The organism is Kitasatospora sp. NPDC057692, assembly GCF_042799475.1.
GTDB lineage: Bacteria > Actinomycetota > Actinomycetes > Streptomycetales > Streptomycetaceae > Kitasatospora.
Genome location: NZ_JBHVIV010000056.1, coordinates 1 through 56,724, shown reverse-complemented (window position 1 = coordinate 56,724; position 56,724 = coordinate 1). Strand labels below are relative to the sequence as shown.

The following is a 56,724-nucleotide window of genomic DNA, read 5'->3' as shown; positions in this document are numbered from 1 at the left end:
GCTCCGGGCCCACCGCCCCGGTCGCGGCCCCGACGACAGCCCCGACGACAGCCCCGATGCCGACCCCGACCACCGATCCGACCCCGTCCGCAGCCGCCACCCCGAGCGCGACCGACACCCCGGTCGCCCCGAACAGCGCGGACCCGGTGGCCGCCGACTGGCAGCTCAGCGCCGCCGGCCACGCCGAGCTGCTGCGGTTCCTGCGCGACCACCCGCTGCCGGGCGTCACCGGGATCGAGGAGAACGCGAGCTCCCGCGAGTTCACGATGCACCGCGCGAACGACGGCCGGGTCAGGTTCATGCGGGAGTTCAACGGACTCGTCGGCTCCCCCGACGAACGGGAATCGCCCTGCACCGCCCAGAAGCTCCCGAACGGCGACCCGGCGGACCCCTTCGGCACCGACTGCCTCACCGTCCCGCTCCCCGACGGCGCGCTGGCCTGGGTCCTGCACCCGGCGTACCGCGACCAGCCGAAGGCGGTCTGGATCTGGCTCGTCACCGCGCAGGGCCGCAAGTTCGTCCTGAGCTTCGACTCGGCCCCCGTCGACGGGGCCTACACCCCCCTGCCGCTGGAGGCGGTACGGGGCCTCGCCGCGACGCCCGGGTTCGTCCGGGCGGTCGACGAGGGCTGGCGGGACTCGGCGGTCCGCTGAGCCCGCCCCTTCAAGGCCCTCCCGCCCCCTCCGGTCCTTCCGCCCCCTCCGGACTCAGTCGCTCTGCGGCCCGGCGAGGTTCTTGCTGAGCCACTGCAGGGTGTCCGGGATCATCTTCTTGAAGTCACTGGTCAGGTGCTTCCCGCCGGGCTGCTCCCAGTACTCGACGGTGAGCGGCGGCGCGGCCTTGGCGACCCACGCCTTGACCAGCTTCATCTCGTACGCGTTGGCGCCCCCGGCGGTGGCCAGCATCCGCACGTCGGCCTTGCCCTGGGTGACCAGCAGGTCGGGGCTGTTGGCCTGGCGCTCGCTGTCGTGGCCCTTCCAGAGCGGCGAGTCGGGGTTGAAGTAGCCGTCGATCGGGACGGCGGCCTTGAACTTGTCCGGGTGCTGGAGGGCCAGCTTGGCGCTGCAGAACGCGCCGGTGGAGGCGCCCATCAGGCCCCAGCCGTCCCGGCCCTTCACGGTGCGGAAGTTGGCGCGCACGAAGTCGGGGATGTCCTCGGCCATCCAGGTGCCCATCCTGGGCTGGCCCGGGATGTCGGCGCACTCCAGGGCCTTGGCCTCGTTGGACTCCAGGTTCTGCACCGGCATGATCATGATGAACGGGTGCGCCTTGCCCTGCTTGGCGAGGTCGGCGTCGACCTCCTGGATCGGCAGCTGGTTGTCGGTCCAGGTGTTGTAGCCGGCGCTCTGGCCGCCCGCGTACAGGGTGAGCACCGGGAAGCCGGTCTTCGCGTACTTGGGGTCGTTGTACTCCGGCGGGAGCCAGACCCACACCTTGCCGGTGACCCCGGACTTGGGGCCGGTCAGCGTGGTCATCGTGATCTGCCCGGCGGCGGTGTCCCTGGCCTTGGTGAACGCGGCCTGCGGGCCGGTGGGCATCAGCACCTTGCCCGACAGCGCGGGCGGAGCGGTGGTGACCGGCGCCGTCGTGGCCGGGGCGGCCGCGGAGGAGCTCGAACCCGCCGCCGGGGACCCGGGCGCGGAGGAGGATCCGGTGGCCGCCACCGGGGCGGTGCCGCCCTTCGCCGCGTCCCCCGACGTCCCCGCGTTCCCGCCGTCCGCGCTGCCGCAGGCCGCCAGCGCGGCGGCCAGGGTGAGGACGGTGGCGCCGGTCAGCACGGCGCGGGAACGGGAGGACTGCGGCTGCACGGTGAGGACTCTCCGACCGGTGTCGCGCCCGCTCCCACGGAGCCGGGCGGTGGCCCCCGGGTGGGGCCGGACAGGCCCGGGGCGCGACTGTGTGCGGGACCCCCGGGAGGCTGCGCGCCGCCCTCGCCGGGGGCGCGCCGTCCTGCGATCTTATGACGTGGGCGGCCGTGCCCCGGTTGCGCGTTGGCCAGCACCGATCCAATGTTTGTTCCCGATCGGGTAAAGCCCCCCGCCACCCCTGCCGACCGGCGGGGCCCCTCCCCCGCCGATCGACGGGTCCGTCCCGGAACCGTCCACCGCCCCACCCCCACCACCCCCCGATCGGGCGAGCGCACACCCCGCCGACGGAGCGCGCGCCGGGCCCCGGAAGCAGTCCGGGCACCTTGCGCCGGCGGCCGCGGATGGCCGAGTGTCGGAGTTGCGTCGCCGGATCGCGGTGCTGTCCGGTATGACCGAGTGATCACCCGCAACGCCGCCGTGTGGAGGAGCCCGCCGTGTTGGAACGCGTCGCCGTCGTCACCGGAGCCGGCAGTGGGATCGGGCGGGCCGTGGCGGTCGAGCTCGCCGTCGGGGGGTGGCGGGTGGTGCTGGCGGGGCGGCGGGAGGGGGCGTTGCGGGAGACCGCCGCGTCGATCAGCACGGGGGCGGCCGTGGTGCCCACCGATGTCACCGACGCGGCCGCCGTGGACGCGCTGTTCGGGGCCGCGGTCGAGCGCTTCGGACGGGTGGACCTGCTGTTCAACAACGCCGGGACGTTCGGGCCCGCGGCCACCGTGGACGAGCTGGACGTCGAGGCGTGGCGGGCGGTGGTCGACCTCAACCTCACCGGTGCCTTCCTCTGCGCCCGCGCCGCGTTCCGGCAGATGCGGGCCCAGCAGCCGCAGGGCGGGCGGATCATCAACAACGGGTCGATCTCCGCGCACGCCCCGCGGCCGCGCTCGGCCGCGTACACCGCCACCAAGCACGCCGTCACCGGGCTCACCAAGTCGCTGTCCCTGGACGGCCGTCCGTACCGGATCGCCTGCGGGCAGATCGACATCGGCAACGCCGCCACCGACATGACGGCCGCGATGAGCAGCGGTGTGCCGCAGGCGGACGGGCGGGTCGCGGTGGAACCGACGATGGACGTCGCCGACGTGGCGCGCACGGTGCGGCACATGGCGGAGCTGCCGCTGGAGGCCAATGTGCAGTTCGCGACGGTGATGGCGAGCGCCATGCCGTACATCGGCCGGGGATGACCCGCGACGGCGGAGGGACCCTCGTCCCGCCGGAGACGAGGGTCCCGGATCGGAGCGCGGCTACGGGCGCCAGGTGTCGTTCAGCGTCACCTTGCCCGAGGCCGGCACGGTGGCGGTCCGATTGGCGCCGGACTCCCAGGTGACCGCGCCCGAGGCGTCCTTGCGGAGGTACTTGTAGGCGAAGGCGGTGCCGGCCGGCAGTGTGACGTCCGCCTTCCAGACCGGGTAGCCGGCCGAGGAGAGCGGCAGCGCCCGGGTGGTGTCCCAGGCGCCCAGCGCGGCGTTGTCGCCGACCACGTAGATGTTCTGCCCGTAGACCGTGGTCGCGTTGACGGCGAAGGACGCCCCACCGGTCACCGCCGTGCCGCCGCCGGGCGCGCCGACGTGCAGCGCGACGGCGTCGCCCGCGCCGACGGTGGCGGTGAACCGGCCGTCCGCGCCGACCGGGTAGGACGGGCCGGCGCAGCCGCCGGGCGCCGGGTCGCCGTGCTGGACGTCGCAGTAGGAGCCGGCCGGCAGCGAGGTCTGGAAGGTCCGGGTGACCGGGCCGCTCTCCCGGTTGATCGCCACGAAGCCCCGTCAAGACCCCGCGCACGACACAGGGCCCGACGGTCGCACCCGCCGGGCCCTGCCCCTGTCTCACCTGGTTCTCGCCGGCTTCACCGGCGCCGGGTCAGCTCGTGGCGATCGAGGTGTCGTCGATCACGAAGCTGGTCTGCAGCGAGGCGTCCTCGGTGCCGTTGAACTTCAGGGTCACCGTCTGGCCCGCGTAGGCCGACAGGTCGAAGGTCCGCAGCTGGTAGCCCGCGGCCGCGTCGACGTTCGTGTAGGTCTTCAGCGTGGTGCCGTTGACCTGGACCGCCAGCTTGTCGTACGCCGTGGTGCCCGACTCACCGGTGTCGATGTGCAGGTAGAAGCTCAGCGTCGCCCTGCAGCCCGCCGGGATCGAGACCGTCTGGGACAGCGTGTCGGTGTGCGTCGAGCCGTAGCCGTTCAGCCACGCCTTCCAGCTGCCGCCGTGCGCCGCCTGCGAGGACGAGTTGTCGACCACGCCGCTGGAGGCGGTCCACGGCGCGGCCGTCCCCGTCTCGAAGCCCGCGTTGCCGAGCAGCTGCGCCGGGGTGCAGCTGCTGTTGGGGTCGGTGATCGCCCAGGTGAAGCCGGTGGTCCCGGTCTTGCCCGCCGAGTCCTTGGCCGTCACCGTGACGTTGGAGTTGCCGATGGTGGTCGGGGTGCCGCTGATCACGCCGGTGGAGGCGTTGATCGACAGGCCGGCCGGCAGGCCGGTGGCCGTGTAGGTCAGCGCGCCGGTGCCGCCGTTCGCCTTGATCGCCAGGTTCACCGCGGTACCGGCCTTGGTGCTCTGGTTGCCGGGGTTGGTGACCGTGACGCCGCCCGGGTCCGGCGGCAGGGTGCCGACGTTGACGGCGGCCCACGCGGTGCCGACCGCGATCACCTCGGGGCTGCCCGCCCCGTAGAGGTCCTTGGCGGCGTTCTCCGTCGCGGTGCGGGCCGCGGCGTAGTTGGTGGTGGAGGTCATGTACGAGGTCAGCGCCTTGTACCAGACCTGCAGGGCCTTGTCCCGGCCGATGCCGGTGAGGCTGATGTTGTTGACGGTCGGGCTGTTGTAGCTGACGCCGTTGATCACCTTGGCGCCGCTGCCCTCGGCCAGCAGGTAGAAGAAGTGGTTGGCGACGCCGGACGAGTAGTGCACGTCCAGGTTGCCGACGCCCGAGTACCAGGAGTCGGCCGAGCGGCCGTCCTTGGAGGGCTTGTCCATGTAGCGCAGCGGCGTGCCGTTGCCGTTGATGTCGATGAGCTCGCCGACCAGGTAGTCCGGGTTGTCCTTGGACAGGTTGGCGTAGAACTCGACCGCGTTGCCGAAGATGTCCGAGGTGGCCTCGTTGAGGCCGCCGGACTCGCCGGAGTAGTTGAGGTTGGCGGTGGCGGAGGTGACGCCGTGGCTCATCTCGTGGCCGGCCACGTCCAGCTCGGTCAGCGGGTGGGTGTCGCCCGAGCCGTCGCCGTAGGTCATGCAGAAGCAGCCGTCGTCCCAGAAGGCGTTGACGTAGCCGGTGTCGTAGTGGACCCGGCTGAAGGCGCCGACGCCGTCGTTGCGGATGCCGCTGCGGCCGAAGGTGTTCTTGTAGAAGTCCCAGGTGGCGGCGGCGCCGTACTGGGCGTCGACGGCGGCGGACTCGCGGTTGCTCGCCGAGCCGTTGCCCCAGGTGTCGGTGGACTTCGAGAACAGCGTGCCGTTGCCGGTGGTCCGGTTCCCCATGTCGGTGGTGTACTGGCCGCCGCGGGTGCCGTCCTTGAGCTGGTACGAGGACCCGCTCTGGGTGGTGGTCAGCGGCACGGTGCCGACGAAGACGCCGTTGCCGGTGCCGGTCTTGATGCCCTCGACCTTGCTCAGCACCGCGCCGGTGGCCGCGTCGGTGACGACGTGCAGCCGGCTCGGGGTGCCGTCCGACTCCTTGCCGGAGACGACGGTCTCCCAGGCGAGCTTCGGGGTGCCGTCGGCGGCCCAGACGACCAGGCGCGGGGCGGTGTCGAGCGCGGAGCCGGCCTCGGCGGCCAGCGCGGCCTCCTGGGCCTTCGGCGCGGCGAGCTTCGGCGTGGTGTTGACGCCGCTCAGCGCGGCCTGGCTGGCCTTGGTCACGCCCGTGGTGGCACCGGTGGCGTCCTGGTGGACGATCAGGTCGCCGCCGAGCACCGGCAGTCCGGCGTAGGTGCGCTCGTAGCGCAGGTGGCGGGCGCCGTTGGCGTCCTGGACGACGTCCTTGGTGACCAGCTTCTCCTCGCCGGTCAGGCCCAGGGTCTGGGCGATGCCGGCGGTCTGCTGGTTCGCCGAGGCGATCAGCTCGGCCCGGCTCGCCTGCTGCGCGGCAACGGCCGCCGGCGCGTCAGGGGCGGCCGCCTGCGCGATGACCGGGACACCGGTCACCAGCAGCGCGGTGGTAGCGGCCATGACAACCGCTGCCTTCCGGGCGTGGGCGTAACGGGACATGCGGACTCCTTTTCCGACCGCCGCGGGGTTCGCGGCGGTGGACAGAACCTGGCCGCGGTTGCGACTCAGTGGGGGCCCCCGCCGCCGATACGCGGCGCGGGTGCGGTTGCGGAGCAAGGTGGCAGAGCGGTGTTCCGGCAGGGACGCGCTGTTCCTCACCTCTGACAGCTGCACCGGGGGGTGGGGCCCCCACGTCTGCAGCCGGAGGAATCGTGGCAGCAAACGAGCCGTTAATGACAGATGCATGCCATGGATTGGCCGATTAGCTACCGGCCCGTACGTCCACCAGGAAGACGGCAGTGTTACGGCGGCGAGAACTTCCGAAGATCGTTTTCATTCCCGCCGAGACGGTTCGGCCACTCCCGGCGGGCACTGACCAGCGCTCAGGGCCCACCCCCGGGCCGGACGGCGGCGGACAGCGCCGGACGGGCGCGGCACGTCACCTTTCCGGCCGTGCCACCGGCGGTTTTCGGACAACTCCATACATTGAATGGAACCGAAAGGGGCGTGAAACGGTCCGACCCCGCCCCCCGCCCCCCGCCTCCGCCGCCTACCCACCCCCGATTGCGCCGTCCGGCCCTCCCCGCATGACAATGGGACGTATGTCCGTCCCACCGGTCCGCACCAGACCCGATCGCACCCCCTCCCCCGGTGGGAGCCACCCCCTCCCTCCTAAGGGGGACAGCCGGTGAAGAATCCACTTCCGGAGGATGAGCGGACGGCTACGGGACGTCTGGCAGACTTCTCGTCCATGGGGGAACCGACCGAGATCCAGGAGAACGGCGGCCGCATGCCCGACGGAGCCACCCGCGCCGCCCAGACCCGTACCGCCGCTCTGCGCGCCCGCCTCCGCGAGCAGCGCCGTTCGCCGGCGCGGCCGCGGATCTGGTTCGAGCTGGCGCTGATCGGCCTCAGCTACTGGATCTACTCGCTGGTGCGCAACGCCGTCCCCGAGCAGGAGTCGGTGGCGCAGAAGCACGCCGGCTGGATCTGGGACCTCGAACACTCGCTCGGCATCGCCGTGGAGCGCTCGATCAACCACGCGGTCGACAGCGTCGGGTGGCTGATCACCGGGATGAACTACTACTACGCGACGCTGCACTTCGTCGTGACCATCGGCGTCCTGGTCTGGCTCTACCGGTGGCACCCGGGCCGCTACGGCGCGGTGCGCACGGTGCTGTTCGTCACCACCGCGATCGCCCTGGTCGGCTTCTACTTCTTCCCCCTGGCGCCGCCCCGGCTGATGACCGACGGCGGGTTCATCGACACCGTGAAGACCCACGGCACCTGGGGCTCGATGGCCTCCGGCCCGGCCACCCACGTCTCCAACCAGTTCGCCGCGATGCCCTCGATGCACATCGGCTGGTCGACGTGGTGCGGTCTGACCATCTTCTTCCTGGCCCGCCGGACCTGGGTGCGGGTGCTCGGCCTGCTCTACCCGGTGGCCACCCTGGTGGTGATCGTCGCGACCGCCAACCACTTCTGGATGGACGCCGTCGGCGGCCTGCTCTGCCTGGCGGTGGGCTTCCTCTCCGCCCGCTGGCTCTACCACTCCTGGGTCTACCGGCTCCCGCAGGTGCCCGCCCGGGAGGAGCAGCCGTCCGAGCCGGTCATCGTCCCCGAGCAGTGGAGCGAACCCGCGGTGAGCAGCGCACGGCGCTAGCGCCCGCACGGACGAGCGGAGGGGCCCCGGTGATCCGGGGCCCCTCCGCCGTTCCCGGGTTCCGCTACCCGTAGAACAGCCGCTCCACCACCGACCGGGCCCGCCGGGTGGTGCGCCGGTAGTCGTCCACCAGTTCGCCGCTGTGCCCGGCCCCGTACCCCAGGTAGCGGGCCACCCCCGCCAGCTCCCGGGCGTCCGCCGGGAAGGAGTCGCCCGCCCGGCCGCGCACCAGCATCACCGCCGAGCGCACTCGGGAGGCCAGCACCCAGGCCCCGTCCAGCACCTCGGCGTCCTCCGCCCCGACCAGCCCGGCCTCGGCCGCCGCCGCCAGCGCCGCCCTGGTCCGGGTGGTGCGCAGCCCCGGCAGCTCGTGGCCGTGCTGGAGCTGGAGCAGCTGGACGGTCCACTCGACGTCCGCCAGGCCGCCCCGGCCGATCTTGGTGTGGGTGGTCGGGTCGGCGCCGCGCGGCAGCCGTTCGGCCTCGATCCGCGCCTTGATCCGGCGGATCTCCAGCAGGTCCCGCTCGGGCACCCCGGCGCCCGGGTAGCGCAGCGGGTCGACGAGCTGCCGGAACCGCTCCCCCAGCTCCGGGTCGCCCGCCACCGGCTCGGCCCGCAGCAGCGCCTGGCTCTCCCAGGCGTGCGACCAGCGCCGGTAGTACGCCGCGTACGAGGCGAGCGAGCGCACCAGCGGGCCGTTGCGCCCCTCCGGCCGCAGGTCGGCGTCCACCTCCAGCGGGGGCTCGGTGGACGGCGCGGCCAGCAGGGCGCGCAGTTCCAGGCAGACCGCCTGGGCGGCCCGCGCGGCGTCCTCCTCCAGCGAGCCGAGCAGCGGCTCGTGGACGAAGAGCACGTCCGCGTCCGAGCCGTAGCCCAGCTCGTGCCCGCCGAACCGGCCCATCGCGATCACCGCGATCCTGGTCGGCAGCGCGCCGTTGCGTTCCTCCCAGCCGGCCACGCAGGCCCGCAGCGCGCCCTGCAGAGTGGCGGCGTTCAGCGCGGTGAGCGCCTCGCCGGCCGTCTCCAGCGCCTCGGCCGGGTCCTCGCCGAGCCGGCCGAGCACATCGGCGGCGGAGGTGCGGAACAACTCGCGGCGGCGCACCGACCGGACGGCGGCCACCGCGGCGGCGGTGGAGTCGGCCCGGCCGACGGCGGCCAGCACCTCCCGCTCCACGGCGGCCCGCCCGCGCGGCACCAGGCCCTGCGGGTCGCCGAGCACCGCGACCGCCTCGGGCGCGCGCAGCAGCAGGTCGGGGGCGAGCCGGCCGGCCGACAGCACCCGGGCCAGCTGTTCGGCGGCGGCGCTCTCGTCCCGCAGCAGCCGCAGGTACCAGGGAGTGCGGCCGAGCGCGTCGGAGACCTGGCGGAAGTTGAGCAGCCCGGCGTCCGGGTCGGCGGAGTCGGCGAACCAGCCGAGCAGCACCGGCAGCAGGGTGCGCTGGATGGCCGCCTTGCGGCTGACCCCGGAGGCGAGCGCGGTCAGGTGGCGCAGCGCGGCGGCCGGATCGGCGTAGCCGAGCGCCTCCAGCCGGGCCCGGGCGGCGTCCGGTCGCAGGCCGGCCGCGCCGGGCGGCAGTTCGGCGACGGCGTCCAGCAGCGGCCGGTAGAACAGCTTCTCGTGCAGCCGGCGCACCTCGACCGCGTGCCGCCGCCACTCCCGCTGGAGGGCGGCGACCGGATCGGCCCTGGTGTCGTCGTTGATCAGCGGGGCGAGCGAGCGGGCGAGCCGGCGCAGGTCCTCCTCGCCGGTGGGCATCAGATGGGTGCGGCGCAGCCGGTGCAGCTGGATCCGGTGCTCCAGCGAGCGCAGGAACCGGTAGGCGGTGTCCAGCGAGGCGGCGTCGGCACGGCCCACGTAGCCGCCGCGGGAGAGCGCGGCCAGCGCCTCCAGGGTGTTGCCGCTGCGCAGCGCCTCGTCGGTGCGGCCGTGCACCAGCTGGAGCAGCTGGACGGAGAACTCGACGTCGCGCAGCCCGCCGGGGCCCAGCTTGAGCTGGCGGTCCAGCTCGGTGGCGGGGATCGAGTCGACCACCCGGCGGCGCATCTGCTGCACGTCCGCGACGAAGTTCTCCCGGGCGGCGGCCTGCCAGACCATCGGCGCCAGCGCGGCGGTGTACGCCTCGCCGAGCTCCTGGTCGCCGGCCACCGGGCGGGCCTTGAGCAGCGCCTGGAACTCCCAGGTCTTGGCCCAGCGCTGGTAGTACGCCAGGTGGCTGGCCAGGGTGCGGACCAGCGGGCCGTTGCGGCCCTCGGGGCGCAGGTTGGCGTCGACCGGCCAGATGGTGCCCTCGCCGGTGGTGTCGGCGCACAGCCGGGTGAGTGCGGCGGCCAGCCGGGTGGCGGCCCGGACCGCCTCCTGCTCGTCGACGCCCTCGCGCGGCTCGGCCACGTAGATGACGTCCACGTCGGAGACGTAGTTGAGCTCGCGCCCGCCGCACTTGCCCATGCCGATGACGGCGAGCCGGCAGGCCGCGGCGGCGGCCGGGTCCTGGGCGGCGGCCAGGTCGAGGGCGGTCTGCAGGGTGGCGCCGGCCAGGTCGGCGAGTTCGGCGGCGGTCTGGGCGAGGTCGGTGGTGCCGGTGAGGTCGCGGGCGGCGACGGCGAGCAGGCAGCGGCGGTAGGCGACGCGCAGCGCGTCGGCCGGGCGGCCGTCCGGGTCGGCGGCCGCGGCGGCGACGGCCTCGGCGAGCGCGCGGCGGAAGTCCTCCGGGCCGGGGTGCATGTCGCGCAGCTCGAAGGTGACCAGGACGTGCCAGTCGTGCGGGTGCCGGGCCAGGTGGTCGGCGAGCGCGGTGGAGGCGCCGAGCACGCCCAGCAGCCGGTCGCGCAGCGGCTTGGAGGTGGTGAGGGTGTCCCGCAGGGTCTGCCGGTCGACCGGATCGGCGGCCTCCAGCAGCCGGGACAGGCCGAGCAGCGCGAGGTCGGGATCGGCGGTGGCGGCGAGCGCGTCCAGCAGCACCGGGTCCGCGGCCAGGCCCTCCAGCGCCGGTTCGGCGAGCAGCCGCAGCGCCCGCGCCGGGTCGGTGAACCCGCGCCGCACCAGTCTGATCTCCGGCCGGCTCACCCGGCTGCCGGCCCGCTGTTCCTCCACCGCCATCGCCCCTCCGTCCGTCCGCCCCAGCAGGCTACGCGCTGTTGCGCGTCCGGTCCGTGACCCCGCGCCCGCCGCACTCGTTCACCCGGCGTCGCCCCCCTCTCCGCCCGCCCCTCCCGGCCCCCTCCGGCCCCTCCCCCGCCCTTCCGCCCCCTCCCGATCCGGAGCGCCCGATGCCCAGCCGTCTGCCCTCGCTCACCGGGCTGCGCTTCTGGGCCGCGCTGCTGGTGGTGCTCTACCACCTGTCGCGCAAGCTCGGCGAGCTGCCGGTGCTCGGACCGCTCGCCTGGTACGGCCGCTCCGGCGTCACCTTCTTCTTCGTCCTCTCCGGCTTCGTCCTCGCCTGGACGTACGAGGCCTCGCCCGCCCCCGCCCGGTCCTTCCTCCGCCGCCGGTTCGCCCGGATCTGGCCGCTGCACGCGCTGGCCACCGCGCTCTCCCTGGGCGCGGACGCCGCGATCGGCCGGGCCGTCCTCCCGGTCGCCGCGCTCTGCTCGCTGCCGCTGCTGCACACCTGGGCGCCCGGGACGGTCCTCGGTGGCAATCCGGCGTCCTGGTCGCTGGGCGCCGAGGCCTGGTTCTACCTGCTGTTCCCGCTGCTGCTGCGGGTGCTGGCACCGCGCCGCCGCAGCTGGCTGCCGGTGGCGGCCGGGTGCGCGGCGCTGGGACCGGCGCTCTGGGCGGCGGGCGCGCTGCTGCCGGCCGACCCGGCGCTGCGCGGCTGGCTGCTGGACTACCTGCCGCTGACCCGCACCCCGCAGTTCGTGCTCGGGGTGGCCACCGGGCTGGCGGTCCGGCACGGCCTGCTCCCCCGGGTGCCGCTGGCGGCGGCCGCGGCGGCGGCGGCCGGCTGGCACGTCCTGCTGGTGCCCTGGCACGCGGCCGTGCCCGACACCCTGTGGTGGGGCCCTTACAGCGCCGCCCAGCTCGTCCCGGCGCCGCTGTTCGCCGCCCTGCTGGCCGCCGCGGCCCGGCGCGACCTCGGGCCGCGCGGCGGGCCGCGGCTGCTGGCGGGGCGGACGGCGGTGCGCCTCGGCGAGTGGTCCTACGCCTGGTACCTGGTGCACGAGATCGGCATCCGCTGCTGGCTGTGGACGCTCGGGCGGCCGTCCGGGACGGCGGCGCTGCTCGCCGTCGACCTGCTGCTCGGCGCCGCGACCCTGGCCGCGGCGGGCGCGCTCCACCGGTGGGTCGAGCGCCCCTGCGAGCGGCTGCTGCGCGGAACGCCGCTGCCGCACCCCCGGGTCCGGGTGGTGCGGCAGCGGCGTTCGCCGGTGGCGGCGGATCAGCCCTCCAGGGAGCCGTCCAGGTTCACGTAGGCGTAGAAGACGCCGAGGTCGTAGCCGTCCTTGTCGGTGTCGAACTTGATGGTGAGGCTGGTGTCGCCGTTGCGCAGGAACGGCGAGATGTCCCAACGGTTGGAGTCGTACCCGAAGTTGTTGCGGTTGTACGGGTTGCGGACGAACTGGTCGGCCGGGGTCAGCTCCTCGATGGTGGAGTTGAACGCGTCGTCCGACGGGTGGTTGGGGTCCGAGAAGACCGCCTCGGGCCCGTTGGTGGACTTCAACGCCAGGGTGTCGCCGGTCCACTTCAGGTCGCCGTCGTAGACCACGAAGCCCAGCTTGCCCGCGACCTGCCCGGTGGCCGGGGTCTGCAGCCCGGTGAGGTCGAACTCCCGCGGCGGGCTGTCCGGCAGCTCCACCCGGAAGCCGTCCCACAGGTGCACGTGGCGCAGCGGCTTGCACTCGTTCTCGTAGGCGACGACGATCGACCAGCCGCCCCAGCTGTGCGGCTTCACCACCGAGTCCATGTTGGCCACGGTGTAGGTGCCGTTGCCGGACCTCTTGACCAGGTCGGTGATGTCGGCGGAGGCCTGGTAGCTGCTCTCCTCGGTGGTGGTGATGTAGCCGATGGACGGCTGGTCGTTCTCGATGTTCCGGTACTCGCCCTCGCCCGGGACCTTCAGGTAGACCTCGTCGATCTGGTTCTCCGGCAGCACGGTGTCGCCGATGCCCCGGGTGCCGCCCCAGTACAGCCGGGCGTACTTGACCTTGGAGCCCTCGATCAGCCCGAGGTCGGCCGAGCTGGCCGAGTAGATCTCGTCGCCGAGCGGACCGATGCTGCCCGGGTCGATGTTGATGTACTTCATCTGGTAGTTGTTGTTGATCGGCCGGCTGCCCTGGCCCTTGCGGGCGTCCACGCACGCCGGCTGCGCCGGGTCGACCGGCGGCTGGGTCTCGTCGCAGGTCATCAGGGAGTTGCTGATCCGGGTGATGGACCCGTGGAAGTCGCCCTCGAAGCGCGTGGTGAACGGCAGCTGGTTCTCTTCGAGGGTGGCGGCGTTGCGCTGCAGCGGCCCCTTGGGGCCCGAGCCCCGGGCGTCCGCGAGCGGGGCGGAGAGCAGCTGCCCCGCGATGGCGACGACGGCCACGCCCGTGATCCCGATCCGGCGGGCGAGCAGGCGGGTGGTGGCGGCGCGGCTGACGGTGGAGGAGGGCATGAGGTCCTCTCAGGGGGAGGGGGATCGATCGCGCTTATCGGATCACAACGCAACGTCACAATCCCCTCACATACAGCCATCGGTGAGCGCGCCAACCCAAACGGCGGGCCCGCCGTCATCCATTGGGACGACGGCGGGCCCGACCGCACTTGACGGTCCACCAGCCCCCGGCGGCGGCTACAGCACCTGGAGGTTCTTCCGCAACTCGAAGGGCGTGACCTCGGAGCGGTACTCCTCCCACTCCTGCTTCTTGTTGCGCAGGAAGAAGTCGAAGACGTGCTCGCCGAGGGTCTCCGCGACGAGTTCGCTGCGCTGCATCAGGTCGATGGCCTCGCCGAGGTTCTGCGGCATCGGCTGGATGCCGAGGGCGCGGCGCTCGGCGTCGGTGAGGGCCCAGACGTCGTCGTCGGCGCCGGGCGGGAGCTCGTAGCCCTCCTCGATGCCCTTGAGGCCGGCGGCCAGGGTCACGGCGTAGGCCAGGTAGGGGTTGCAGCCGGTGTCGAGGGAGCGGACCTCGACCCGGGTGGAGCCCTGCTTGCCCGGCTTGTACATCGGGACGCGGATCAGCGCGGAGCGGTTGTTGTGGCCCCAGCAGATGTAGGACGGGGCCTCGCCGCCGGCGCCGGCGGTGCGCTGGGAACCGCCCCAGATCCGCTTGTAGGAGTTCACCCACTGGTTGGTGACGGCGGCGGTCTCGGCGGCGTGGCGCAGCAGGCCGGCGATGAAGGAGCGGCCGACCTTGGAGAGCTGGTACTCGGCGCCGGACTCGTGGAAGGCGTTGCGGTCGCCCTCGAACAGCGAGAGGTGGGTGTGCATGCCCGAGCCGGGGTGGTCGGAGAAGGGCTTGGGCATGAAGCTGGCGTAGACGCCCTGCTCCAGCGCGACCTCCTTCATCACCAGCCGGAAGGTCATGATGTTGTCCGCCGTGGACAGCGCGTCGGCGTACCGCAGGTCGATCTCCTGCTGGCCGGGGGCGCCCTCGTGGTGGGAGAACTCCACCGAGATGCCCATCGACTCCAGCATGGTGATCGCCTGGCGGCGGAAGTCGTGGCCCACCCCGCGCGGGGTGTGGTCGAAGTAGCCGGACTGGTCGGCGGGGATCGGGGCGGTGCCGTCGCCGGGCAGGTTCTTCAGCAGGAAGAACTCGATCTCGGGGTGGGTGTAGAAGGTGAAGCCCTGCGCGGAGGCCTTCTCCAGGGTGCGCTTCAGCACGAACCGCGGGTCGGCGTACGAGGGCGAGCCGTCCGGCATCAGGATGTCGCAGAACATCCGGGCGGTGCCCGGGGTCTCCGAGCGCCACGGCAGGATCTGGAAGGTGGTCGGGTCAGGCTTGGCGATCATGTCGGACTCGTAGACCCGGGCGAACCCCTCGATCGCCGAGCCGTCGAAGCCGATGCCCTCCTCGAAGGCCTGCTCCAGCTCGGCCGGCGCCACCGCGACCGACTTCAGGAACCCCAGGACATCGGTGAACCACAGCCGGACGAACCGGATGTCACGCTCTTCGAGCGTCCGAAGCACGAACTCCTGCTGCTTGCCCATGGGGACAGTCTCACCTCTGCTCTTTACGCCCGTGTTACGTCCGGAATCCGCCCGGAGACGGCTGTCCCCATCATGGCGGATCACCGGCTCCGAGGGCAGCGGCGACCCCGGCCGAGACATTGCGTCAGATCGACGATTAGACTCGGTGGCATGCCCAATCTCCGTCTCGCCCTCTGCCAGACCGACCCGTGGGTCGGTGACATCGCACGCAACAGCGATGAGGTGGTGCACTGGACCAAGCAGGCCGTCGAGGCCGGTGCCCAGCTGGTCGCGTTCCCCGAGATGGCCCTGACCGGGTACCCGGTCGAGGACCTCGCGCTGCGCCGCTCGTTCGTCGAGGCGTCGCGGGCCGGGCTGGTCGAGCTGGCCGCGCGGCTCGCCGCGGAGGGGCTCGGCGAGGTGCCCGTGGTGGTGGGGTACCTCGGACGTTCCGAGCAGGCCTCGCCGCGGTTCGGGCGGCCGGCCGGTTCGCCGCAGAACTGCGCCGCGGTGCTGTTCCGGGGCGAGGTGGCCACCCGGTTCGCCAAGCACCACCTGCCGAACTACGGCGTGTTCGACGAGTACCGCTGGTTCGTCCCCGGCGACCAGCTGCCGGTGGTCCGGCTGCACGGGGTGGACGTCGCCCTGGCGATCTGCGAGGACATCTGGCAGGACGGCGGCCGGGTCACCGCCGCCCGCGAGGCCGGGGCCGGCCTGCTGCTGGTGATCAACGGCTCGCCGTACGAGCGGAACAAGGACGACGCCCGGCTGGAGCTGGTCCGCCGCCGGTCCGCCGAGGCGGGCTGCGCGCTCGCGTACGTGAACATGGTCGGCGGCCAGGACGAGCTGGTCTTCGACGGCGACTCGATCGTGGTCGCCCCGGACGGCGAGGTGCTGGCCCGCTCGCCGCAGTTCGAGGAGCACCTGCTGGTGCTGGACCTCGACCTGCCGGCCGCCGGCAGCGACCACACCGACGGGCTGCTGCTCGCCGACGGCCTGCACCTGGTCCGCGCCGACCTGGGCGGCGAGCCCGCCCCGGCGCCCGCCGCGCCGCTGTCCGCCGAGGTCGCGCCGCGGCTGAGCGACGAGGCGGAGATCTGGTCCGCACTGGTCTCCGGCACCCGGGCGTACGCGCGCAAGAACGGCTTCCGCTCGGTGCTGATCGGCCTGTCCGGCGGCATCGACTCGGCCGTGGTGGCCGCCCTCGCGGTGGACGCGCTCGGCGCGGAGAACGTGTACTGCGTCGCGATGCCGAGCCGCTACTCCTCGCAGCACTCCCGGGACGACGCGGCCGAGCTGGCCCGCCGCACCGGGCTGAACTTCCGCACCGTGCCGATCGCCCCGATGTTCGACGCCTACATGGCGGCCACCGAGCTGACCGGCCTGGCCGAGGAGAACCTGCAGTCCCGGCTGCGCGGCACCCTGCTGATGGCGATCTCCAACCAGGAGGGGCACATCGTGCTCGCGCCCGGCAACAAGAGCGAGCTGGCGGTCGGCTACTCGACCCTGTACGGCGACTCGGTCGGCGCGTTCGGCCCGATCAAGGACGTCTACAAGTCGCTGATCTTCCGGCTGGCCCGCTGGCGCAACGAGGAGGCCGAGCGGCTCGGCGAGGTGCCGCCGATCCCGGAGAACACCATCTCCAAGCCGCCGTCCGCCGAGCTGCGGCCGGACCAGAAGGACACCGACTCGCTGCCCGACTACGACCTGCTGGACACCGTCCTCGACCTGTACGTCGAGGGCGACCAGGGCCGGGACGCGATCGTGGCGGCGGGCTTCGACCCGGCCGTGGTGGACCGGGTGGTGCGGCTGGTGGACACCGCCGAGTACAAGCGGCGGCAGTACCCGCCGGGCCCGAAGATCTCGGTCAAGGGCTTCGGCCGGGACCGCCGGCTGCCGATCACCAACCGGTGGCGCCGGGGCTGACCCGCGAGGACCGGGCAGGCCGGACAGGCCGGACAGGTCGGGCAGGCCGGGGAGGGGCGGCGGGGACCCGCGAGGGCCGAGGGCGACCGGCGGGGGCCGGGCAGGCCGGGCAGGACGCCGTCACTGGTAGCGATAGGTGGCGGCCACCGCGAGGTGGTCGCTGCCGTCCCGCTCCAGGGTCCGCGAGTCGGTCGGCTTCAGCCCGCCCTTGCTCATGATCTGGTCGATCCGGGCCATCGGGAAGGACGCCGGCCAGCTGAAGCCGAAGCCGTCCCCGGCCGCGCCCTGGGCGGAGCGCATCTGCGAGGTGATCGGCGCCAGGCTGCGGTCGTTCATGGTGCCGTTGAGGTCGCCGAGCAGCAGCACCTTCTTCACCGACTCGGCCTGGATGGCGTCGCCGAGCGCCTGGGCGCTGACGTCCCGCTGGTTGACGGTGAAGCCGCCCTCGGCCCTGAGCCGGACCGACGGCAGGTGCGCGACGTACACCGCGAGCGGGCCCTTCGGGGTGCTGACCTCGGCCCGGAACGCCCGGGTCCAGCCCATCTCGATGTCCACCACCCGGACGTCGCCGATCGGGTACTTGGACCAGAGCCCGACGGTGCCCTCCACCGCGTGGTACGGGTAGCTCTCGGCCAGCCCGGTCTCGTAGGCGCGCAGCGGCCGGCCGGCCAGCTCCTGCAGCGCGACGATCTGGGCGCCGGACTTCTCCAGCATCCGGACGGTGGACTGCGGGTCGTTGTTGGCGGCCGCCACGTTGTGGCTGACCACCGTGAAGTCGCCGGTGCCGCCGCTCTTGTCGGTGAGCAGGCCGCCGAACATGTTGACCCAGACCACCACCGGCACCAGCAGCGCGATCAGCGCGGTGGCGGAGCGGCGCAGCAGCGCGGGGACGAGCAGCACCGGCACGGCCAGGCCCACCCAGGGCAGGAAGGTCTCCAGCAGGCTGCCGAGGTTGCCGGTGCTGTTCGGCACCTCGGAGTGGAAGGCCAGCAGGGCGCCGGGGAGCAGGGCCAGGACGGCGAGCACCAGGCCGCGGCGCCAGGTGGTGGCGCCGCGGGCGTCCCGGCCCCAGCCCCGTACGCCGAGGAATCCGGGCGCGGGGCGCGGGCCGGTTCCCGGGTCGCCGGCCTCCGCCGTGGACACCCGGTCCGCCCTGTCCGCCTGCGCCATGCCGTGGCTCCCGTCCCTCGTTCGCGCCGTCCGCCGCCGTCGGCCCCGCTGCGCCGGTCCGGTGCGGGCCGCCGCCGGGTGGCGGAGGGCGCGCCGGACCGGTACGGGTTTGGTCGGTTTTCCCGGCTCAGCCTATGCCGGGACAGACGCCCGGCCGGTGGACCGGGGTTCCGGCGTGGCCCGGTTGGTGAGCCAGGCCACTGCACGCGGGGGCGCGCGGGGGAACGGGGCGGGCGGTCAGGCGGCCACGGCCCGCAGGGCCGGGCCGGCCAGGCCGCCCAGCAGCGCGTCGACCATCCGCTCGGCCAGCTCGGGGTCGTCCAGGTCGGAGTCGTCCCACAGGATGCTGCGGGCGAGGATCGGGCCGATCAGCAGGTCGCCGAGCAGTTCCTCGTCCAGGTCGGCACGCAGCTGGCCCTCGGCGATGCCCCGGCGGATGACGTCCCGGGCGGCCTCCCGGCGCGGCGCGATCACCCGTTCGCGGTAGGCCGCGTGCAGCTCGGGCCAGCTCTGCATCTGGCCGAGCGCCGCCTTGAGCACCCAGCGGGATCGCTTGGCGAGGCCGCGCAGCCGCATGTACTCGATCATCGCGACCAGGTCGCCGCGGATCGAGCCGGTGGCGGCGGGCAGCGGCTCCTCCAGTCTGCTGACCATGTCGACCAGCAGCGCCTCCTTGTTGGGCCAGCGCCGGTAGATGGTGGCCTTGCCCACGCCGGCGGCGGTGGCGATGCCCTCGATGGTCAGCTCGGACAGGCTGGTGCCGGTCGCCATCTGCTCCTCGACGGCGGCGAAGATCGCCTGCTCGGCGGCCTCGCTGCGGGGCCTGCCCCGGCGCGGGCCGGTGCAGGGCGGCGCGGCCGTCGGCTCGCTCTTCATCTCACATCTCCCGGTTGGGGCCCCGTCCGCGGGGAGGACGGGGTCGCACGCGCTCGTTGGGCCCTGTCACCGGCGGGTTCCCGGTGCCAGGGCCCCATTCTCGCTCAGCGCGGTCGCGGGTCAGGCGTCCGCCACCGCCGCCTTGCGGGCCGTCCCGTCGGGCCGGGCGGCCGACTCCGCGCCGGACGGCTCCGCGCCGACCGGTCCGCCGGGCCCGCCGGCCGCGACCTTGCCGGGCAGCAGGACCCAGGCCAGCAGCGCGCCGACCGCGGTGATCCCGGCGGAGAGCCCGGCCACCACGTGCATGGCGTGGATGAAGGAGTCGTTGGCCGGGCCGATCAGCTCCTTGCCCCGGTCGCCGAGCCGGGCGGCGACCGCCAGGGTGGCCTCCAGCGACTCGCCGGCCTTCTCCCGCAGCTCCGGGGCGGGCAGCCGGGCGAGCTCGTCGGACATCCCGTCGCGGTAGACGGTGGAGAGCACCGCGCCGAGCACCGCGACCCCGAGCGAGCCGCCGACCTGGCGGAAGGTGTTGTTGACCGCCGAGCCGGCGCCCGCCTTCTCGCGCGGCAGCGAGCCCATGATCGCGACGGTGATCGGCGGCATGACGTGCGCCATGCCGGTGCCCATCACCAGGCCGAGCACGACCAGCACCCAGATCGGGGTGGTGGCGCCCAGCAGCAGGTAGCCGAGGAACCCGGCCGCGATGAACAGCATGCCGACGGCGCAGGTGGCGCGGACGCCGAAGCGGTCGACCACCAGCCGGGCGCGCGGGGCGAACACCAGCTGGGCCGCGGCCAGCGGCAGCATCAGCACGCCGGCCTCCAGCGCGCTGTAGCCGCGCACGCTCTGGGTGTAGAAGACGCCGAAGAACGAGACGCCCATCAGCGCGAAGAAGACCACGCCGATCACCACCACCGAGGCGCTGAACACCTTGTTGCGGAACCAGTTGACGTCCAGCGCGGGGTACGCGGTGCGGCGCTCGAAGAGCACGAAGGCGGTCAGCGCCAGCAGGCCGACGAGCACCGGGCCCCAGGCCCCGACGGCGGTGAAGTCGGCCAGCTCGCCGCCCTTGATGATGCCGTAGATCAGCGCCACCAGGCCGATGATGGACAGCAGCACGCCGACCGGGTCCATCCGGCCCGGGTTCGGGTCCTTGGACTCGGGGACCAGCAGCGTCATCGCGATCAGCGCCACGACGACGATCGGGACGTTGACCAGGAAGACCGAGCCCCACCAGAAGTGCTCGATCAGCAGGCCTCCGGTGATCGGGCCGATCGCGATGGCCAGGCCGACGGCGCCGGCCCAGATGCCGATCGCCTTGGGCTGCTCGGAGCGCTCGAAGACGTTCATGATGATGGCGAGCGTGGCCGGCATGGCCAGCGCGCCGCCGACGCCCATCAGCGCGCGGTAGCCGATCAGCTCGCCCGGCGTGCTGGCGAGCGCGGAGAGCAGCGAGGCGAGGCCGAAGACGGCCATGCCGGCCAGCAGGGCCCGCTTGCGGCCGAACCGGTCGCCGAGCAGGCCGGAGGTGAACAGCAGCCCGGCGAAGACCAGGGTGTAGGAGTTGATCGACCACTCCAGATCGCTCTGGCTGGCGCCGATGCCGGTGGGCGCCGGGGACGCGATGGTCTTCATCGCGACGTTGAGGATCGAGTTGTCGAGCACGACGACGAGCAGGGCGAGCACCAGGGTGCACAGGATCGCCCAGCGGCGGCGGTGGATGGCTTCCGGCACACGGGGTGGCGCGGCTGCGGTGGTCATGGGTTCTTCCCGTCGTGGTACGGCGTGGTGCGCGTGGCGCAGGTGCGGCGTGGCACGGGCGGGCATTTCGAGCCGCGTTCGTCTCGTAAACCCCCCGTGGTCAGCCTAGCGGGATTTTCGATACGAGACGAATCCGTATCGTAAAGCGGTGGCAAAGACCGCCGGCCCCCCGGCGGCGGGCCGCGCAAGCGGAGTGGCACCCGCCCCTTTTGCAGCCGCGCCGGGCCGTGCAAGCATGGAGGTGATCCGGGGACGCCGCACGGCGCCACGAGACGACAACTTTCAGGAGTCCGTTCGATGAACGCTTCTTCGCCTTCGCCTGCCCAGAAGCAGGCGACGACGCCCACCTCCCTCTACGGTGGGGTCACCAACCGCCGCGTGACCGTCCGCGACCTCGCCGCCGCCAAGCAGCGCGGCGAGAAGTGGTCCATGCTGACCGCCTACGACGCCCTCACCGCCGGCGTCTTCGACGAGGCCGGCACCCCCGTCCTGCTGGTCGGCGACTCCGCCGGCAACTGCCACCTCGGCTACGAGACCACCGTGCCGGTGACCATGGACCAGATGGTCATGCTCGCCGCCGCCGTCGTCCGCGGCACCAAGCGGGCCATGATCGTCGCCGACCTGCCGTTCGGCTCGTACCAGGAGTCCCCGGCCCAGGCGATGCACAACGCCGCCCGGCTGATGAAGGACGCCGGGGTCGGCGCGGTCAAGCTGGAGGGCGGCGAGCGCAGCGCCCGCTCGATCGAGCTGCTGGTCGAGGCGGGCGTCCCGGTGATGGCCCACATCGGCCTCACCCCGCAGTCCGTGCACGCCCTCGGCGGCTACCCCGTCCAGGGCCGCGGCGACGAGGCCGCCCACCAGCTGCTGCGCGACGCCAAGGCGGTGCAGCAGGCCGGCGCCTTCGCGGTCGTGCTGGAGGCGGTGCCCGCCGAGCTGGCCGGACAGGTCACCGAGCAGCTCGCCGTCCCCACCGTCGGCATCGGCGCCGGGGCCGACTGCGACGCCCAGGTCCTGGTCTGGACCGACTTCGCCGGGATGACGGCGGGCCGGGTGCCCAAGTTCGTCAAGCAGTACGCCGACCTGCGGGCCGTCCTCGGCGACGCCGCCCGCGCCTTCGCCGAGGACGTGCGCACCAGCGCCTTCCCGGCGGCGGAGCACACCTTCCACTGACGCCGCGGGCGCCGTCCGGGGCCCGGCCACGGCCGGGCCGGGCCCCGGACGACAGCGGCGTGACAGCGGGCCGACAGCGCGCCTCCGCCCCGGCGCAGCCCTGACAGCGGGCTGACAGCCGGGGCGGACAGCCTTGGGGCATGACACGAATCTCCACCGCCCCGAACGACCGGGGGCCCGCCGCGGGGAACGCCGTCGAGGTCCACGGCATCGTCAAGCACTTCGGCACCACCAAGGCGCTCGACGGAGTCGACCTCACCGTGCGCGAGGGCACCGTCCTCGGTGTGCTCGGCCCCAACGGCGCGGGCAAGACCACCCTGGTCCGCGTCCTGTCCACGCTCATCAAGCCCGACGCCGGCACCGCCTTCGTCGGCGGCTACGACGTCCTGCGCCAGCCCAAGCAGCTGCGCCGCACCATCGGCCTCACCGGCCAGTACGCCTCCGTCGACGAACTGCTCTCCGGCTACGAGAACCTCTACCTCATCGGCCGGCTGCTCGACCTCTCCCGCAAGGACGCCAAGGCCCGCGCCGCCGAGCTGCTGGAGCGCTTCTCGCTCACCGAGGCCGCCAAGCGGCCCGCCAAGACCTACTCCGGCGGCATGCGCCGCCGCCTCGACCTGGCCGCCTCGATGATCGGCCGGCCCAAGGTGCTCTACCTGGACGAGCCCACCACCGGCCTCGACCCGCGCACCCGCAACGAGGTCTGGGACGAGGTGCAGCGGATGGTCACCGAGGGCTCCACCGTGCTGCTCACCACCCAGTACATGGAGGAGGCCGAGCAGCTCGCCGGCGAGCTGACGGTCATCGACCGCGGCCGGGTGATCGCCGCCGGCGGCGTGACCGAGCTCAAGGCCCAGGTCGGCGGCCGCACCCTGCAGGTCCGCCCGGTGCACCCGGCCGAGCTGCCCGAGATGGCCCGCTGCCTCCAGGACACCGGCATCACCGCGACCTTCTCCGCCGACACCGGCCTGCTCTCGGTGCCGCTCACCGCCGACGAGCAGCTGACCACCGTCATCGGCGTGCTCGGCACCCGCGGCTTCGCGGTCGCCGGCATCGACACCAAGCTGCCCAGCCTCGACGAGGTCTTCCTCACCATCACCGGCAAGCCCGCGGACCGCCCGGCGCCCGCGGACACCGCCCCCAGCCTCGCCAAGGAGCCCGTCGCATGACCACCGCCACGCTCGCCCCCGTCCGGGCCGAGGACACCGGGATCGGCCTGTCCGGCCACCTGCGGCACGTCGGCGCGCTGACCCGCCGCAACCTGATGCGGATCAAGGCCGATCCGGAGTCGATGTTCGACGCCATCCTGATGCCGGTCATCTTCACCGTGCTGTTCGTCTACGTCTTCGGCGGCGCGATCTCCGGCGGCCAGGACGCCTACAAGCAGTACATGATCCCCGGCCTGCTCGGACAGACCGGCCTCACCCTGGCGATGGCCGTCGGCACCGGCCTCAACAGCGACTTCCAGACCGGCGTGATGGACCGCTTCCGCACCCTGCCGATCGGCCGCTCCTCGGTCCTGCTGTCCAAGATCGCCGCGGAGACCTGCCGGGCGATGCTCTCCTTCACCATCCTGATCGTGTTCTCGCTGATCCTCGGCTTCGAGCTCAAGGGCGGCCTGCTGGAACTGCTGGCGGCCATCGGCCTGTCCCTGGTGTTCGGCATGTCGATCGTGTGGATCTCGATGCTGCTGGGCATGGCGCTGCGCAGCGCCCAGGCCGTCCAGGGAGTCTCCATGCTGGTGCTGATGCCGATGCAGTTCGGCAGCTCGATCTTCGCCCCGACCGACACCATGCCGGGCTGGCTGCAGTCCTTCACCGAGGTGAACCCGCTCTCCGCGCTGGCCGACGCCTGCCGGGCCCTGATGAACGGCCAGGGCGCGGTCGCGCACCCGACCTTCGTCGTCCTGGCCTGGTCGGTCGGCATCACCGCGGTCTTCGCGCCGCTCGCCGTCGCCCGGTTCCGCAAGCGGACCTGAGCGGTGGACGGACGGCGGGACCCCGGGGTGCGCGTGGGGAGCACCTCGGGGTCCGCCCTGTTCCGGCCGGTCGAGCGGTCGGCCTCGCAGTCGGCCGAGCGGTCAGTCGAGCAGCCGGTCGAGCAGGGCGCTGGCCTCCAGCACCGACAGACCGCGGCCCTCGGCGGAGGCCGCCTCGAACAACGGGTCGCCGAGCAGCTCGCGCAGGCTCTCCTCGGCCCGCTCCCGCTCCACCCGGTCGAGGAAGTTGTTGTGGGGCCCGTTCATCCCGGAGTGCGCGCCGAACAGCACGGCGGCCCGCCGGGCCGTGTCGTCGTCCCCGTCGCGCCGGGCGAAGCACTCCAGCACCCCGATCACCGGCGGCAGCATCATCACCGACATCTGCTCGACGAACCCGCTCGCGCTCGACTGCACCGCGCGCAGCAACCGGCGCCCCTCGTGGACCAGTTCGAGCCCGCCCTCCGGGTCCCCGGCGCGGGCGGTGATCCAGCCCCGGGTGACGGTCAGCATCCCGCCGACCACGTCCGGGGCGAACGCGCCGACCCGCGTCCAGCGCAGCGCGTCCAGCTCGGCCAGCGCCGCCTCGTGGTGGCCGCGCACGGCCTGGACCCCGCAGAGCATCAGGTGCCCGAAGAGCAGCGCGCCGTTGGTCGCCTGGTTGTCCCCCGGCTCGATCCCCACCAGCGCCTCGCGGATCCGGCGCTCCCCCTCGTCCAGGTCCTCCTCCAGCATCGCCGAGCCCAGGTGCACCCGCAGCATCGGCACCTCCTGCGGCGCGCCCAGCTCCTCGGCCAGCTCGATCGCCCGCCGGTACGCCTCGACGGCCTCCGCCGAGCGGCCCTGGTTGGCCAGCGACTCGCCGCGCGCGGACAGCGCCTGGGACATCCCCCAGAGGTCGCCGGCCCGGCGGTACAGCTCCAGCGACTCCTCGCCGTCCACGGTGCTCTGCGCCGCCCCGTCCGGCCAGTCGTTCATCATCTTGGCCCGGATCTGCAGGATGAAGGCCAGGTCGCTGGAGTTGCCGTACCGCCGACAGCCCTCCACCGCGTCGTCCAGCAGGTCCTTCATGGCGTCCAGCTGGCCCACCAGGAAGGCGCCGAAGACCCGCATCAGCCCGGGGAAGCGGTAGGCCTGCGGCAGGTCCGGGGTGTAGGCCTCGGTGATCTTGCGGGCCATCGCCACCGCGTCCGGGTCGGCCAGTACGTCGAGGTTGCCCTCGAACAGACTGACCAGCCGGTAGATGACCACCGCCCGGCGCGCCTCGGCGGCCGCCTCCGGCGGCATCGGCAGCGGGTACTCCAGCACGTGCCGGTCCAGCGGCACCGGCCCGGCCTCCGGGCCGAACGGGTCCGGGCCCAGCGCCAGCACCGCCTCGTACCAGCGGCGGGCCTCCCGGCTGAAGCCGCGCAGCGACCAGTACCAGCTCATGCCCAGTGCCAGCACCAGCGCCTCGCCCTCGTCCCGGCGGTCGACGGCCCGGCGCAGCGCGGTCCTGATGTTGTCGTGCTCCCGTTCCAGCACCGCCAGCCAGTGCAGCTGCGCCGGACCGTGGACGTTCAGGTGGGCGGTGCGGACCAGCTCGCGGAAGTGCTCGACGTGCCGGCCCTCGGTCCCGGCGGTCTCCCCCGCCTCGGCCAGCCGCTCGACCGCGTACTCGTGGATGGTCTCCAGCATCCGGTAGCGCGGCGGGCCGTCCCCGTCCAGGTCGGCGACCAGCAGGGACTTGTCGACCAGCGAGAGCAGCAGGTCGGCGACCTCCTCGCCGGGCACCTCGGCACCGTCCGAGCAGACCGCCTCGGCCGCCTCCAGCGTCCAGCCGCCGGCGAACACCGCCAGCCTGCGCAGCACCGCGCGCTCCTGCTTGCCGAGCAGGTCCCAGCTCCAGTCGACCACCGCGCGCAGCGTCTGCTGACGCGGCAGCAGGGTGCGGCTGCCCGCGGTGAGCAGGGCGAACCGGCTGTCCAGCCGGTCGGCGATCTGCCGGGCCGTCATCACCCGCAGCCGGGCGGCGGCCAGTTCGATGGCGAGCGGCAGGCCGTCCAGCCGGTGGCAGATCTCGGCACAGGCCTCCGGGTCGCCCTGCGGGTCGAAGCCGGGGCGGGCGGCGGCGGCCCGCTCGGCCAGCAGCCGCAGCGCGACCGGGTCGGGCAGCGGCTCCACCGGCAGCACGCTCTCCCCCGGCACGCCCAGCGGCTCGCGGCTGGTGGCCAGCACGGTCAGACCGGGGCACTCGGTGAGCAGGCTGTCGACGAGGTCGGCGGCGGACTGGATCAGGTGCTCGCAGTTGTCCAGGACGAGCAGCATCCGGCGGCGCCCGCAGTGCTCGATCAGCCGGCGCACCGGATCGTCGTCGCGGGCCTCGATCACCTCGACGACCATGGTGCTTCCGGTGTGCAGGACGGTCTCGCGCAGGCCGAGCGCCGAGACCACCGCGCCGGGCACCGCGTCCGGGCGCTCCACCGGGGCCAGCTCGGCCAGCCAGACGCCGTCCGGCCAGTGCCCGGCGCCCTGCTCCAGCAGGCCGGCCTCGACCGACAGCCGGGTCTTGCCGGAGCCGCCGGGGCCGGTCAGGGTGACCAGCCGGCTGGCGGCCAGCACCGAGCGCAGCGCGGCGAGGTCGCTCTCCCGGCCGACGAAGCTGGTGAGCCGGCCGCGCAGGTTGCCCGCGGCCCGGGCCGGCGCCGGGGCGGCGGGTACGACGGCGGCCGCGGGCGCCGGTACCGGCTCCGCGGCCGCCGCGGGTGGCGCGGGCACCGGGACGGGAGCCTCGACGGGGGCCAGCAGCTCGGCGTACAGGGCCTGGAGCCGGCGCCCCGGATCGACGCCGAGCTCGTCCGCCAGGGCGCGCCGGGTGCGCTCGTAGTGACGCAGCGCCTCCGCCGTCCGGCCGCTCTCGTGCAGCGCCCGCACCATCAGGTACTGCAGCGGCTCGTCCAGCGGCTGCCCCTCGCACAGCTCGGCGAGCTCGGCCACCAGGCCGGCGGCCCGGCCGAGGCCGAGGTCGGCGGTGATCCGGTGCCGGCGGACCTCCTCGCGCTGCGCCTCCAGCCGGGTGGCCGGGCCGCTGCGGTCGGGCAGGTCGGCGAGCGCCGGGCCGCGCCACAGCGCGAGCGCGGCCCGCAGCCGCTCGGCGGCCTCCGCGTGGTCGCCCCGCTCCAGGGCCCGGCGGCCCTCGTCGGCCAGCCGCTGGAACTCGGCGAGGTCGGTGGCCGGGTCGGTCAGCCAGTACCCGGCCGGGCCGGAGCCCACCCGGTCCCGGCCGATGGTCCGGCGCAGCCGGCCGACCAGGGTCTGCAGCGCCGCCGAGGAGTCCTGCGGCGGCTCGGCGTCCCACACCTCGTCGGCCAACAGGTCGGCCGGCACCGGCCGCCCCTGCCGCAGGGCCAGCGCGGTGAGCAGGGCGCGCAGCCGCGCGCCGCCGAGCGGGACCGGGGTGCCGTCGTCGTGGTGGGCGGTGGTGGTGCCGAGGATGCCGTAGTGCACCGCTCCATTCTGGTGGATCGGCGCCGTCCCCCACGCACATTTGTCCGGTCCTCCACCCTGACCCGACCCTGACCGGACCCTGATCGCCGGGCCCGGCCGGAACCGGTGCCGGCTTCCGTCCGTTCATCCGGGGCGGCTTGTCCGCGGCGGGCCCGCCCGGCATGATCGGCCTCTGCCCAGTCCCATGCGACCCCGACCACCGGAGCACCCACACCATGACCTTCGCCGCCACGCAGCGCTCCCGCAGCGAGGACCGCCGGATCAGTCCGGTGTTCTGGGCGCTGCTCGCGATCCTCGTCACCTCCGCCGTGGCGGTCTACCAGGGATACGGCAACGCCCGCTTCGGCGTCTTCCTGTTCGTGGTGGCCGGCTGGATGGTCTCGCTCTGCCTGCACGAGTACGCGCACGCGCGGACCGCGCTGCACGGCGGCGACATCAGCGTCGGCGCCAAGGGCTACCTGACCCTCAACCCGTTCAAGTACGCCAACGCGCTGCTCAGCTTCGTGCTGCCGATCGTCTTCGTGCTGCTCGGCGGCATCGGCCTGCCCGGCGGCGCGGTCTGGATCGAGCGGCACCGGGTGCACGGGCGGCTCAAGCACAGCCTGATCTCGGCCGCCGGTCCGCTGGTGAACCTGCTCGCCGCCGTGCTGCTGCTGGTCCCGGTCGGCGCGGGCTGGCTGGACGACCCGGCGGTGCACGCGGTCTGGAACGGCTACGAGCTGAACGTCTCGCCGTTCGCGCTGGCGCTGGGCTTCCTCGGCATGCTGCAGCTGAGCGCGACCCTGCTCAACCTGCTGCCGGTGCCCGGCCTGGACGGCTACGGGATCGTCGAGCCGTGGCTGTCGCTCAAGACCCGGCGGGCGATCGAGCCGTTCGCGCCGTACGGCATGCTGGCCGTCTTCGCGCTGCTCTGGCAGCCGGAGGTGAACCACTGGTTCTTCGAGGCCGTGTACGGCGTGATGGACCTGCTGGGCGTCGACCGCGCCTACCCGCAGGTGGGCCACGAGCTGTTCACGTTCTGGAAGGACTGACCGGGCAGGTCAGGACTGCTCGGCGGCCGCCCGGGCCAGCTTCTCGCGGCGCACGTTCATCCAGAGCACGTTGCTGGCGATGCCCGCCATCGGCAGCCAGATCAGGCCGAGCCACCAGCCCTGCACCAGCGAGACCACGGCGGCGGCCAGGGCGAGAACGGCGACGATCGAGGCGAGGACGGACGTGCGGGGCATGGCTGCTGACTCCTGGGGCCGGTGGACGGACGGCCCCCATTGTCGCCGACCTCACCTCCGGACCGGGTCCAGGGGTGAGGTCGGCGCGTCAGTGATCAGACGTCGGTGATCCGCAGGCCGGCGTGGGCCTTGTAGCGGCGGTTGACCGAGATGAGGTTCGCCACCAGCGACTCCACCTGGTGCGCGTTGCGCAGCCGGCCCGCGAAGACGCCGCGCATCCCGGGGATCCGCCCGGCCAGCGCCTGCACGATGTCGGTGGCGGCCCGCTCCTCGCCGAGCACCATCACGTCGGTGTCGATCCGCTCGATCGACTCGTCCTGCAGCAGCACCGCCGACAGGTGGTGGAAGGCGGCGGTCACCCGGGAGTCCGGCAGCAGGGCGGCGGCCTGCTGGGCGGCGCTGCCCTCCTCCGGGACGAGCGCGTAGGCGCCCTGCTTGTCGAAGCCCAGCGGGTTGACGCAGTCCACCACGATCTTGCCGGCCAGTTCCTCGCGGAGGGCGCTGAGCGTGGCGCCGTGGCCGTCCCAGGGCACGGCGACGATCACGATGTCGCTCTCGCGAGCGGTGGCGGAGTTGTCGGCGCCGCGCACGCCGTGGCCGATCGCGTCCGCCGAGGCCTGCGCGCGGGCGGCGTCGCGCGAGCCGATGATCACCTGCTGGCCTGCCTTGGCCAGCCGCAGGGCCAGCCCCCGCCCCTGGTCGCCGGTGCCGCCGAGGACACCGACCACGAGCTGTGAGACGTCCGGCAGCTCATGGGCCGGGTTTGTCGCTGAATCGAGGGAAGTCATGGGCCGATCCTGCCAACTGCCGCCCCTCCGCGTCATCCTGTCGGCCATGGACGCGGTGAGAGTTTCGGCACTACGGGAACAACTGACCGGAACCGGCTGGCTGGAGACCGTCGGCGGCTTCGCCGGTGAGCTGCGGCGGGCGGTCTCCCGGCGCGGCGCGGGCGACCTGCTGCTGGTCGGCACCGAGGCGTACGAGCCCTGGCACCTGGCCGCCCATCTGAAGGACGAGGCCGCCTGGTCGGACGTGCCCCGGCTGGCCCCGACCCTGTTGCGGCACCGGGTCCCGGCGCAGGCGCCTGCCCATCTGGCGCACGGCCTGGGGCTGTTGACGGAGGCCGGGCGCGGGGCGACCGTGCTGGTGGTCGCGCCGACGGCGGCCGGGGCGACGCTGCTGGAGCGGGTGCACGACGCCCGCCGGCACGGCGCGGCGGTGCTGGCGCTGGACGGTGCCGGGCCGGACGGTGCCGGGCCGGACGGTGTCGGACCGGACGGTGCCGCCGGGTCGAACGGTCCGGCCGCACCCGCCGGGCGCGCCGGGATCACCGGGCTCACCGACCTGGCCGGGCTGGCGCACCGGCGGCTGGCCGTGGGCACGGCCGAGGAGGAGCCGTTCGACCTGGCCCAGCACCTGCTCAGCGCCGCCGCCGGGGAGCGGCCCGGGCGGCGCCCGGTGCTGGACCGGCTGGTGGCGCTGCTCACGGCGGGGCCGACGGCCAGCCGCTGGTAGGGCGGGCGGAGGGAGCGGGCGGAGGGAGCGGGCGGAGGGAAAATCCGTTGCGGGCCGGCCGGACGCCGCCGCAGGATGGTCGCTCGTGAACAACGCCGACCCGCCCCCGACCGGTCGGGCGAACTCCCTGCTGCGCGCGGTCACCCCCGATCTCTCGCCCTGGCGCTCCTCCCGGGACTTCCGCCTGCTCTGGCTCTCCGGCTGTGTGACCAGCTTCGGCAGCTTCCTCACGTACGTCGCCGTACCGCTGCAGATCAAGGAGTTGACCGGCTCGTCCTTCGCGGTCGGCCTGGTCGGCGCCTTCGAGCTGGTCCCGCTGATCGTCTTCGGCCTCTGGGGCGGCGCCCTCGCCGACGCCCTGGACCGCCGCCGCCTGGTGCTGTTCGCCGAGGCCGGCCTCGGCCTGCTCAGCGTGCTGCTGCTGGTCAACGCCCTGCTGCCGACGCCCGTGCTGTGGCCCGTCTACCTGGTGGCCGCGCTGGTCGCCGCCGCCGACGGCCTGCAGCGGCCGTCGCTGGACGCCCTCACCCCCCGGGTCGTGCGGCACGACCAGCTGGCCGCCGCCTTCGCCCTCAACTCCCTCTACCGCAACGTCGGTTCGGTGGCCGGACCGGCGCTGGCGGGCGTCGTGGTGACCTTCGCCGGGGTGAAGACCGCGTACGCGCTGGACGTCGCCACCTTCGGCGCCTCGCTGCTGCTGCTCGCCCGGATCCGCGCCGTCCCGCCGCCGACCGGCGCCGACAAGCCGTCGGCGCAGGCGGTGCTCACCGGGATCCGGTACGCGTGGAGCCGCAAGGACCTGCTGGGCACCTACGCGATCGACCTGTGCGCGATGCTGTTCGCCTTCCCGGTGGCGATCTTCCCCTTCCTGGCCGCCGAGTTGCACGCCGACTGGGCGCTCGGCCCGATGTACGCCGCCTCGGCGGCCGGCGCCCTGCTGGTCTCGGTCACCAGCGGCTGGGCGTCCCGGATCCACCGGCACGGCCGGCTGCTGCTGGCCGCCGCGGTCGGCTGGGGCGCGGCGATCGCACTGGCCGGGCTGTCCGGCTCGGTCTGGTGGGTACTGCTCTGCCTGGCACTGGCCGGGGGCGCCGACGAGATCAGCGGCCTCGCCCGCTCCACGCTGTGGAACCAGTCGATCCCGGACGGGCTGCGCGGCCGAATGGCCGGGGTCGAGCTGCTCAGCTACTCGGTCGGGCCGCAGCTCGGCCAGGTCCGGGCGGGCGGCATGGCCGGGCTGGTCGGCGTCCGGGCCTCGGTGTGGGTCGGCGGCGTCGCCTGCGTGGTGGGCGTGCTGGCGCTGGCCACCGCGCTGCCGCGGCTGCTCTCCTACGACGACCGCACCGATCCGCACGCGGCCGCCGTCCGCGCGGAGCACGAGCGGGCGGCGGCGGAGCGCGAGGCCGCCGAAGGGGCGGCGGCGGAGCAGGCGGCGGGCGCGTCCTGACCCGCTACTCGCCGGGCGCGCCGTCCGGCCTGTCGGTCCAGCGCGGGTCGTTCGTCCACTCCCGGTTGCGCAGCTCGGCGGTCTCCAGCGCGTGCGCCGCCTCCTCTCGGGTGGCGTACGGGCCGAGGCGGTCCTTCGCCGGGCACTCCGGCCCCTCCTCGACCTTGCCGTGCTTGATGCAGTAGAACCACTCGCCGGGCCGGCCGGTCGGCTTGTTGCGACGGAATCCCAGGGGCATGGTGTGGTCACCTCCGTGTCGGCGGTCGCGGCTCGCGTTCCCCGCGTCGCCCCGATCATTCCCCGCGACGGGGCCGTCCGCACACCCGCCCCGGGCACGGCGGCCGGCCACGGCGCCCGGCCACGGCGTGCGGGCCCCGCCAACTAGACTCGCCGCCATGGCACTCGTTCCCGGCATCCAGTCCCCCACCCGCAAGGTCCCGGCGCACATCGCGCGGCCCGAGTACGTCGGACGGCCCGCCCCGGCGCCGTACACCGGGCCCGAGGTGCAGACCGCCGAGACCGTCGAGAAGATGCGGATCGCCGGTGGGATCGCCGCCCGGGCGATGGCCGAGGCGGCCAAGCTGATCGCGCCCGGCGTCACCACGGACGCGCTGGACGCGGTCGCCCACACGTACATGTGCGACCACGGCGCCTACCCGTCCGACCTCGGCTACCGGGGCTTCCCCAAGTCGGTCTGCACCTCGATCAACGAGGTCATCTGCCACGGCATCCCGGACTCGACCGTCCTCCAGGACGGTGACATCGTCAACATCGACGCCACCGCGTACATCCACGGGGTGCACGGCGACCTCAACGCCACCTACCCGGTCGGCGACGTGGACGAGGAGTCCCGGCTGCTGGTCGAGCGGACCCGGGAATCGCTCGACCGGGCGATCAAGGCGGTCAAGCCCGGCCGCCGGATCAACGTCATCGGCCGGGTCATCGAGTCCTACGCCAAGCGGTTCGACTACGGCGTGGTGCGGGACTTCACCGGCCACGGCATCAACACGTCGTTCCACTCCGGCCTGATCGTCCCGCACTACGACAGCGAGCGGGCGACCGAGGTGATCAAGCCGGGCATGACGTTCACCATCGAGCCGATGCTGACCCTGGGCACCTACGACTACGAGATCTGGCCGGACGGCTGGACCGTGGTCACCAAGGACCGCAAGCGCACCGCCCAGTTCGAGCACACGCTGGTCGTCACGGCGGACGGCGCGGAGATCCTCACCCTGCCGTAGCCGTAGCCGTAGCCGTAGCCGCGGCCGGGCCGACGGGCGCCGTCACCCGATGAGCCACTGCTCCTCGGCGACGGCGCCCACCTCGGTACAGGCGTCGGTCAGCACGTCCAGCACGCGCAGCGGGTCGGGCAGCGGCTGCTCGGGCCCGCGCAGCCACCGCACCTCGGAGCCGTCCGGCAGCGCGGCCGGCGGCAGCAGGGTGTACGAGCCGCGGCAGTGCCAGCGCAGCCCCGGGTGCTCGGACATGGTGTCCGGCGTGGAGTCCAGGGCGCTCGGCCACCACTCGTCCTCGTCCACCGGGGTGCCCCGGGTGGCGGTGAAGAAGAGGTAGCGGTCCTCGCCGACGGCGGCCACCGGGCCCTCGACGCCGAGCGCGGCCAGCCGCTCCAGGGCGAGCCGCCCGGCCTCGGCCGGCACGTCCAGCACGTCGTGGACGCGGCCGGTGGCGGTGATGAAGTTGGCCTGCGGATCGCGGGAGATCCAGCGGGCGAGCTGCTCGGGATCGGTGGTGGCCTGGGTCTGCCAGGCGAAGGAGACCGGGTGCTGGGCGGGAGCCGGACAGGCCACCCGGTCACAGGAACAGCGGTAGCCGGCCGGATGCGCGGCGGGGGCGAGCGGGAACCCGGCGCGGACCGCGCCGAGCAGCTGGTCCAGTCTGGCGGCGGGGCTGTCCGCGGCCGCCGACCGTCCCCGCTCACGATCACGCTTCTGCCACCAGGCCGTCCACCTGCCGCCGGATTCCATCGGGCCCCTTCCGCGCATTGCCGTGCCTGGTGTGACACAGCGTTCGACGTACCACTCCGACGCAACGCACGGCGCCCCCCGCTGCTTCCCGGGTGGTGCTCTGCCCTGCAGTCCCGCGCCCTGCCGGCCGGAGCCGGGGTTGCCGGACGGCCGACGCCGGGGTCACGGTACGGAGTCACTGCGGCACGACGGCTGCGGCTCGGCGGCCTGGCGGGCACGTGGAGGTGCGCCTCGCCCGGCCCGTACGGGCCCGCTGACCCGGGTGGACCCCGAGGGCGTAACAGGAAGGATAAGGGTGCGCGGGCCCTGTGGATGACCGGGGGCGGTGCCTCTCCGGTCACACCCCGGCCACCCGCCCCCCACACCGCCTCCTCCGCCGCGGCACACCGCGGCGGGGTGAGACCCTGGTGGGGTGAAGAGCGCGGACACCGAATTCGTCGGCGGCCCCCTGGACGGCCGGATCCTCCCCATCCCGCTGGGGCCGATGTACGGCGTGCCCAAGAAGTACACCGTGCCGGTCCCTTCGCACGGGGACACCCCGGCGCGCACACTGGTGTACGTCCGGGCCAAGCAGCAGCGGGGCGCCCGCTGGTACTGGCGCTACGAGTACGACGAGGCGGCCACCGCCCGCGCCTCCGGGTGACGGCCGCCTCCCTTCGCGGGAGGACGGCGATGGCGAGAACCGTACGGCACCCCAGGACCCGGGCCCAGGCCGCGGCGCACCACAACCGGCAGGTGGCCGCGGTCACGGCCGGCCTGCTGGTGGTGGTCAGCGCCTACAGCGCGGTGCTCGGCTCCAACGGCTGGCTCTGGTTCGGCTGGACGGTGCTGCTGCTCGCGTGCGTGGCGCTGTTCGCCGTCCGCCCCTGAGCAGCAGCACCCCGGACCTCGCCGTGGCCGGTACCGGTGCCGGTACCGGCCAGGCGTCCGCCACCGGTCAGGCGTCCTCGGCGAGGATCAGGTACAGCTTCTTACGGGTCTCGTTGAGCACCTCGAGGCCCTTGGCCCGCTGCGCCTCGCTGCCCGTCGCCATGACCTGCCGGACGGCGTTCTCCACGGCGCCGAGCGCCTGGCCGACCTCCTGGACCGCGGCCCAGTCGACCTCCTGGCCCGCCTCGGCCCACGGCTCGTCCGGCCCGGCCTCGGCCTCGGTGCGGCCCGCCTCGGTGAGCGAGACCAGCCGCTTGCCGCCGGTCTCCTCGGCCGTGACCAGGCCCTCCTCCTCCAGCAGCTGGAGGGTCGGGTAGACCGAACCGGGGCTCGGCCGCCACGCCCCGCCGGACCGCTCGGCGATCTCGGCGATCATCTCGTAGCCGTGCATCGGCCGCTCCCTCAGCAGCGCCAGCAGCGAGGCCCGCACGTCCCCGCGCCGGGCCCGCCCACCGCGCCGCCCACGGACCCACGGCGGCGGACCGCCGAAGCCGCCCCGGGCCCACGGCGGGCCCGGCCGCCCACCCGGCCCGCCGCCGAACGGCGGCGGCCCGAAGGGGCCGAACGCCCCCCGGCCCTCGTAGCGCTCGCCGGGCATCCCGACGAACTCCGGCCCCGGGCGGCAGCCGCCGGGACCTCCCTCTCCACGGAATCGTCCTGGGCGCATCGCACCCACCTCCCGATCGGGCCGCTCCGAGGCGGCCCCTAGTCCGTTCACCAGACGATCGTCCGGGACAGTCGAGTCACTGTCCCGATATCTCGACGATATATCGGTGACTGTCGACCGTCAACGCTCACCGATACACCGTCCACCACTGCCCGGCGCCCGGCCGATACGGTGCGGGGCATGGCCGGAGAACGAGACCTCGCGACACTGCTGCGCGACCTGCGCCCCCAGCTCAACCCGGGGCGGTACGTCTACTGCACGCTGCCCACCAAGGTGCCCGCCGGACTGCGGCCGGTGGCCACGGTCGCCGAACCCGAGGGGGTGACGGTGGTGGTCGCCCAGGAGGAGGCCGACGCGCTGGGCCTGCGCTACGCGTACGTCGCCGCCTGGATCACCCTGCGGGTCCACTCGGCGCTGGAGGCCGTCGGCCTGACCGCCGCCGTCGCCACCCGGCTGGCCGAGGACGGGATCAGCTGCAACCTGATGGCCGGCTTCCACCACGACCACCTCTTCGTCGCCGCCGCCGACGCCGACCGGGCCGTCCGGGCCCTGGAGGACCTCTCCGCCCGCGCCGCCGCCGACGGCTGACCGGACGGCTGACCGGACGGGCCCGCCGGGTGGCCGCCCCGCCGGGCGCCCCGGAGACTGGAGGGGCCGGGCACCCGCGCCCGGCCCCTCCCGCCCCTCCCCTCCCCTCCGCCCGGAAGGAAGTGCGCCGCCATGGCCATCTGCGTCACCTGCGGCAACGACTACTGGCTCGCCTTCGAGATCAAGACGATCACCGGCGACGTCTACACCTTCGACAGCTTCGAGTGCGCGATGGAGAAGCTCGCGCCGCGCTGCGAGCAGTGCACCGTCCGGATCGTCGGCCACGGCGTCGAGGTCGCCGGCATGTTCTTCTGCGGCGCCCACTGCGCCCGCGTCAGCGGCGGCCTCGGCGACCAGGTCCGCGACGCCGTCGGCACCCACCCGGGGTGATCCGGCACCACGACGAAGGCCCTCCGACCCGCTGTTTCGCAGGTCGGAGGGCCTTCGTTCAGATCGGCGACGGAAGAGTCGGCCTGTACGCCGGGTTTTGTCTCCCGGGCCGCTTGCGCGAGCCGGGGAGGCGGCCATCCATCTAGGGCTGCCGTTGCCGACAGCCTCGTGCGGTCTACCCGCGGACTCGGGCGAGCAGCCCTCAGGCATCCGCGCACGGCACCGTGAGGCGCCGATCTTGACCTTGCTCCAGGTGGGGTTTACCGAGCCGGCCGAGTCACCCCGGTCGCTGGTGGTCTCTTACACCACCGTTTCACCCTTACCCGTCGCCGAAGCGGCGGGCGGTCTGTTTTCTGTGGCACTGTCCCGCGGGTCACCCCGGGTGGGCGTTACCCACCACCCTGCTCTGTGGAGCCCGGACGTTCCTCGGCGGGCCCTGAGGACCCGTCGCGACCGCCCGGCCGGCTCTTCCGCCGTAGTGGTCATGGTAGCCGCTCGGGCGGGGCCTCCCGAACCCCGGGGCGGGTGAGGGGCGGGTCGCCGCCGAGGCGGGCGGCCACCCGGGTGGCGGTGGCGGTGCCCCAGTCGGAGGTGGTGACCAGGCCGAGGAGGCCGATCGTGGCGCCCAGGCCCGCCACGATGTACCAGCCCGCGTGGCTGGCCTGGGAGAAGCCGGCGGCGACCGTGCCGACCACCGCCGAGGTGACGACGGTGCCGATCACCGCGACGCCGAGCGACTGGCCGACCTGTCGGCTGGTGGAGGCGACGGCCGCGGCCACCCCCGCCTGGGCGCGCGGCATGCCGGAGACGGCGGCGTTGGTGATCGGCGCGTTCACGAAGCCGAAGCCGAAGCCGAACAGCCCGTACGCGGCCAGCAGCAGGCCCGGCGGGGAGTCCGCCGCCAGCCGGGTGAGCAGCAGGCCGCTGGCGACCAGGCCGAGGCCGGCCAGCACCAGCGGCACCCGCGGGCCCCGGGCGCCGACGATCCGGCCCGAGACCGGCGCGCAGACCAGCATCATCCCGGCCATCGGCAGCGTCCACAGGCCGGCCTCCACCGGGCTGTAGCCGCGGACGTCCTGGAGGTAGAGGGTGTTCAGGAAGAGGAAGCCGCCGAGCGAGGCGAAGGCGCAGACGGCCGTCACGGTGGCGCCGGTGAACGGCGCGCTGCGGAAGAACCGCGGGTCGACCAGCGGCTCGGCGACCCGCCGCTCCCACAGCGGGAAGGCGACCAGCGCGGCGAGCGCCGCCGCGGCGAGGCCGAGGATCAGCGGGGAGGTCCAGCCGTTCGCCGGGCCCTCGATGATCGCGCCGGTGCCGCAGCCGAGCAGCACCATCATCAGCAGCTGGCCCACCGGGTCCAGCCGGCGGGCCCGCGGCGCGCGCGACTCGGGGACGTAGCGGGCGGTCAGCAGGCAGGCCAGCAGGCCGACCGGAACGTTGATCAGGAAGATCGCCGGCCAGCCGGCGGCGTGCACCAGGAAGCCGCCGAGCAGCGGTCCGAGCGCCATCGAGATGCCGACCACACCGCCCCAGACACCGATCGCCCGGGCGCGCTCGCGCGGCTCGGTGAAGGTGTTGGTGATGATCGACATCGCCACCGGGTTGAGCATCGAGCCGCCGACCGCCTGCACCGCCCGGAACGCCACCAGCCACCCCAGGCCGGGCGCCAGGCTGCAGAGCAGCGAGCCGAGCACGAACACCAGCAGGCCGGTCTGGAACACCCGGCGGCGGCCGAAGCGGTCGGCCAGCGAGCCGAACAGCATCAGCAGCGAGGCCAGTACCAGGGTGTAGGCGTCGATGATCCACTGCAGGCCGGAGGCGGGGGCGTCCAGGTCCCGCTGGATCTGCGGGAGGGCGATGTTCACCACGGTGTTGTCGAGCCCGACGATGAACAGGCTCAGGCAGCAGATCGCCAGGATCAGCTGCCGGCGGCGCCGGTCGGGACCGGGGCCGGGGGACGGCGGACTCGCGGGGGTCGCGGGGGTCGCTTCGGGCACGGGTCGATCCTCCCACTGGGCCGGGCGTCGGGCGGTGACGAAGCGGCCCGTCCGGGTGGCGGGGCCGGCCCTCACGAGCCCGCCACCCGCCCGCACGCCGGGCGCCCGCCCCGAGGCCTCGGCGCCCCCCGGGGCGTCGGCACGCTCCTCGGTTCTCGGGTCCCGCTCAGGTCGGCGGCGGGGCGGTGGCCGGTGCGGCGGTGCGGCGGGGGCGGGGGGCGGCAGGTTGGTGGGAGCCGGCTGTTTTCCGGGGCGGGGGCCGGTTGCGTAGGGTGGCGGGGTCCGTGGGTGTGGAGTGTGGAGGAGTCCGTCGTGCTGGTGCTGTTGCCGCCCTCGGAGGGGAAGGCCGCGTCCGGGGACGGTACGCCGGTGGCGCTCGACGGCCTGTCGCTGGCCGGCCTGACGGCGGCCCGGGCGGAGGTGCTGGAGGCGCTGGTCTCGCTCTGCCGCGGGGACGAGGACGTCGCCGCCGAGGTGCTGGGCCTGAGCCCGGGGCTGCGCGGCGAGGTCGCGCGCAACGCGTCGCTGCCGACCGCGGGGGCGCTGCCGACCGGGCAGGTGTACACGGGCGTGCTGTTCGACAACCTCGGGCTGGCGACGCTGGACGAGGCCGCGTACGGCCGGGCCGAGCGGAGCCTGCTGGTCTTCTCCGGGCTCTGGGGCGCGGTGCGGATCGGTGACCGGATCCCGCCCTACCGCTGCTCGATGGGTGTGAAACTTCCCGGCCCGGGGGCGCTCGGCGCGTACTGGCGGCGCGCGATGGCGGACGTGCTGCCGGAGGCCGCCGACGGCCTGGTGCTGGACCTGCGCTCCTCCGCCTACGCGGCGGCGTGGAAGCCGGCCGGCGAGGTGGTCTCCCGGACGGCCACCGTGCGGGTGCTCCAGGAGCGGGACGGCCGGCGGACCGTCGTCAGCCACTTCAACAAGGCCACCAAGGGCCGGCTGGTCCGCGACCTGCTGGTGGCGGGCGCCGAGCCGAAGACCCCCGGCGAGCTGTTGGACGCGCTGACCGGGCTGGGCCACCGGGTGGAGGTCGCCGCGGAGGGCACCGCGCGCAAGCCGTGGCAGCTGGACGTGGTGGTCACCGAGGTGCACTGAGCGCACGGCGCACCGGGCGCACGGTGCGCGCCGGGGGCCGGTCGGATCGTCCGACCGGCCCCCGGCCCCCGGCGTTTCTCAGCGCAGGTGCCCGGTGTCGTTGAGCAGCCGCAGCGAGGCGTTGCCGTCCGTGTAGTACTGGACGGCGCAGAACGAGGCGGCGGACAGCTCCATCCGGTACAGCGAGTCCGGCGGGGCGCCGAGCGCCAGCCGGACCAGCGTCTTGATCGGGCTGACGTGCGAGACCACCAGCACGGTCTTGCCGGGGTGGCGGGCGAGGATCTTGTCCCGGGCCACCCCGACCCGGTGGGTGAGGGTGGCGAAGCTCTCGCCGCCCCCGGTCGGCCGGGCCTTGGTGGAGCCGAGCCAGGCGGTGAGGTCGTCCGGGTAGCGCTCCCGCGCCTCGGCGAAGGTCAGCCCCTCCCAGGCCCCGAAGTCGACCTCCCGCAGGCCCTCCTCGTACCGGACCTCCAGGCCCAGCCGGGCGGCGACGGCCTCCGCGGTCTGCCGGGTGCGCCGCATAGGCGAGGCGACCACGGCCTGGATCGAGCCCCGCGCGGCGAGCGCCTCGGCGGCCCGGTCGGCCTGCCAGCGGCCCTTCTCGGAGAGCTCCGGGTCGGTGCCGCCGCTGCCGGAGAACCGCTTCTCCGGGGTGAGGTGCGTCTCGCCGTGCCGGAGCAGGACGAAGGTGGTCGGGGTGCCGAGGTCCGCCGGGGCCGCCCAGCCCGCCTTGGGCGCGACGGTCTCCAGCGGCTCCGGCCCCCCGGCCGCAGCCGCCGCGGACGTGACGGCACCCGCGGACCCGGCGGCGGGCCTGGGCTCCCACTGGCGGCCGGCCTTGCCCGCGTCCATCGCCTCGTTGGCGAGCCGGTCGGCGTCCTTGTTCTGCTCGCGCGGGATCCAGCTGTACCGGACCCGCCCGCGCGGGAAGACCTCACGGGCCTCGGCGGCGAGCGGCTGCATGTCCGGGTGCTTGATCTTCCAGCGGCCGGACATCTGCTCCACGACCAGCTTGGAGTCCATCCGCACGTCCACCGAGGCGTCCGGGTCGAGCTCCCGGGCCGCGCGCAGCCCGGCGATCAGCCCCTTGTACTCGGCCACGTTGTTGGTCGCGTGCCCGATGAACTCGGCCGCCTCGGCGAGGAGCTGCCCGGTGTCGCCGTCGCGGACCACCGCGCCGTAGCCGGCCGGTCCCGGGTTGCCCCGGGACCCGCCGTCCGCCTCGACGACGAACCTGCGCGCCGCCACCGGATCAGACGCCGGAGTCGGCGGTCCGGACCAGGATCCGCGAGCAGTTCTCGCAGCGGACGACCTTGTCGGCCGGCTCGGCCTTGATGGAGTTGAGCTCGGTGATCGAGAACTCGGTGCGGCAGCCCTCGCAGCGGCGCTGGTAGAGCCGGGCCGCGCCGACGCCGCCCTGGGTCTCGCGCAGCTTGCTGTAGACCTTCATGAGGTCGGCCGGGATGACGGCGGCGACGGCCTCGCGGTCGCGCTTGACCTTCTCCGCCTCGGCGTCGATCTCGGCGAACGCGGCGTCGCGGCGGCCCTCGGCCTCGGTCAGCACGACGGTGGAGTGCTCCAGGCGCGCGGTCAGCTCGGAGACCCGGGTCTCGGCGGACTCCAGCCGCTCCATGACCTCCAGCACGACCTCCTCCAGGTCACCCTGGCGCTTGGCCAGCGAGCCGATCTCGTGCTGGAGGTTCTCCAGGTCCTTCGGCGAGGAGACCGCGCCGGAGTCCAGGCGCTGCTGGTTGCGGGCGGCCCGGGCGCGGACCTGCTCCACGTCCTGCTCGGCCTTGGTCAGCTCACGGGTGGTGTCGCCGTGCTGGGCCTGAGCGGCGACCACCAGGTCCTTGAGGGCGGTGTGGTCGGCGTTGACCTTGTCGATCTCGGCGTGCTCGGGCAGGCTGCGCCGCCGGTGGGCCAGCTGGTCGAGCTTGGAGTCGATGGCCTGGAGGTCGAGCAGGCGGATCTGGTCGGCGGGCGCGGCGTTCAAGCGGAGAGCTCCTGTGAATCGGGTCAGGCGGGGAAGGACATGGGGGCGTGCGCGGTCCACGGGTCGGTGACCGTTCCGGAGACCCGGGTCTCCACGGTCCAGCCGTGCGTCTCGGCGGCGCCGTGCAGCGCCCGCTCGGCCAGCGGCAGCCAGGGCCACTCGGTGGCCCAGTGCGCGGCGTCGACCAGGGCGACCGGCGCCGCCTCGGCGGCCTCGGAGGCCGGGTGGTGGCGCAGGTCGGCGGTCAGGTAGGCGTCCACGCCCGCCGCGCGCACCTCGGCGAACAGGCTGTCGCCGGAGCCGCCGCACACCGCGACCCGGCTGACCAGGCGGTTCGGGTCACCGGAGATCCGCACGCCGGCGGCGGTGGCCGGGAGCCCCCTGGCGACGTTCGCGGCGAACGCGGCGAGGGTCAGCGGGGGCTCCAGCAGGCCGACCCGCCCGGTGCCGCGCCGGCCCAGCGGGTCGGTCGGGTCCGGGACGAGCGGGCCGGTGACGGTCACGCCGACCGCCTCGGCGAGCGCGTCCGAGACGCCCGGGTCGGCGTGGTCGGCGTTGGTGTGGGCCACGTGCAGGGCGATCCCGTTGCGGATCAGGGTGTGCACGACGCGGCCCTTGAAGGTGGTCGCGGCGACGGTGGTGGTGCCGCGCAGGTACAGCGGGTGGTGGGTGACCACCAGGTCGGCCCCCCACGCGACGGCCTCGTCGACGACCGCCTGCACGGGGTCGACGGCGAACAGCACGCGGCGGACCTCGGCCTGAGGGTCTCCGCAGACCAGGCCGACGGCGTCCCAGGACTCCGCCCACTGCGGCGGGTACAGCTCTTCGAGGGCGGTGATGACGTCGGACAGTTTCGGCACCTGTCGAGACTACCGTGCGCGCGGGTGGCGGCGGTCCTCCCGGCTCCCCTCACCGCGCTCGCCCGGGGGCGGTGCACCGCTGCGGTCGGGGCGGACCGCAGCGGCGGTCGGGGCGGACCGCAGCCGCGGTCGGGGCGGTGCGCAGCGGCGGTCGGGGCGCACGGATGCGCGTCAACCCGCGGTTCGGCGGGCGCGGGCGGTCGGCGCGGCCCCGTTCGACCGGCGCGCGGGGGCGGTTCGCGCCGGGCGACGGGGCGTGCGCCGCGCACACCGGCCCGTTCGCACGAATTCGAAACGGCACCCGGATCACCCTTACGAGTGAAGTGACCGGCTTCGGATTGAGCATCCCTCGCTACCGAAAGTAACTTCACTTCTGCGAACGGGAGTTGCCCGACCAGGGGGTCGGGGAGGCGCTCCGCCGGACGTACGGGCCCAGGCGAGCAGGACGGACCGGGCCCGCGGCGGACGCGGCGGGGGCGGTGCCGACGGGTGTCGGCGGCCGCCGGGCAGCGCACCCGCGCACATCCGAGGAACCGATTTCAGGCCGTGGCCGCGCGCCCCGGTGCCGGAGCAGTGGGCACCGGAGGGGCACGCCGGCCCCAGACGAAGGGATGTGGTGGCGAATGGGGGCGGGCACATCGCTGCGTGCGGCCGGGGGGACGGACTCGGCGGGCCACGGGCCGGATGCGGCCGGCCGGTGGCCGGAGATGACGCGGACGGCGCTGGCCGCCGCCGGCGGCCGGGGAGGCGGCGGAGGCGGAGGCGACGGGGGCCGGGGAGGCGACGGAGGCGCGCGGACCGACGGGCAGGTCGGTTGGCGGGTCACCGTCGAGGGCTTCTGGTGCACGGCCAGGCCGTCCGCGGGCGAGCTGCCCGACGAGGGCTGGAAGCTCCACGTCAGCGCCGCCTCGGCGGTCGGCGGCGCGGTGCTCGCGGCCGTCACCGAGGTGCTCGCCGAGGACCCGTGCGCGTTCAAGTTCGCCGCCGGGCCGACGCAGCTCCACCAGCTCAACTCGCGCAACAGCGACCGGGGTTCCGCCGGGAAGTTCATCACCGTCTACCCCGCCGGCGAACCGCAGTTCCGGCGGCTGGCCGCCGCGCTGCACCGGGCCACCGACGGGCTGCCCGGTCCGGTGGTGCTCTCCGACCGCCCGTACCGGCCGGGCAGCCTCGTCCACTACCGGTACGGGGCGATCGCGGCCCGCGCCGAGCTGGGCAACGACGGCGGGTACCGGTCGATGCTGCGCGGGCCGGGCGGCGAGCGGGTGGAGGACGTGCGCGGCGCGGCGTACCGGTGCCCGCCGTGGGCGCGGGACCCGCTGGCCGCCGACGAGCCGGGGGCCTCGGTGGTCCCGGGGGCCTTGGGGGCATCGGGGGCTTCTGGGACCTCGGCGGCCGCTTCGGACGTGCCGAGGGGACGGAGCGGGTACGGCTCCGCGCCGGGGTACCGACCGGGTGTGGGCCGGCCGGTACCCCGGCGGCGCGGCAGCGGCGGGGTGCTGCTCGCCGGTCGGTACGTGGTCACCGGGGCGATCCGGCACGGCGCCAAGGGCGGCGTCTTCCTCGGCCGGGACACCGACGGCGGCGCCGAGGTCGTGGTCAAGCAGGCCCGCGCGCACATCGAGGTGGACCGCGCCGGCACGGACGCGCGCGCCGCGCTGCGGCACGAGGCCGCCCTGCTCGCCCGCCTGGAAGGTCAGGAACTGGCGCCGCGCCCGGTCGAGCTCGTCGAGCAGGACGACTCGCTCTTCCTCGTGCAGGAACGAATCGCCGGACAGCCGCTGGGCAGCTGGGTCGCGGCCCGGCTGCGCCGCGACGGCAGCCCCGACGTCGACTGGGCCGAGGCCGGACCGATGGCCCACGCCCTGCTCGACCTCGTCGAGCGGGTCCACGAGCAGGGCCTCGTGCTGCGCGACCTCTCCCCCGGCAACGTCCTCGTGCAGCCGGACGGCTCGCTGCGACTGGTCGACCTGGAGCTGGCCGCCGAGGCCGGCAGCCGCGCCGGCTCGGCCGGCACGCCCGGCTACCGGGCCCCCGAGCAGGGCCCCGGGCGGCTCGCGCTGGTCGTCGAGGACGGCGGCGCCCCGAGCGGCCCCACCGGGGACGGCGGCTTCGGGGACGGCGGCTTCGGGGACGGCAGCGCCGGGAAGGGCGCCGCGGCGCGGGGCCGACGGGTCGGCGGGCCGTTCGCGGGGCTGGCGGCGGGCCGCAGCGGCGACGGCGTCCGCACGGCGGAACCGGAGGCGGACCTGTACGCGCTCGGCGGGCTGTTCTTCCTGCTTGCCACCGGCCACGACCCGCTGCTGCCCGAGGACCTTCCGCAGGCCCGCCCGGTCGCCGACCGGCTGGGCCGCTGGCTCACCCTGGCCGCCCGCTGCGGCGGCACCGCCCGCCGACTCGCACCGGCCGTCCTCGGCCTCCGCGCCGAGGACCCGCGCCACCGCTGGAGCCCGGCCCGCGTACGGGCGTCCCTGGCCGGAGCGCCCGACCCGTGGCCGGAGGCGCCGGGGGCCGGGGAGGACGGGCCGATCGAGGCACCCTGTGGAAGAGGCGGGGTCGCCGTTTCCTTCTGGGACACGGGCGCCGCTCATCCTGGTGCCGTCCGGTGGATGCCGAGCCCCGACGGCGGGCACCGTCCCGCCGTGGCCCCGGTCCCTCACCGCGATGGCGACACTGCCGCCCCCTCCTCGTTCTGGGACACGCACGCCGAGGACGCCCGACAGATGCCGAGCCCCAACGCCGCGGAACTCTCCCCGGACGGCGGCCCGTCCTCCGCGCGCCGCCTGCGCTCCGGCGCCGCCTCCGCAAACGCGGCCCCGGAGCGGGGCCGGACCGCCGCTACGCCCCGCGCCGGCGGCGAGCGCGGACACGGTCCGGGCGCCGAGCACGAGGCGGCCGTCCTCGACCGGGTGCTGCACGACGGGCTGCGGCACCTCGCCGCCACCGCCACGCCGTCGCGGCGCGACCGGCTCTGGCCCGTGGTGCCGGCCGGCGAGCGGTCGGACCCGTGCAATGTGCAGCACGGCGCGGCCGGGGTGCTGGCGGTGCTCGCCCGGGCGGCCGCGACCACCGGCCTGCCGGAGGACGTCCGGGAGAGCGCCCGGACGACCGCCCGGACCGCCGCCACCTGGATCGAGCGCCGGTGCGCCGCCGAGCCGGTGGTCCTGCCCGGCCTGCACTTCGGCCGCTCGGGCACCGCCTGGGCGCTGCTGGACGCCGCCCGGGTGCTGGACGACCACGCCCTGACCGGCCGCGCGGCCGGGTTGGCGGCCCGGATAGCCGTCGAGTGGCCCAACCCGGACGTCTGCCACGGCGCTGCCGGTGCCGGCTTCCTCCAACTCCGTTTCGCGGCCGAGAAATCGGCCGAGGCGGCGCTCGACCCGGCCGCGTTCCTCGACCGGGCCGCACGCTGCGGCCACGGCCTGCTGGCCGCCGCGCGGCAGGCTCCGTACGGCACGGTGTGGCCGGTGCCGCAGGACTTCGACTCGGCGCTTGCCGGAATCACCCACCTCGGCTTCGCGCACGGTGTCGCGGGGGTCGGCGCGTTCCTGCTGGCCGCCGCCGGGGCCACCGGCGACCGCGCGCTGCTCGACGGAGCCGTCGCGGCGGGCCGCACGCTCGCCGTCACCGCCCGCCTCGACCCGGCCCCGAGCCACCCGGTCCCGGGGGGCCCGACCCCCGCCGGCCCGGCCGCCTGGTGGCCGCAGAGCGCCGACGACCCCGGACACGTCCGGCTCGCGCACTGGTGCAGCGGCTCCTCCGGCGCCGGAACCTTCCTCCTCCGGCTCTGGCGCGCGACCGGCGACCCCGACGCGCGCCGGCTGGCCCTGGCCGCCGGCCGGGCGGTGACCGCCGGACGCTGGCACAGCGGCACCACCGCGTGCCACGGCCTGGCCGGGAACGGCGAGTTCCTGCTCGACCTCGCCGAGGCCACCGGGGATCCCGAATTCCTCTCCAAAGCCGCCGAGTCGGCATCTCTCATCGCCGCCCGGTCGGCCCTCCGCGACGGCCTGCTGGTGCTGCCCGACGAGACCGGCACCGGGTCCGCCCCCGCGTACGGCACGGGAACCGCGGGTGCGCTGGCCTTCCTGCTGCGGTTGCGGCACGGCGGTCCGCGGCTCTGGGTGGACCCGCTCCCCCACGGCGGGCCGTCGACCGGGGCGGTGACGCCGTGAACGTGGCCACCCGCGCCATCACCCGGGCGCTGCGCCGGCTCAGTTTCGCCTTCGCCGCCGACGGCGGCCACGCCGCCTGCCTCGCCTCCGCGGCCGACGGCGGCTGGTACGTGGAGAGTTGGCACCTGCCGACGGACGGCCCCGCCGTCCCGGCCGGGCTGCACCTGCCGGGCAACCGCTTCGAGAGTTTCCGCTCGCAACTCGTCGCCCTGCCGGACGGTTCGGTGCTGGTCTGCCGGCACGACGGCGAACGGCACGACCTGGTAACGCTCCGCCCCGGCGCCGATCCCGACGGCCAACCCGTCACCGCCGAGCGGCCGTTGGCCACCCTGAGGATGCCGGGCCTGCGCCTCCTGCCGCTCCCGGCGGGTGCGCCGTCCGGCCCCGGGGCGCCGGTCGCCCTGGCCCTGGGCAGCGACACCCGTCCCGCCACCACCGTCTGGCTGGTGCGGGCCGACGGCTCCGCGCCGCAGCAGGTCGCCGAGATCCCGGGCCTGCACGGCGGCGGCGTCTGGCTGGACCGGGGCGGCGCGCTGCTGGCGCTCGACCGGGTACGCGACGGCCTGGTCCGCACCGTGGTGCTGGACCTGCGCAGCGGCACCGTCACTCCGCTGCTGGAGATCGGCGAGCGCAGCAACGACCGGCTGGTGCTGTTCGATCCGGACAGCCGGTTCGCGCTGGTGCGCAGCGACGCGCCCGGTACCGACCGGATCGGCTGGGGCGTGCTGGGCGGCGGCGAACCGCTGCGGTTCCCCGAAGCCCTGCACGTCGCGGGCATGTTCCTGCGCCCGGTGGCCATGCGGCCGGGCGCCGACGGGACCCGGGTGGCCGTCCAGATCGACCACGGCGCGGGCTGCTCGCTCGCCGTGTGGCGGCCGGCCGCCGGGCGGCTGGACCCGCTGCCCGTCCCGCCGGGACGGCTCGGCGCGGTGGGGCACTGGTCGGCGGGCGGGCTGCGGATGCCGTACTCGGCGCCCGACCACCCTGCCGCGCTCGCCACCCTGGACGTGGACGCGCTGCTGGCACACGGCCCGGCCGCCCCCGCGCCCGGCCCGGTCCCGGTACCGCTCCCCCTGCAACTGGCACCGCTCGGCTCCGGCCTGCCCGGGCCGTGGCGGGACACCGTCCTGCCCTGGCGGCCCGGCGCCGTCGGCCGTTTCAACTCCATCGCACCGCCCGACGGTTGGCGGATCGACGGATCCGCCGAGCCGGGCGACGGAGGTCGCTGGCATCCTGCCCAGAGCCTCGAACTCGCGGGACCTGCCGGACCGTTGGAAGCCGTGGTGTACGGCGGGGAGGCGTGGCTGAGCAGTCCGCACCTGGTGCTGGCGCTGCACGGAGGCCCGGCCGACGCCTGGCGACTGGAGTTCGACCCGGCGCTGCAGCGGATGGCGGCCGAGGGCCTTGCCGTGCTCGCGCCGAACCAACGCGGCTCCACGGGTTACGGGTTGGCGCACGCGATGGCCATCCGGGGCGCCTGGGGAGGTCCCGACCTCGACGACGTGCTGCACCTGCTGGAGGCCGTCGCCGGCCAGCGCGCCGCGCTCGGGCTGGAGCCGCCGGCCCTGTTCGGGGTCAGCTACGGCGCCTTCCTCGCCCTGCTGGCGGCGGCGCACGCGCCGGCCGGGCACGTGACGCGCTGCGCGGTGGTCGCACCGTTCCTGTCGGGCGCCCGTCTCCTGGCCGAAGCCGCCTCCCCCGTACGGGCGTTGACCACCCGGCTGGGCGGCGGCGAGCCGATCGCGGACGCCCGGGGGCCGCGCGACGTGCTCCAGCTCGCGCACCGGATCGACGCACCGCTGCTGATCGTGCACGGCGACCGGGACGAGGTCGTCCCGGTGAGCCAATCGCGTTCGCTGCGGCACGAGTTGCTGCGGATCGGGCGCACGGAGGGGGCGGACTTCCGCTACGTGGAGGCGGCGGGGTCCGGGCACGAGGTGCTGGCCGAGGAGGGCGGCGCGGTGCTGCACGAGCTGCTCGCGGCGTTCCTGCGCACCGGGCGCCCCGGGTAGCTCCCGGCTTCGGCGAAACCCATGGACTCCCGGGCCTGCACGGCCCGGGCCGCCCGGCCCTGCGCGGCCGGGACCACCCCGCGGCGGCGTACCGAGCCGCCCCGGGGAGCACCATCCTGCGCCCGTTCCGCAGGTCGCGGCGGGCGCGACCGTCAAGGGGAGGAACCCGATCATGGAGAACATGGTGGACTTCGAGACCGACCTCGCGGCCCTGCAGGAGCTGCCGGAGACCGAGTCCGTCGAGCTGACCGGCCACGGCGGCGGCTGCCAGTACACCTGTCTCATCCTGACCTGCCTGATCTTCACCATCAGCTAGTGGTGGCGATCGGCCGGTAGCGCACGCGCGAAGGTGCCGTTTTCGCCTGTCCGGACAGGCGAAGGCGGCACCTTGCCGTTCCGGCCGCTGTTCCGGCCGCTGTTGCGGCCCCGACCGGCGGGCCGTTCCGGCGACGGCTCCGACGACGGCTGGGGCGATGGCTGGGGCGACGGCTGGGGCGACGGCTGGGGCGGCGACTCAGGCGGCACGTCCGGGGTGGTCGGGGGCCGTGCCGTTCCCCGGGTGACCGCCGTGATCTCGATAGGATCTCGCCCGCCCCGGCGGTTAAGGTGGCGGCCGGGGCACGGGCCGCGACCACCGGCCACGCCCCGACCGCGCCCGCGATGTGCCGGCCGGGCGCCGAAACACCTGCACCCTCGCAAGGAAAAGACGATTCTGATGTCCGACACCCTCACCGACACCACCGGACCCGTCCACGGGACCGACGCCGACGAGACCACGGCCGAGGACACCGCGTTGCACGGCCGCCACCGCGGCCGGTCCGCCGCCGACGACAGCCCCGAGGCCGACCCGCACGGCCGTCACCGCGCCGCCGCCGGCGGCCAGGGCTGATCAACCGCGCGGTGAGGCCCGTCGGCGCGTCCGGCGGGCCTCACCGCGTTCGGTCCCGCGACGCTCAACCCGGCGTCACGACCGTCCGCAGCGCCTCGCCGCCGCGCATCTGCGCGAGCGCGTCGTTGACGTCCGCCAGCGCGACCCGGTGCGTGATCATCCCCGCCAGGTCGATCCGCCCGGCCCGCCACAGCTCCACCACGAGACCGACGGTGCGCGCCAGCGGCGCGCCGCCGTACAGCGAGGGCAGCAGGCGCTTCTCGTTGAAGAACAGCTCGCCCATGCCGAAGCTCGCGAGGTCGTCCTGCGCCCCGGCGCCGATCACCACGACGGCGCCGCCGCGCCGGGCCGCGCCGTAGCCGGCCCGGACGGTGGCCGAGCGGCCGACCGCCTCGAAGACGTAGTCGAAGCCGCCGCCCGGCAGGCCCTTCGCGACCGCCTTGAGCTCCTCGGGGGCGAGTGCCTCGGTCGCGCCGAAGGCGAGCGCCCGCTCGCGGCGGGAGACCACCGGGTCGACCACCGCGATCCGCCCCGCGCCGCAGACCCGCGCGCCCTGCACGGCCGCGACGCCCACGCCGCCGGCGCCGATCACCGCGACCGACGCGCCCGGCTCGACCTGCGCGGTGTGGACGGCCGCGCCGACGCCGGTGGTCACGCCGCAGCCGATCAACGCGGCCAGTTCGTACGGGAGGTCGGCGGGCACCGGGAGCACCGCGTCGCGCTCGACGACGACCTCCTCGGCGAAGGTGCCGGTGCCGTAGAAGCCGGAGGCCTCGCCGCCGCCGTCGGCGGTACTGTCAGCGCCGAAGCGGAAGTTGGGCGTGCCGAGCCGCCGCAGGCTGGCCACGCACAGGTGCGAGCGGCCGCGCTCGCAGTGCGCGCACCGGCCGCAGGGCGCCATCCAGCAGAGCACGACGCGGTCACCGACGGCCAGGTCCGTCACGCCCTCGCCGACCTCGACGACGTCCCCGGCGCCCTCGTGCCCGGGGACGAACGGCGCGGGCTGGGGCAGGACGCCGCTCATCGCCGACAGGTCGGAGTGGCACAGGCTGGCGGCGCGCAGCCGGACCCGCACCTTGCCGGGGCCGAAGCCCACGGTCTCGACGTCGTCGCGGACGTCGAGCGTCTCCTGACCGGTCTTGTACAGGATGGCTGCGCGCATGGGGCTGCTCCCGGGTCCGTCTCGGATCGCTGGTCGGGGCGATTCTGGCACGGCACGCCAGGCCCGAGTAGAACACGTTCCACTGGCGTCCCCTGGTCGGGGAAGGCACCGAAATCCGAGGGTTCCCCCCGGGCACGACGCCTGGCATGATCATCCGCCGTGCCGAACCCCGCCGCTCCGCCGCCCCCCTCCCCCGCGCCGCCGACGGCGTCGCCGTCCGCCCCCTCCGACCACCCCCGCGCCTGCCCGGCCTGCGCCGGCCCGGTCGACCCCGATCCCCGGTTCACCGCCTGGTGCCCGGCGTGCGAGTGGAACCTCGTCCCCGCCGAGGAGGCCGCCGAGGACTGCGCCAAGTCCGCGAAGGAGCTGGCCAGGGAACGGGCGGCGGCCGAGCGGACCGAGCGGCTGTTCGAGGAGGTCGCCGCCGGCCGCGCCGACACCACCCGCCGGGACTGGCTCGCCGCCTCGGCGCTCGCCGCGCCGGTCCACGCCGTCACCGTCGCCGTGGCGGGGGCGGCCGGCTGGCTGCTCGTCACCGGCAACACGCCGCTGCGCTGCCTGGGCGCCCTCCTCCTCGCCGTCGCCTTCCTGCTCCGTCCGCGGCTCGGCCGGGTGCCGAGCGGCACGGGCGTGCTGGGCCGGTCCGAGGCCCCCGCGCTGTACGGGCTGGCCGACCGGGTCGCCGCTGAACTCGGGGCGCCGCCGGTCGGGGTGATCCGGGTGACCGAGGACTTCAACGCGAGCATGGCGGTGGTCGGCCTGCGCCGCCGGTCGGTGCTCACGCTGGGCCTGCCGCTCTGGGAGGCGCTGGACGACCGGCAGCGGATCGCGCTGCTCGGGCACGAGTTCGCGCACCACGTCAACGGCGACAACCGGCGCGGCCTGTGGCTCGGGTCGGCGATGCGGGCACTGGCGCACTGGTACGACCTCGCCCGGCCGGCCGAGCGGACCCGGGGCGGGTACGGCGCGGTCGCGCTGCTGTCGCTGATCGGGGACTACCTGGGCAACGCGTTCCTGTACCTCGTCAGCCGGCTGCCCTACCGGGCCTACCTGCTGCTCGACCGGCTCACGGCCCGCGCCGGGCAGCAGGCCGAGTACCGGGCCGACGAGCTCGGCGCCCGGGTCGCGTCCACCGAGGCGGCGCGCGCGATGCTGGGGTCGCTGCTGCTCGGTTCGGCGGTCGGGACGGTGACCATGCGACTGCGCGCCGAGATCCAGTCACGGCCCCAGTCGCGGTCCCGGTCCGGCCAACGAGAGGCCGCTCCGGGGCCGGACGTCACCGACCTCTGGCCGCAGCTGCGCGAGCACCTGGCCGCGATCCCGCCGCTGGAGCGCGAGCGGCTGCTCCGCCGCTCGCGGCGGTACGGCCACACCGTGGACGCCTCGCACCCGCCGACCCACCTGCGACTGGCGCTCCTCGCCCGGCACGCGCCGCTCCCGGCAGCCGTCACGTGCCCACCGGCCGAGGCCGCCGCCATCACCGCAGAACTCGCCCCGCACCGCACCCGCATCGCCCGCACCCTCCTCGCCGGCTGAACACGAGTGCCGCCCCGGAGTAGGAAGTCGGCCGGTCCGACTTCCTACTCCGGGTTGCTTCGCAGCGGGCTGCTGCGCGGAAGGAATATGTCGACCGGTCTACTGATTACGAGGCAAATATCTAGACCGGCCTACATATTCTGATGCGGGGTCAGGACGGGAGAAGCGGTCGGGGCGGGAGGACGGAGCACCCCGGGGGCGGGGGCGCGGGGCGGAACGGGGTCGGCCGGGGACGGGGGGCGCGAGGGGACCGGGGAAGGGGCCGAGGCGGGCGGACGGCGTCCCCCCGGGGGTGGGCGCGCGAGGCGGGGTGAGGCGGCGGGCCGGGGGCGAGGGACCGGAGAAGGGGGCCGGGGCGGGAGGACGGCGCACCCCGGGGGCGGGGGCACGGGGCGGGGTGGGGCGTACTGTCGAGTAGGGTCCGACGGCGAGCAGGAACACCGGAACACCCGTCGAGGAGCAGCACCATGTCCGACCTCCTGGAGACCACGCGCCCCCGGCCCGAGGTGCTGGCCGCGTTCGAGGGCGCGACCGGGTTCATGCCCGTCGACGAGGGCCTCGCGCTGTACGCCGCCGCCGTCGCCGCCGCGCGCCGGACCGGGCTGCCGGTGCTGGAGATCGGCACCTACTGCGGCCGCTCCGCGATCCTGCTGGCCGCCGCCGCCCGGGAGGCCGGCACCGTGGCGCTGACCGTCGACCACCACCGCGGCTCCGAGGAGCAGCAGCCCGGCTGGGAGTACCACGACCCGACGCTGGTCGACCCCGAGGTCGGCCGGATGGACACCCTCCCCCGGTTCCGCCGCACCCTGCACGCGGCCGGGCTGGAGGAGCACGTGGTCGCCCTGGTCGGCCGCTCGCCGCAGATCGCGGCCCTGTGGGGCGGCCGGCTCGCCCTGGTCTTCATCGACGGCGGCCACACCGACGAGCACGCGACCGCCGACTACGAGGGCTGGGCGCCGCACCTCGCGCCCGAGGGCCTGCTCGTGGTCCACGACGTCTTCCCCGACCCCGCCGACGGCGGCCAGGCGCCCTACCGGGTCTACCTGCGGGCGCTGGCCGAGGGCTTCGAGGAGGTCTCGGTGACCGGTTCGCTGCGCGTCCTGCGCCGCCGCACCGCCGGCTGAGCCCGGGCCCGCCGGGGTGTGTCCGGAATGAGCCGACCCTCCCCACGGTCGACCACGGATGCTCTAACGTCGTGCCGGGGCAGCCGGGCGGGGGGCGCGAACGGTACGGTGTGCGCGCGGTCGCGGACGCCCGCGATCGCGGCACGGCCGCATGACACCAGCAGAACATCCGGGCGGGAGCACCCGGGCCGACCGTGGGGGCCAGCACAGATGACGGACCAGCAGAACACCGCTCCGGCGGTCTGGGACCCGACCGCCCGGGGCGGTGCGGGCGGCTGGGTGCGCGGTCCCCAGCAGCCCTCCGCCCCCACCGCTCCCGCGACACCCGCCGGACCGCCGGCCGCTCCCGCCGGCCCCCCGGCCACGCCGCCGCTCCCCCCGCGGTCGCCGGCCGGACCGCCCGCCGACGACGCCCCGACGACCCTCATCCCCCAGCCGGTCCCGCCGCGGCCCGCCGCCCCCGGCTCGCTGCCGCCCCGGACCGCCCCGGCGTTCCCGCAGGCCGCCCCGGCCGCCGACCCGCCCTACGGCGCGCCCCACCACCCGCAGCAGCAGGCCGCGTTCCCGCCCCCGCCCGCGCAGGGGTACGGCGGCCAGGCCCCGTACGGCCAGCCCGGCTACGGCCAGCCCGGCTACGGTCAGACCGACTACGGCCAGAGCGACCACGGCCGGCCCGGCTACGAGCAGGCGCCCCCCTACCCCCACCCCGGCCACCCCGGTCATCCGGGCCACCCGGGCCACGCCGGCCACCCCCCGTACGACTACCCGACCGGCTACGCGGAGCCCGACGACGAGGACGGCGGCGCCGGCAGCAGGCGCGCGCCCCTGCTGATCGCCTTCGCCCTCCTCTTCGTCCTCGCCCTCGGCGGCGGCATCCTCTGGGCGGTCCGGGACAAGGGCTCCAGCAGCGACCAGGCCGCCACCCCGACCCCGTCCACCGCCGCCACCGGCAGCGCGAGCGCGTCCGGCAACCCGCCGCCCGCCCCGGCCCCCGGCGGTTCCGCCGGTGCGCCGACCCCGGGCGCGTCCGACACCGCGGCACCGAGCGCCACCCCCGGCCCGACCGGCGCCGCCGGCGGCCCCAACGCGCAGACCCAGGCCAAGGCCCTGGACGAGCTGCTCAACCAGGGCGAGAGCGCCAAGTCCCCGATCGGCAACGCGGTCGCCAAGGTGAACAGCTGCCCGGCCAAGCCCGAGATCGAGGCCTCCGCGCAGACCTTCGACAACGGCGCCAAGCAGCGCGACCAGCTCCTCGCCAAGCTGGCCACCCTGAGTGTCACCGACCTGCCGGGCGGCGCGGACGCCGTACAGTCACTGAAGTCCGCCTGGCAGCTGTCCGCCGACATCGACCGGGCGTACGCGAGCTGGGCCCGGACGGTCGCCACCCAGGGCTGCTCGGGCTCCGCCCCGAACACCGCCGACAAGAAGCGCGCCGACGAGCTCAACCCGCAGGCCACCCAGGCGAAGAAGGACTTCGTCGCGAAGTGGAAGGCGATCGCCGACCAGTTCGGACTCACCGCCCGCACCCAGGACCGGATCTGAACCACCCGTGACTCGCACCACCCACCACCCGGCCGAGCCGGTCGAACCGATGGACCCGATCGACGCCGCGCTCCCCGGGGACACCGCCGCCCCCGGGACGACACCGCCCGGCACCGCCGCCCGGTCCACCCGCCCACGCCGCCGCTCCGCGCTGCGGCGCACCGTGACCGTGGTCGGAGTGCTGGCCCCGCTCGGCCTGGCCGGCTGGCTCGGCTGGCAGGCCGTCGGCAGCCCCGACCAGGGCACCCCCGACGCCGCACCACCGCCCACCGCACCGAACACCGCGGGCCGGAACACCGCCGCCCCGAACGCCGTCACCCCGAACACCGGCCCCGCCACCGGCACCGCCGCGCCGGGCACCGGCACCCCGGACGCCGCCACCCCCGGGACGACGGCCCCCGGCGCCCCCGCCGACCCCGCGCTCCCCGTCCCGGCCCCCGGCGCCCCCGCGGCCGCCGCCCTCACCGGCCGCACCGTCGTGCTCGACCCGGGCCACAACACCGGGAACTCCGCCCACACCGCCGAGATCAACCGCAAGGTCGACATCGGCACCGCCCGCAAGGAGTGCGACGCCACCGGCACCGCCACCAACGCCGGCTACACCGAGGCCGAGTACTCCCTGGACGTGGTCCGCCGGGCCCGCGCGATCCTCACCGCCCGGGGCGCCACCGTGGTGCTGGTCCACGACGGCGACCGCCCGTGGGGACCGTGCATCGACGAGCGCGCCCGGGCCGGCAACACCGCCCACGCCGACGCGGCGGTCTCGGTGCACGGCGACGGCGGCCCGGCGAGCGGCAGCGGCTTCCACGTGATCATGCCCGCCAAGGTGGTCGCCGGGAAGGCGGACACCTCGGCGATCGTCGACCCCTCGCGCCGGCTCGGCCTGCTGCTGCGCGAGAACTTCCGGGCGGCGACCGGCGAGCCGTACGCGGACTACACCGCGAGCCAGGGCCTGGACACCCGCTCCGACCTGGGCGGACTGAACCTATCGACCGTCCCCAAGGTGTTCATCGAGTGCGGTAACATGCGCAACCCGACGGACGCCCGCCGGATGACGGATCCTCAGTGGCGCCAACAGGCCGCCCAGGGGATCGCCGACGCGCTGACGGCGTTCCTGACCACCCGGTAGGAGCACCGCCGGAGCCCGGCGGCCGAGGTCGGAACCGCGCGGTTTGCAACGACTTCGCCCCATTGCCGTGCCCTGCCGTGCACCGGCGCGGGCGTTGGCCCTAGGCTTCTGGTCCGTTCGGGGTTTTCCGGCCGGTCAGCCGACCGGGCGGGCGCCGACAGCACACCGGCCGAGCGCCGACATCGAAAACCGCCGACCACGACACACCAACGAGGGGAACGTTAGTGAATCTGCGCGCTCTCACCAAGGGAGACGCCGCCGTCGCAGGTGCGGCCGTCCTGCTCTTCATCGCCTCCTTCCTGCCGTACTGGACCGTCGACTGCAAGGGCAAGTACTGCGGCGACACCTCGACGAACGCCTGGGACAGCGTCCTGTTCCCCGTCCTGCCCTCGGTCTTCCTGCTCGGCATCCTCGCCGCGGCCCTGATCCTGGTCCAGCGCTTCCAGGGCCAGGCGGCCGCGAACCGCCAGATCCTCGGCCTGCGCCTGGACCAGTGGGGCATCGCCTTCTCGGTGGCCGCGCTCTGGGCCGCGCTGTGGTCGCTCGGCGGCGGCCTGGAGGGCATCGACCACGGCATCGGCGCCTGGCTCGCCGTCATCGCGCTGATCGTGCTGGCCGGCGCCGCCGCCGGCGGTCAGCTGCTCCCGGTGCTCAAGACGCCGCTGGTCACCGACCGCCCGGCCGCCCCGGCCGCCTTCCCGGCCGGCGGCTACCCCGTCCCGGGCCAGGCCGGTCAGCCCGGCCAGCAGGGCCACTACGGCTACCCGGGCCCGGGCCAGGACCCGAACCAGGCGCCGTCCCCCGCGTTCGGCGGCCAGCCCTCGGGCTACGGCTACCCGGCCCCGCAGGGCGGCCAGCCCGCCCCGGGCCAGCCGCAGGACGTCGCCGCCCAGCAGAGCGCGGCCGCGCAGGCCGCCGAGGCCGAGGCCGCCCGCCAGGCCGCCGCCCAGCAGACCGCGCAGCCGAAGGCGGCCGCGCAGGCCGCCGACTTCGCGCCGTTCTGGTTCGCCGTCCCGGCCCCGCGCCAGCTGGCCCCGAAGGACAACCCGGTCGGTGCGCCGGTCGGCGAACTCGTTCCGGGCACCTGGTACCTGGCCGTCGAGCAGCGCGGCGCCGCGCTGGTCGCCCAGCTGCAGGACGGCACCCAGGGCCTGCTGGCCGACACCTCGGGCATCCAGCGCGGCTGATCCCGCGGGGCGCGGCACGCCGCCCGCGCCGCCGACGGCGAAGGGGTGGGACCGGAGAGATCCGGTCCCACCCC

Annotated in this window: 45 protein-coding genes, 1 other RNA gene and 1 pseudogene (1 of these 47 only partly in view); 26 read left to right on the top strand and 21 right to left on the bottom strand. The window is 74.8% G+C overall.

Annotated elements, in window-relative coordinates:
* Window positions 1-653: the 3' portion of a hypothetical protein gene (locus ACFVFS_RS27505; RefSeq protein ID WP_380627387.1), read on the top strand. The gene continues 220 nt to the left of window position 1, outside the view; 653 of the gene's 873 nt are visible here — the last part of the coding sequence; the start codon falls outside the window, past its left edge; it ends in the stop codon at window positions 651-653.
* Between the two features lie 54 nt (window positions 654-707).
* Here ACFVFS_RS27505 and ACFVFS_RS27500 read toward each other — a convergent pair whose 3' ends face one another.
* Window positions 708-1,808 (bottom strand): alpha/beta hydrolase, encoded by a 1,101-nt coding sequence (locus tag ACFVFS_RS27500; protein ID WP_380627386.1) that lies wholly within the window; start codon window positions 1,806-1,808, stop codon window positions 708-710.
* A 494-nt stretch (window positions 1,809-2,302) separates the two neighbouring features.
* Between ACFVFS_RS27500 and ACFVFS_RS27495 the strand changes: the two genes are divergently transcribed.
* On the top strand, window positions 2,303-3,046 hold the full coding sequence (locus ACFVFS_RS27495; RefSeq protein WP_380627385.1) for an SDR family oxidoreductase: 744 nt from the start codon (window positions 2,303-2,305) through the stop codon (window positions 3,044-3,046).
* Window positions 3,047-3,106: 60 nt separating this feature from the next.
* Here the strand turns inward: ACFVFS_RS27495 and ACFVFS_RS27490 are convergent.
* Together ACFVFS_RS27490 and ACFVFS_RS27485 are read right to left on the bottom strand one after the other, a co-directional pair.
* A pseudogene (locus tag ACFVFS_RS27490) lies at window positions 3,107-3,625 on the bottom strand (carbohydrate-binding module family 20 domain-containing protein); the annotation flags it as partial.
* Between the two features lie 94 nt (window positions 3,626-3,719).
* On the bottom strand, window positions 3,720-6,056 hold the full coding sequence (locus ACFVFS_RS27485; protein WP_380627384.1) for a M4 family metallopeptidase: 2,337 nt from the start codon (window positions 6,054-6,056) through the stop codon (window positions 3,720-3,722).
* Window positions 6,057-6,807: 751 nt separating this feature from the next.
* Between ACFVFS_RS27485 and ACFVFS_RS27480 the strand changes: the two genes are divergently transcribed.
* Entirely contained in the window at window positions 6,808-7,719 is a 912-nt protein-coding gene (locus ACFVFS_RS27480; RefSeq protein ID WP_380627383.1) for a phosphatase PAP2 family protein, read from the top strand.
* 64 nt (window positions 7,720-7,783) lie between these two features.
* Here the strand turns inward: ACFVFS_RS27480 and ACFVFS_RS27475 are convergent, their stop codons facing one another.
* Window positions 7,784-10,816, bottom strand: a complete 3,033-nt coding sequence (locus ACFVFS_RS27475) for a bifunctional [glutamine synthetase] adenylyltransferase/[glutamine synthetase]-adenylyl-L-tyrosine phosphorylase (RefSeq protein WP_380627382.1) — start codon at window positions 10,814-10,816, stop codon at window positions 7,784-7,786.
* 170 nt (window positions 10,817-10,986) lie between these two features.
* Between ACFVFS_RS27475 and ACFVFS_RS27470 the strand changes: the two genes are divergently transcribed.
* Complete coding sequence (locus tag ACFVFS_RS27470) at window positions 10,987-12,132, top strand: acyltransferase family protein (protein WP_380627381.1); 1,146 nt, start codon at window positions 10,987-10,989, stop codon at window positions 12,130-12,132.
* Here the strand turns inward: ACFVFS_RS27470 and ACFVFS_RS27465 are convergent.
* Window positions 12,099-13,313, bottom strand: a complete 1,215-nt coding sequence (locus ACFVFS_RS27465; RefSeq protein ID WP_380627380.1) for a hypothetical protein — start codon at window positions 13,311-13,313, stop codon at window positions 12,099-12,101. The two genes, ACFVFS_RS27470 and ACFVFS_RS27465, sit on opposite strands and share 34 nt — an antisense overlap.
* A 177-nt stretch (window positions 13,314-13,490) precedes the next feature.
* Window positions 13,491-14,852: a glutamine synthetase family protein gene (locus tag ACFVFS_RS27460; protein ID WP_344335853.1), complete on the bottom strand. Its 1,362-nt coding sequence runs from the start codon at window positions 14,850-14,852 to the stop codon at window positions 13,491-13,493.
* Between the two features lie 150 nt (window positions 14,853-15,002).
* On the opposite strand from ACFVFS_RS27460, the gene ACFVFS_RS27455 reads away from it, so the two are divergent.
* Window positions 15,003-16,757 (top strand): NAD+ synthase, encoded by a 1,755-nt coding sequence (locus ACFVFS_RS27455; RefSeq protein WP_380627379.1) that lies wholly within the window; start codon window positions 15,003-15,005, stop codon window positions 16,755-16,757.
* Window positions 16,758-16,877: 120 nt separating this feature from the next.
* On the opposite strand, the gene ACFVFS_RS27450 is transcribed toward ACFVFS_RS27455, so the two are convergent.
* The 3 genes from ACFVFS_RS27450 to ACFVFS_RS27440 form a co-directional block, all read right to left on the bottom strand.
* A complete protein-coding gene (locus tag ACFVFS_RS27450) occupies window positions 16,878-17,927 on the bottom strand; it encodes an endonuclease/exonuclease/phosphatase family protein (RefSeq protein ID WP_380627378.1) in 1,050 nt (349 codons plus the stop codon).
* A gap of 237 nt (window positions 17,928-18,164) precedes the next feature.
* Complete coding sequence (locus ACFVFS_RS27445; RefSeq protein ID WP_380627377.1) at window positions 18,165-18,803, bottom strand: TetR/AcrR family transcriptional regulator; 639 nt, start codon at window positions 18,801-18,803, stop codon at window positions 18,165-18,167.
* A gap of 120 nt (window positions 18,804-18,923) precedes the next feature.
* Complete coding sequence (locus tag ACFVFS_RS27440) at window positions 18,924-20,564, bottom strand: MFS transporter (RefSeq protein ID WP_380627376.1); 1,641 nt, start codon at window positions 20,562-20,564, stop codon at window positions 18,924-18,926.
* Window positions 20,565-20,861: 297 nt separating this feature from the next.
* On the opposite strand from ACFVFS_RS27440, the gene panB reads away from it, so the two are divergent.
* The 3 genes from panB to ACFVFS_RS27425 all read left to right on the top strand — a co-directional run bounded on the left by panB (window position 20,862) and on the right by ACFVFS_RS27425 (window position 23,712).
* Window positions 20,862-21,734, top strand: coding sequence for a 3-methyl-2-oxobutanoate hydroxymethyltransferase (gene panB, locus ACFVFS_RS27435; RefSeq protein WP_380627375.1), 873 nt, complete (start codon window positions 20,862-20,864; stop codon window positions 21,732-21,734).
* A 140-nt stretch (window positions 21,735-21,874) separates the two neighbouring features.
* On the top strand, window positions 21,875-22,903 hold the full coding sequence (locus ACFVFS_RS27430) for an ATP-binding cassette domain-containing protein (protein ID WP_380627374.1): 1,029 nt from the start codon (window positions 21,875-21,877) through the stop codon (window positions 22,901-22,903).
* Entirely contained in the window at window positions 22,900-23,712 is an 813-nt protein-coding gene (locus ACFVFS_RS27425) for an ABC transporter permease (protein WP_380627373.1), read from the top strand. Before ACFVFS_RS27430 ends, ACFVFS_RS27425 begins: the two co-directional genes overlap by 4 nt.
* A gap of 102 nt (window positions 23,713-23,814) precedes the next feature.
* On the opposite strand, the gene ACFVFS_RS27420 is transcribed toward ACFVFS_RS27425, so the two are convergent.
* The gene (locus ACFVFS_RS27420; protein WP_380627372.1) at window positions 23,815-27,195 is read right to left on the bottom strand and encodes a BTAD domain-containing putative transcriptional regulator; all 3,381 of its coding nucleotides are present in this window, start codon (window positions 27,193-27,195) and stop codon (window positions 23,815-23,817) included.
* Window positions 27,196-27,410: 215 nt separating this feature from the next.
* Here ACFVFS_RS27420 and ACFVFS_RS27415 point away from each other — a divergent pair, with 215 nt between their 5' ends.
* Window positions 27,411-28,226, top strand: a complete 816-nt coding sequence (locus tag ACFVFS_RS27415; protein ID WP_380627371.1) for a site-2 protease family protein — start codon at window positions 27,411-27,413, stop codon at window positions 28,224-28,226.
* A 9-nt stretch (window positions 28,227-28,235) separates the two neighbouring features.
* Here the strand turns inward: ACFVFS_RS27415 and ACFVFS_RS27410 are convergent, their stop codons facing one another.
* Window positions 28,236-28,421 carry a hypothetical protein gene (locus tag ACFVFS_RS27410; RefSeq protein ID WP_380295165.1) on the bottom strand — a complete coding sequence of 62 codons (186 nt, stop codon included), beginning with the start codon at window positions 28,419-28,421 and terminating at the stop codon, window positions 28,236-28,238.
* 95 nt (window positions 28,422-28,516) lie between these two features.
* Complete coding sequence (npdG, locus tag ACFVFS_RS27405; RefSeq protein ID WP_380627370.1) at window positions 28,517-29,209, bottom strand: NADPH-dependent F420 reductase; 693 nt, start codon at window positions 29,207-29,209, stop codon at window positions 28,517-28,519.
* A 46-nt stretch (window positions 29,210-29,255) separates the two neighbouring features.
* Between npdG and ACFVFS_RS27400 the strand changes: the two genes are divergently transcribed.
* Both ACFVFS_RS27400 and ACFVFS_RS27395 read left to right on the top strand, forming a co-directional pair.
* Entirely contained in the window at window positions 29,256-29,936 is a 681-nt protein-coding gene (locus ACFVFS_RS27400; protein ID WP_380627369.1) for a hypothetical protein, read from the top strand.
* Window positions 29,937-30,021: 85 nt separating this feature from the next.
* Complete coding sequence (locus tag ACFVFS_RS27395; RefSeq protein WP_380627368.1) at window positions 30,022-31,383, top strand: MFS transporter; 1,362 nt, start codon at window positions 30,022-30,024, stop codon at window positions 31,381-31,383.
* A 4-nt stretch (window positions 31,384-31,387) separates the two neighbouring features.
* Here the strand turns inward: ACFVFS_RS27395 and ACFVFS_RS27390 are convergent, their stop codons facing one another.
* Entirely contained in the window at window positions 31,388-31,621 is a 234-nt protein-coding gene (locus ACFVFS_RS27390) for a hypothetical protein (protein WP_380627367.1), read from the bottom strand.
* A 157-nt stretch (window positions 31,622-31,778) separates the two neighbouring features.
* Between ACFVFS_RS27390 and map the strand changes: the two genes are divergently transcribed.
* Window positions 31,779-32,624 (top strand): type I methionyl aminopeptidase, encoded by an 846-nt coding sequence (gene map, locus ACFVFS_RS27385; RefSeq protein WP_380627366.1) that lies wholly within the window; start codon window positions 31,779-31,781, stop codon window positions 32,622-32,624.
* 42 nt (window positions 32,625-32,666) lie between these two features.
* Here map and ACFVFS_RS27380 read toward each other — a convergent pair whose 3' ends face one another.
* Entirely contained in the window at window positions 32,667-33,368 is a 702-nt protein-coding gene (locus tag ACFVFS_RS27380; RefSeq protein WP_380627365.1) for a bifunctional DNA primase/polymerase, read from the bottom strand.
* A 412-nt stretch (window positions 33,369-33,780) separates the two neighbouring features.
* Between ACFVFS_RS27380 and ACFVFS_RS27375 the strand changes: the two genes are divergently transcribed.
* Both ACFVFS_RS27375 and ACFVFS_RS27370 read left to right on the top strand, forming a co-directional pair.
* Window positions 33,781-34,011 carry a hypothetical protein gene (locus ACFVFS_RS27375; RefSeq protein WP_344336388.1) on the top strand — a complete coding sequence of 77 codons (231 nt, stop codon included), beginning with the start codon at window positions 33,781-33,783 and terminating at the stop codon, window positions 34,009-34,011.
* Between the two features lie 29 nt (window positions 34,012-34,040).
* The gene (locus ACFVFS_RS27370; protein WP_380627364.1) at window positions 34,041-34,238 is read left to right on the top strand and encodes a hypothetical protein; all 198 of its coding nucleotides are present in this window, start codon (window positions 34,041-34,043) and stop codon (window positions 34,236-34,238) included.
* Between the two features lie 67 nt (window positions 34,239-34,305).
* Here ACFVFS_RS27370 and ACFVFS_RS27365 read toward each other — a convergent pair whose 3' ends face one another.
* A complete protein-coding gene (locus ACFVFS_RS27365; protein WP_380627363.1) occupies window positions 34,306-34,965 on the bottom strand; it encodes a PadR family transcriptional regulator in 660 nt (219 codons plus the stop codon).
* Between the two features lie 180 nt (window positions 34,966-35,145).
* Here ACFVFS_RS27365 and ACFVFS_RS27360 point away from each other — a divergent pair, with 180 nt between their 5' ends.
* Entirely contained in the window at window positions 35,146-35,553 is a 408-nt protein-coding gene (locus tag ACFVFS_RS27360; protein WP_380627362.1) for an ACT domain-containing protein, read from the top strand.
* Window positions 35,554-35,685: 132 nt separating this feature from the next.
* Complete coding sequence (locus ACFVFS_RS27355) at window positions 35,686-35,943, top strand: Prokaryotic metallothionein (RefSeq protein ID WP_376084335.1); 258 nt, start codon at window positions 35,686-35,688, stop codon at window positions 35,941-35,943.
* Between the two features lie 70 nt (window positions 35,944-36,013).
* Here ACFVFS_RS27355 and rnpB read toward each other — a convergent pair.
* Both rnpB and ACFVFS_RS27345 read right to left on the bottom strand, forming a co-directional pair.
* Window positions 36,014-36,412, bottom strand: an RNA gene (gene rnpB, locus ACFVFS_RS27350) — RNase P RNA component class A.
* A 13-nt stretch (window positions 36,413-36,425) separates the two neighbouring features.
* On the bottom strand, window positions 36,426-37,940 hold the full coding sequence (locus ACFVFS_RS27345; protein ID WP_380627361.1) for an MFS transporter: 1,515 nt from the start codon (window positions 37,938-37,940) through the stop codon (window positions 36,426-36,428).
* Between the two features lie 312 nt (window positions 37,941-38,252).
* On the opposite strand from ACFVFS_RS27345, the gene yaaA reads away from it, so the two are divergent.
* Window positions 38,253-39,038, top strand: a complete 786-nt coding sequence (gene yaaA / locus ACFVFS_RS27340) for a peroxide stress protein YaaA (RefSeq protein WP_380627393.1) — start codon at window positions 38,253-38,255, stop codon at window positions 39,036-39,038.
* Between the two features lie 78 nt (window positions 39,039-39,116).
* Here yaaA and ACFVFS_RS27335 read toward each other — a convergent pair whose 3' ends face one another.
* The 3 genes from ACFVFS_RS27335 to ACFVFS_RS27325 are packed head-to-tail and all read right to left on the bottom strand — an operon-like array spanning window position 39,117 to window position 41,894.
* Window positions 39,117-40,286: a bifunctional RNase H/acid phosphatase gene (locus tag ACFVFS_RS27335; RefSeq protein ID WP_380627360.1), complete on the bottom strand. Its 1,170-nt coding sequence runs from the start codon at window positions 40,284-40,286 to the stop codon at window positions 39,117-39,119.
* 4 nt (window positions 40,287-40,290) lie between these two features.
* Window positions 40,291-41,034, bottom strand: coding sequence for a zinc ribbon domain-containing protein (locus tag ACFVFS_RS27330; protein WP_380627359.1), 744 nt, complete (start codon window positions 41,032-41,034; stop codon window positions 40,291-40,293).
* 23 nt (window positions 41,035-41,057) lie between these two features.
* The gene (locus ACFVFS_RS27325) at window positions 41,058-41,894 is read right to left on the bottom strand and encodes a Nif3-like dinuclear metal center hexameric protein (RefSeq protein ID WP_380627358.1); all 837 of its coding nucleotides are present in this window, start codon (window positions 41,892-41,894) and stop codon (window positions 41,058-41,060) included.
* Window positions 41,895-42,601: 707 nt separating this feature from the next.
* Between ACFVFS_RS27325 and ACFVFS_RS27320 the strand changes: the two genes are divergently transcribed.
* From ACFVFS_RS27320 to ACFVFS_RS27305, 4 genes are all read left to right on the top strand, one after another.
* Window positions 42,602-46,069 (top strand): lanthionine synthetase LanC family protein, encoded by a 3,468-nt coding sequence (locus ACFVFS_RS27320; RefSeq protein WP_380627357.1) that lies wholly within the window; start codon window positions 42,602-42,604, stop codon window positions 46,067-46,069.
* Entirely contained in the window at window positions 46,066-48,081 is a 2,016-nt protein-coding gene (locus ACFVFS_RS27315; protein WP_380627356.1) for an alpha/beta fold hydrolase, read from the top strand. The genes ACFVFS_RS27320 and ACFVFS_RS27315 overlap by 4 nt, the downstream gene beginning before the upstream one ends.
* Before the next feature lie 172 nt (window positions 48,082-48,253).
* Entirely contained in the window at window positions 48,254-48,397 is a 144-nt protein-coding gene (locus ACFVFS_RS27310) for a VenA family class IV lanthipeptide (RefSeq protein ID WP_153882823.1), read from the top strand.
* Between the two features lie 399 nt (window positions 48,398-48,796).
* Window positions 48,797-48,970 (top strand): hypothetical protein, encoded by a 174-nt coding sequence (locus ACFVFS_RS27305; protein ID WP_380627355.1) that lies wholly within the window; start codon window positions 48,797-48,799, stop codon window positions 48,968-48,970.
* Window positions 48,971-49,034: 64 nt separating this feature from the next.
* On the opposite strand, the gene ACFVFS_RS27300 is transcribed toward ACFVFS_RS27305, so the two are convergent.
* Entirely contained in the window at window positions 49,035-50,132 is a 1,098-nt protein-coding gene (locus tag ACFVFS_RS27300) for an alcohol dehydrogenase catalytic domain-containing protein (protein ID WP_380627354.1), read from the bottom strand.
* 159 nt (window positions 50,133-50,291) lie between these two features.
* On the opposite strand from ACFVFS_RS27300, the gene ACFVFS_RS27295 reads away from it, so the two are divergent.
* The 5 genes from ACFVFS_RS27295 (at window position 50,292) to ACFVFS_RS27275 (ending at window position 56,650) form a co-directional block, all read left to right on the top strand.
* The gene (locus ACFVFS_RS27295; protein ID WP_380627353.1) at window positions 50,292-51,668 is read left to right on the top strand and encodes a M48 family metalloprotease; all 1,377 of its coding nucleotides are present in this window, start codon (window positions 50,292-50,294) and stop codon (window positions 51,666-51,668) included.
* 467 nt (window positions 51,669-52,135) lie between these two features.
* Complete coding sequence (locus ACFVFS_RS27290; RefSeq protein ID WP_380627352.1) at window positions 52,136-52,792, top strand: class I SAM-dependent methyltransferase; 657 nt, start codon at window positions 52,136-52,138, stop codon at window positions 52,790-52,792.
* A 210-nt stretch (window positions 52,793-53,002) separates the two neighbouring features.
* Window positions 53,003-54,334, top strand: a complete 1,332-nt coding sequence (locus tag ACFVFS_RS27285; RefSeq protein WP_380627351.1) for a hypothetical protein — start codon at window positions 53,003-53,005, stop codon at window positions 54,332-54,334.
* A gap of 7 nt (window positions 54,335-54,341) precedes the next feature.
* Entirely contained in the window at window positions 54,342-55,463 is a 1,122-nt protein-coding gene (locus tag ACFVFS_RS27280; protein WP_380627350.1) for an N-acetylmuramoyl-L-alanine amidase, read from the top strand.
* Window positions 55,464-55,687: 224 nt separating this feature from the next.
* Complete coding sequence (locus ACFVFS_RS27275) at window positions 55,688-56,650, top strand: hypothetical protein (RefSeq protein WP_380627349.1); 963 nt, start codon at window positions 55,688-55,690, stop codon at window positions 56,648-56,650.
* Window positions 56,651-56,724: the final 74 nt, after the last annotated feature.

Coding starts and splice junctions, on each gene's coding strand:
- ACFVFS_RS27485 (WP_380627384.1), bottom strand. CDS start 6,056: ATGTCCCGTTACGCCCACGCCCGGAAGGCAGCGGTTGTCATGGCCGCT.
- ACFVFS_RS27480 (WP_380627383.1), top strand. CDS start 6,808: ATGGGGGAACCGACCGAGATCCAGGAGAACGGCGGCCGCATGCCCGAC.
- ACFVFS_RS27475 (WP_380627382.1), bottom strand. CDS start 10,816: ATGGCGGTGGAGGAACAGCGGGCCGGCAGCCGGGTGAGCCGGCCGGAG.
- ACFVFS_RS27470 (WP_380627381.1), top strand. CDS start 10,987: ATGCCCAGCCGTCTGCCCTCGCTCACCGGGCTGCGCTTCTGGGCCGCG.
- ACFVFS_RS27465 (WP_380627380.1), bottom strand. CDS start 13,313: ATGCCCTCCTCCACCGTCAGCCGCGCCGCCACCACCCGCCTGCTCGCC.
- ACFVFS_RS27460 (WP_344335853.1), bottom strand. CDS start 14,852: ATGGGCAAGCAGCAGGAGTTCGTGCTTCGGACGCTCGAAGAGCGTGAC.
- ACFVFS_RS27455 (WP_380627379.1), top strand. CDS start 15,003: ATGCCCAATCTCCGTCTCGCCCTCTGCCAGACCGACCCGTGGGTCGGT.
- ACFVFS_RS27450 (WP_380627378.1), bottom strand. CDS start 17,927: ATGGCGCAGGCGGACAGGGCGGACCGGGTGTCCACGGCGGAGGCCGGC.
- ACFVFS_RS27445 (WP_380627377.1), bottom strand. CDS start 18,803: ATGAAGAGCGAGCCGACGGCCGCGCCGCCCTGCACCGGCCCGCGCCGG.
- ACFVFS_RS27440 (WP_380627376.1), bottom strand. CDS start 20,564: ATGACCACCGCAGCCGCGCCACCCCGTGTGCCGGAAGCCATCCACCGC.
- panB (WP_380627375.1), top strand. CDS start 20,862: ATGAACGCTTCTTCGCCTTCGCCTGCCCAGAAGCAGGCGACGACGCCC.
- ACFVFS_RS27430 (WP_380627374.1), top strand. CDS start 21,875: ATGACACGAATCTCCACCGCCCCGAACGACCGGGGGCCCGCCGCGGGG.
- ACFVFS_RS27425 (WP_380627373.1), top strand. CDS start 22,900: ATGACCACCGCCACGCTCGCCCCCGTCCGGGCCGAGGACACCGGGATC.
- ACFVFS_RS27415 (WP_380627371.1), top strand. CDS start 27,411: ATGACCTTCGCCGCCACGCAGCGCTCCCGCAGCGAGGACCGCCGGATC.
- ACFVFS_RS27410 (WP_380295165.1), bottom strand. CDS start 28,421: ATGCCCCGCACGTCCGTCCTCGCCTCGATCGTCGCCGTTCTCGCCCTG.
- npdG (WP_380627370.1), bottom strand. CDS start 29,209: ATGACTTCCCTCGATTCAGCGACAAACCCGGCCCATGAGCTGCCGGAC.
- ACFVFS_RS27400 (WP_380627369.1), top strand. CDS start 29,256: ATGGACGCGGTGAGAGTTTCGGCACTACGGGAACAACTGACCGGAACC.
- ACFVFS_RS27390 (WP_380627367.1), bottom strand. CDS start 31,621: ATGCCCCTGGGATTCCGTCGCAACAAGCCGACCGGCCGGCCCGGCGAG.
- map (WP_380627366.1), top strand. CDS start 31,779: ATGGCACTCGTTCCCGGCATCCAGTCCCCCACCCGCAAGGTCCCGGCG.
- ACFVFS_RS27380 (WP_380627365.1), bottom strand. CDS start 33,368: ATGGAATCCGGCGGCAGGTGGACGGCCTGGTGGCAGAAGCGTGATCGT.
- ACFVFS_RS27370 (WP_380627364.1), top strand. CDS start 34,041: ATGGCGAGAACCGTACGGCACCCCAGGACCCGGGCCCAGGCCGCGGCG.
- ACFVFS_RS27365 (WP_380627363.1), bottom strand. CDS start 34,965: ATGCGCCCAGGACGATTCCGTGGAGAGGGAGGTCCCGGCGGCTGCCGC.
- ACFVFS_RS27360 (WP_380627362.1), top strand. CDS start 35,146: ATGGCCGGAGAACGAGACCTCGCGACACTGCTGCGCGACCTGCGCCCC.
- ACFVFS_RS27355 (WP_376084335.1), top strand. CDS start 35,686: ATGGCCATCTGCGTCACCTGCGGCAACGACTACTGGCTCGCCTTCGAG.
- ACFVFS_RS27320 (WP_380627357.1), top strand. CDS start 42,602: ATGACGCGGACGGCGCTGGCCGCCGCCGGCGGCCGGGGAGGCGGCGGA.
- ACFVFS_RS27310 (WP_153882823.1), top strand. CDS start 48,254: ATGGAGAACATGGTGGACTTCGAGACCGACCTCGCGGCCCTGCAGGAG.
- ACFVFS_RS27305 (WP_380627355.1), top strand. CDS start 48,797: ATGTCCGACACCCTCACCGACACCACCGGACCCGTCCACGGGACCGAC.
- ACFVFS_RS27300 (WP_380627354.1), bottom strand. CDS start 50,132: ATGCGCGCAGCCATCCTGTACAAGACCGGTCAGGAGACGCTCGACGTC.
- ACFVFS_RS27290 (WP_380627352.1), top strand. CDS start 52,136: ATGTCCGACCTCCTGGAGACCACGCGCCCCCGGCCCGAGGTGCTGGCC.
- ACFVFS_RS27285 (WP_380627351.1), top strand. CDS start 53,003: ATGACGGACCAGCAGAACACCGCTCCGGCGGTCTGGGACCCGACCGCC.